Raw genomic sequence first — 57,671 nt, 5'->3', positions numbered from 1 at the left:
TAAAAATGATAATGATGAATTTAAAAAAGATGATGATGTATTAGAGATGCTTAAAGAAGACTTTAAAAATCCGGAAATGTTTAATATGTAAATGAATATTGCGGCTTTTAATAATGAGATATTATATATATAATATAATATCTCATTTTTTATATTTTTGACTTTATTAACAATTATAAGTTTGATAATAATAAAGTTTTAATTATTAAAAATAAGTAGGTTAAGATTATGTCAAATTATACTATTGCTGAAATTGATTTATCCGTTTTTAAGAAGAATATGCAGATTATAAGATCCATTATAAATGAGGTTAAACTTCTTAATATTGTTAAAGCAAATGCTTATGGGCATGGTTTAATAGAGATATCTAAGGCATCGGAACAATTTGGAGCTGATGCTTTAGGTGTTGCCAATGTTGAAGAGGGGATAAAAATAAGAGAAGCTGGGGTTAAAATTCCTATATTAGTTCTGTTTCAGCATTTTAAAGATGAGTCTGATTTGGTATGCAAATATAATTTAAGTCCTATCATAAGTAATGATGAATGTTTAGAGTATTATGATAGATTTTTAAAAAAGAATGGCGGAAGTTTAAATTTATATATAAAAGTTGATACAGGATTAAACAGAATGGGGGCTAAACCTGAAGAAGTTGTGCCTTTAGCAAAAAAAGTATTATCTTATGAAACTCTAAATATAGAAGGTATTAATACTCATTATGCTGCTTCTGACATGAATGATGATTACTCTGTTAATTTTACTAATAAACAGATAAAAATTTTTCATGATGTATTAAATAATCTTAAAGAAAATGGTATAGAAATAAAAAATGCTCATACTTCTAATTCAGCAGCGATAATTTCATATAAGAATACATATTTTGATATGGTTAGAGCTGGAATAATATTGTATGGATATAACGATAATATTTTAGGTATTAATCCTATATTAAATTTAAAATCGTATGTTGTTTTAGTTAGAAATATAAAGAAAGGGGAAAGCATCTCTTATGGAATGACTTGGACTGCTAATAAAGATACAAGAGTGGCTGTAATACCTATAGGATACGCTGATGGAATACCAAGAAAATTATCAAATAATTGGGAAGTAAAAATTAATGGTAAATATTATCCTTTAAGAGGAAGAGTATGCATGGATTCTATTATTGCTGAAATAGGAAATGATGATGTAAATGTAGAAGATGAAGTTTTAATATTCGGTAATGATGAAAAACTCAATGCTTATACTTTAGCTAAGAGAATAGACACTATAACACATGAGGTGTTGGTAAATATAGGAGATAGGGTAAAAAGGGTTTATAAATATTAGAAAATAATTTATATAAAATTAATAATAAGTAATATGAGCTGCATATTAATATTTAATTTATGAATGAGCATCTTATAACTTTAGTTATAAGCTATTAATAAGCAGTTCATCGCTAGCAATAATAATAAAGCGTATGAATGAGCATCTTATAGATTTAGTTATAAGCTATTAATAAGCGAGTTCATCGCTAGTAACAATAAGGATATATTATGGTAGAAATGATAGCTAAAATAAATAATGTTGTTAATAGTTTTGTATGGGGACCAATAATGCTTACATTGTTAGTAGGTACAGGAATATATTTAAGCATAATAACAGGTTTTATACAAATAACAAAAATACCTTTATGGATTAAGCATACATTCGGAGCATTAGCAAAAAAACATGATTTAGATGATAATATTACTCCTTTTCAGGCGGTAAGCACAGCATTAGCAAGCACTGTAGGTACAGGAAATATTGCCGGTGTTACTACTGCAATAGTGTCAGGAGGACCTGGAGCTTTATTTTGGATGTGGTTTGCTGCTTTTTTCGGTATGGTTACTAAATATTCAGAGGTTATTTTAGCTGTTCACTATAGAATAAAAGATGATTTAGGTCATAATCATGGCGGTCCTATGTATTATATATCCAAGGGTGCTAATATGCCTTGGCTTGGGAGTATATTTGCTGCTTTTGCCGCTTTAGCATGTTTTGGGGCTGGAAATATGACTCAGACTAATGCTATGGCGGGGGTTATTTATCAGAATTTTGGAGTTCCGCATATAGTTACAGGAATAGTTGTTGTAATTTTAACTGCTGTTATTATTATAGGCGGAATAAGAAGAATAGCTACTGTTACCGAAAAATTAGTACCTTTTATGTGCGTTATATATATCATTTCAGGTATTATTATATTAATTATGAATGCCGATAAAATACCTCATGCTTTTCAGAGGGTATTTCAAGAAGCTTTTTCATTAAAACAGGTAGGAGCCGGATTTATGGGATATACTATAATGATGGGTATGAAATTCGGATTTGCAAGAGGCGTATTTTCTAATGAGGCTGGTTTAGGTACTGCTCCAATGGCTCATGGGGCTAGCAATTCAAAAAATCCTATAGAGCAGGGTTTATGGGGAATATTTGAAGTGCTTATAGATACTTTCTTTGTATGTACTTTAACAGGGCTTATAGCTATAATATTTTTAGAAGCTAATCATGGTACTAAATTAAATGGTGCTGAACTTATCTCTTTTTCATTCGGAAATAATTTAGGATATGCAGGCTCTGTAATACTTACAATATCTTTAGTATTATTTGCTTTTTCTACATTTGTGGGTTGGTCTCATTATGGTGTTGTTGCTTTAGGGTATCTTACAAAAAGAAATAAAATAGCTTCATATTCATACAGAGTAATATTCTTAATTATAGGTATAATTGGTGCTGTAAGTCAATTAGACTTGATATGGGCTATAGCTGATACTTTAAATGGGCTTATGGCTATACCTAACCTTATTGGGCTTCTTATACTATCACCAAAAATAGCTAAACTTACTCGTGATTATCTTAAAGATCCTAATTCTACTATAATGAAAGATTGATATTTTATTTTAAAAAAAACTTCTATAACAAAAATATAAAATATTTGAAGTTTTTTATTATTTAGTATTGATTTTTTATAAAAACATATTATAATTAATAATTATTATCAATAAGCATGGTGGTATAACTAAACTTTCTTATTGTATTATAATAGTTTTTATATAATAAAATTAATTTTGAAAAAATCTCATAATAATAAATCAAACTAATTTTTACCCCAATTTTACGGCAGTGTATAGAAATATACACTGTCATATATATTTAATTTCATATACAAAAATTACTTTATATAAAGCTATAAATTTAAATAAAGCTTGGGTGGGACGCTGTAAATTCTAATAAAACAATAAAAAAATTAAAAATTATATTTCACAGTAAAACTATAGGCATAGAGGGTGGGGAGTGTAAATAAATTGCAAAACTTAAATTACATACCCCACCCTTTTTACTTTATTGTTTTATTTACAAATAATTAGATTTATTTATATTTAAAGCTTAAAACATAAAAGCATGCCCGCCCTAGTTTTTGATTAGTTTACAGTCTATTCACCGCATGGTTAGCTTACTTTCAAATATTATAAAAATAGTATTATATTTTTTGTTTGATTCAACATGCGTTATTAAAAATTAAAAAATAAAATCATTAGTATTTTTTGATATATTGTTTTTTAATATGTTTCTTTTAATCTTTATTTCTTTTAATATGTCAGAAGCTAATTTAACATCTTTAAGAGATTTTCTTATCTGCCAAAATCCGCTGTCCCATAAAGATATTTTAAATTTTTCTTTATTAACTTTTTCTATGTTAGAATAAAAATATTTATAAAGTTTTTCAGCAGTATTTATCAAATCAAATGCTTCATCAGATATATATTTATTATTATTTTCTAAATATTCAAAACAAAATCTTTTTTCATTATTATATTCAAAGAAACTGCATCCGCTGTAAACTTTTTTATAATCAAATGGATAAAAATGATTTATTATAGTATAATATTTTTCTTTATATAAAATATTATCCATAGCAGATGTTTGATTGGAAGTAGAAAATAAAGTCCATACTACACAGTCTAATATAAATTTTCTATCCAATTCATTTTTAGGTATGCAAAATTGATCGCTTCCATTAAGCCAATCTACTTTAGCAGTTCTTCTAACGGCATGTATTATCATAGCCTTTTCAAAATTTTCTTTTGTAATAGAAAGCGAACCCGCCGAAGCCTGAGGAGCAGAAAATATAGCAGTAAGATTCTGTTTTTGCAAATCACTTCCGCAGCTCATAAGAGAACCTATAAAGCCTTCGCATACTTTATCTCTTATATCATGTCCTGAGGTTTTTACTTTTATTGCTGATGAAAGCGGTACAAATGTTGATGAAGTTTTTATTCTCTTTATCCATTTATTAAGAAGATTATCACTATCTATTACATTATAGCTTTTTTTATCTATTATACTGCAGTTATTATCAAGAACATCTAAAATAATATTTTCTGTTTTTATATTATGCTTATTATTTATTTCCCAAATGATGAAACTTACAGGAAAAGAAGTAGTTTTTGAAGTATTGTCAAAATTAGATGAAGAGAAAATAAATCCATTTAAAAATTTATAATTGCATACCTTATTTCTAAACTTTTCATTATTATTATATTTTATATAGTTGGTTTTAGAAAATATAGCAAGATAAACTTTATTTTTATCATTAAACTCTTTATGTATTCTAAACATAAACTGAGCATATAATTCTCTTGAAGCATCACCTAATTTTTCTTTATGCATCATATCTCTAATCTTACTTACACTAACATTTTTTTTACTTTTTGAGTTTGTACCTGCAACCTGACTTGTAGCATAAGGAGGATTAATTAATATAATCCATTTTAATTCTTTATTATTTAAATCATCTTGAAGTTTTTTAGGAAGCTTATAATATTGAAAATCATCATTATTTATATCATCATTTAAATAATCATATTGAAACTTAAAGGCATTTTTAAATTTTATTTTAGAATATTCTATATCATTTTCATCTATTGTGGACATATAAACATATTTATGATATTTTTCATCGATATAATACTCTAAATTTCCTGTTCCAGATGCCATATCCCATATTCTATATTTTCCATTTTCAAATTCTTTTTTATCTATTATGTTAAATATATAGTATAAAGATTTTTCAGCAAAATTTAAAGGAGTATAGAACTCTCCTAAATATCTCTTCTTAGAATCATGTGCATTCATATAACATTAGAAGAATAATAATATATAAAATCATAAACTAGAATCTAGCACCTAAATAAGGCATAGGATTCTTATGATCTCCTCCTATCCTCACCTCGAAATGACAATGTATTCCTGTGGTTCTTCCAGTGTTTCCTATTAAAGCTATACGATCTCCTCTTTTTACCTTCTGTCCATAATCAACAAGAAGTTTAGAATTATGACCATAAGCAGTCTGATATCCGTTAGCATGCGTAATTAGAACAAACCAGCCGTATCCGTTTCTCCATCCTGCAAATGAAACAGTACCATCAGCAACAGCAAGTATAGGAGTACCATAAGGACCTGCTATATCAACACCATAGTGATAACTTTTTTCCTGATTGAAAGGCGATAACCTTGCTCCGAATCCGCTTGATATTCTTCCCCCTCCTGCAACAGGCCATCCTAAAGGAATTTCTTTATGTATTTTTGGAGATACTTCCATAAATGAAAGAACATTCTTTTGATAGGAGTCTAATTCGCTAAGCATTTTTTCAATATTATTTAAAGATTCATTATTATTTAAATTATTGTTATTATTGAAAGTACCAACATCATTATAATCTATTGTATAGGATATAGATTTCATGATATTATTATAATCTGTTAAAGCTTTGGAAAATCTATTTAAAGATTTTTTATAATCTTCTATTAAAGTATAAGTTTTAGCTTCTCTTGCAGAAAGAGTGTTGTAAAATTCTCTAGCTGTTTTTTGTCTGTTATATGCATCATAACCTGTATAAATCAAAGCAGAGAATACTAAAAAAAGAAATAAAATCATAAAATTATTAATAGGAAGTCTTATTCCATGTTCTTCATCATCATAAAATATGAGTATGCTTCTTTCATGGTTTCCTTTTCTTTCAATGGCTCCTATAACCGAATTAAATGTATGTCTTATTCCGTAAGTAGCATTATATAAATTATTGAGAAGTTTTTTGGTTTTATTGAATTTTATTTTTGTTTTCGGAGCTTTATATCTTGAAGATGGAGTTAATTTAACACTTTTTTTATAGTTTATATCAAAGCGGGAATTAGAATTATCAGCAGATTTATTAGCATCTTTGAAATTGCCGACGAATTTTTTCGCTAAATTTTTAACATCTTTTGAAGTTTCTTCCAAATAATATTTATCCAACTGAGCATTGGATTTTTTCTCTTTTGTTGAAGTATCGTCTGTAATTAAAATAGGTAAACTCCTTAAAAATCAAATAATCCTCTTTCTTCATTATTATAATTATCGTCATACTTTGAAGAAAGATTTAAATAAGCATAAGCCTTATTTGTAGCTACTCTGCCTTTTGGTGTTCTTTTTATAAATCCGCATTGTATAAGATAAGGCTCTATTACATCTTCTATGGTTTCTATCTGTTCGGATAAAGACACCGATAAAGTATCAACTCCTACAGGACCTCCATTATAATGTTTTATGATAGTATTTAAATAAAGTTTGTCAAGTGCTTCAAATCCATTTTTATCTATACCCAACTTTTCAAGAGAATCACAGGCAAACTTATCGTCTATTTTTAAAACATCATGTACTGTAGCAAAGTCAAAAACTCTTCTTAAAAGACGATTAACTATTCTTGGAGTTCCTCTTGATCTTGAAGCTATAGATAGTGCCGCTTCATCTGTAATATTGATATTAAGAAATTCAGAACTTCTCTTTACTATATTGGCCAAATCTTCATTAGTATAAAATTCAAGCCTTTCTACTATTCCAAATCTATCATACAAAGGTGTACTTAGCAAACCGCTTCTTGTTGTAGCTCCTATAAGAGTGAAATGAGGTAATTTAACTCTGAAGCTTTTAGCAGATGTTCCCTCTCCAACCTTTATATCTACAAAAAAATCTTCCATAGCGGAATAAAGAACTTCTTCAACTACAGTTCTAAGTCTATGTATCTCATCTATAAATAGTATATCTTTTTCTCCCAAAGTAGTAAGTATAGAAGCCAAGTCTCCTGGACGCTCTATTATAGGTGCTGATGTAGCTTTTATATTACTTCCCATTTCATTTGCTATTATTTGGGCTAATGTAGTTTTGCCAAGTCCGGGAGGACCGTAAAATAATATATGATCTAAAGAAACCTCTCTTTTTTTAGCACTATTTATAAAGACTTTCAATTTTGATTTGATATTTTTCTGCCCCAAAAAGTCCTCAAAGCCCTGAGGTCTTATATTGTTATTAGGCTTATCATAAGAGTTTTCTTCAGCATTTGTTATGCTTTCTTTATCCATAATTCTCTCCATTATATATTAAAATGCATTAAATAACAAATTTTATTAACACGCGGTGAGATGATATTATATTTAAAAATAGTTATTATTATAGTATTATTCTTATATATACAACATACTAAACGCGTGATGAATTAACTTTAAATCTAATAAAAACTTGGGCGGGTATTATATTTTCTAATTGAACTTTAAACAATAACTAAATTTGAAATTGAAAATTTAGTTATAAAATATAAAGGGCGGGAAGTGAAAAAAGTTTTTAAGAATTTAATTACACTTGCCCACCCTCTAGGCTTTTTAAAATTCACTGCTGCTTTGATATTATTTTTCTTTTTTAATCCTATCTGTTATTTCTGCTGCCCACCCAAGTGATTTTTTAAATTTGTTGTGCCAATAACCGCACGCATAAATAAATTAAAACTATATAATAAACTCTAAAAGCAAATTTTATTATAATTATATATAAAAATTCTTCTAACCGTGCGTTAATCATTAATTTTAACATTAATAAGCTTATTGAGTATAAATGCATATTATTGTATAATTTAATCTAATTTTACAATATAGTTAATGGAGATATTTTCATGATTAATTTTAATAGCCTGCAGTTCAAAGTAAGTGTGTTCATACTAGTCCCTTTTTTCGTTATGCTTATTATATCAAGTATATTTAATATATTATCTGTTAATAATGTTACAAAAAAACTTTCATATAAAGTATTAGAAGAGAGTGCTAAAGGAGAAGCTTCTAAAGTAGAGGCTATTGTTCAAGAAGCATTTGATAGTTTGAGTACATTTGAATATACAATAAATAATTTATATAAATCAGGTGAGAGAAACAGAGAAGTATATAAAAATACAACTAAAGACTTTTTCAGCACTTTGCCAGAAAATACAGGAGCATTGTTTCTTATATTTAAAAATAATGTGATGGGAAATGATGCTGATTATATAGATGATCCTAATTATTCAGAAGCAGGCGGAATGTTTTCTGATTATGTTTATAGAAATAATAATTCTGCTTCTGACAGAGGTATGACTAGCGAAGAGTTAAAAAGCGATTATTATTCAGTACCTATAACAACAGGAAATATCAATATTACATCTATATATGATTTTGAAGTAGGCGGTAAAATGGTAAAAATGAATACTTGGTCTATACCTTTAAAAAATAACGGAGAAATTATAGGTGTTGCAGGAGTAGATATATTTATCGATTCATTAGCTCCTATAATGGATAATATTAAACCTTTTGAAAATACACTTACTTCTTTATTCGATCATAATGGTACTTTGCTTTATAATAAAGAAAATGAAACACATGTAGGCAAAAATGTTTATGATGCTTATCCTTATTATCAGGACTATAATTTATTAGATAAGATAAAATCAGGACAAACTGTTATTTTTGAAGAGTTCAGTTCTACATTAGACACTAAATCAACATATATATTCGTACCTATAAGACTAGAAACAGGTCAGAATTGGGGTATGAAAATACTAGTACCTAATTATATTATACTTGAAGACAGTAATAATATAAGAAATATAATGATTATAATCTCAGCTTTAATATTAGTAATAGTATTAATTATTACACCTTTAATAATTAATAAAAAAGTTGTATTCATTATTAAATTGCTTGCTCTTGATTTAACTAAATTATCCAAAGGCGATATATCTTGGGGTACTCCTCCTGGATTTACAGAGCGTAAAGATGAATGGGGCGAAATAGCAAGAGCAATTAAAAATATATTAGATAATTTGAATAATGTTGTAAATACTGTTAAAGACTCATCAGAACAAGTTCAAAGTGCTGCTAATGAAGTTCTTTCCGGAAATAATGATTTATCAAACAGAACAGAAACTCAGGCTTCCAGCTTAGAAGAAACAGCATCAACTATGAATGAAATGTCTTCTAATGTTAAATATACAGTTTCTGATGTATCTGAAAGTACGAATATGGTTATTGAAGCAAAAGATTATGTAAATAAAGCAGGAAAGATAATCGAAGAAAGTGTTAATAAAATGGATGCAGTTTATGAAGCTAGTTCTAAAATAATGGATATCACTAAATTAATAGAATCTATTGCCTTCCAAACTAATATACTTGCCCTTAATGCCTCTGTTGAAGCTGCACGTGCCGGGGATCAGGGAAGAGGATTTGCTGTTGTAGCGAGCGAAGTTAGAAACTTAGCACAAAATACGCAGGAATCTGTTAAAAATATTACTTCTTTGATAGTTGATAGTAATGATAAAATTAATTTAGCTGCTATAAGTGTTAATGAATCTAAAGATATATTTAATGATATAGCAAGCAAAATGGATAAAGTTTCTAGTTTAATGCAGAAAGTTAATGCTGCATCTCATGAACAGGAAAATGGAATAGAACAGATTAATATTGCTATAAAAGAAATGGATTCTTCCGTTCAGCAAAATGCTGCTTTAGTAGAGGAAGCTAGTTCTTCATCTCAGCTGCTTTTAAATGAAGCTCAAAATTTAAATAAATTAATTGACTTCTTTAAATTAAGATAACTTTTTAATTATTATATGCTAGTATAAATTAAATACAATATATTATTTGAAGTGTTTTATTATTAAACAAGTATAATAAAATACTTCTATTTTTTATAAAAATATATCTTATTTTTAATAATTTATATAGTAATATTATTAGACTTATTTAAAAACTAAATCAATATATAAGCACACTATTTTAATTCTTAGTATTTTTTATTTTATAATGTGGAGTATACTTAGAAGCATAAGTCTTTAAACTATGTCTACTTCCTAAAAGAAACTCATTTTGATGTACGCTGCAAGCACCTACAAAGCTCAGGCAACATTATAACAATCATATAAAACATTATTTTTATAATTTATAATCATGAAAATTTTATATGTTCGCATTCATATTTTACTAATTTCTTATATAAAAATAATAACACAAATTCAAAAGATACTTTATTTTATATTTAATACATAAAAAATAATCAAAATATTTATTATTGGTATATTTATTGCATAGAATACTTAATATGATTTTATTTGACTTATAAGTATATTTTATATTATACTATATAGTATTGGAGTTTTTTATGACTAGAGATAAAGATAAATTAAAAGATATAGATAAAAATAGCGATAATAATAAAAATAAAAAAGAAGATAATAAGGTTTCAATAGTGGAAGATAAATTACCTTCAAGATTAATAATTATACCTGTGATGGGAAAGCCTTTATTCCCAGGTCTTTATGCTCCGTTTCCAATACCAGCCCATCATGCTGATGCGGTAAACAAGGCTATAGCCGAAAATGACGGATTTTTAGGACTTAATTTATATATTTCAGACACTCCCTCTGAAAAGAAAACACCTTCCGTTGATGAAATCTATAAAGTTGGTGTTGTAGTAAAAGTATTTAAAAAACTAAATTTACCCGACGGCGGACTTAATCTTCTTATAAATTCTATACGAAGATATAAGATTATAAAATTTGTAACTACAGACCCTGTTATAAGAGCAGAACCTCTTTATATACCTGATATAGATCCTTTCAGAAATGAGAAAGAGGCTAAAGAAATTAAAGCATATACCAGAGCTTTGCTTTCAGACATAAAAGCTATAAGTGAGAATAATCCTCTTTTCACTGAAGAAATGCGTCTTACTATGGTCAATGTAGATGATCCGGGAAGATTAGCTGATTTTGCTACCTCAATGCTTAATGTAGAGAGAGCAAGCCAGCAGGAAATACTTGAAACTTTTGATATTCAGGAAAGGCTTGAAAAAGTGCATATTCTTCTTCAGAAAGAAAGAGAGATATCTGAAATACAGCAGAAAATACAAGGCAGTATTAATTCAAAAGTACAAAAACAACAAAGAGAATATTTCCTAAAAGAGCAATTAAAAGAAATAAAAAAAGAATTAGGATATGATACTGATCCTAAACAAAGAGATATAGAAAAATACAAAAAAACTCTTGAAGAACTCAATGTGATAGATGAAGTTAAAGAGAGAATGGAGCAGGAAATAGAAAAGATTTCTACAATAGATACTCATTCTCCTGAATACACTGTATCTAAAAATTATTTGGATACTTTATTTGCTTTGCCTTGGAATAAGGAAAATAAAGAAAGAGAAGATATATCAAAAAGTAAAAAGATATTGGATAGAGATCATTACGGACTTGAAGATGTTAAAGAGAGAATATATGAATTTCTAGCCGTTAGAAAATTAAATCCGGAGAAAAAATCTTCTATACTATGTTTTGTAGGTCCTCCGGGGGTAGGTAAAACTTCTATAGGAAAGAGCATTGCTGAGGCATTAAACAGACCTTTCTTTAGATTTTCTTTAGGCGGTATGAGAGATGAAGCTGAAATAAAAGGACATAGAAGAACTTATATAGGTGCTATGCCTGGTAAAATAATAGAGGCTTTAAAAATAGTAAAAGTTAAAAATCCTGTTCTTATGCTTGATGAAATTGATAAATTAGGAACTAGTTTTCAAGGAGATCCTTCAAGTGCTTTACTAGAAGTTTTAGATCCGGAGCAGAATGCTTCTTTTAGAGATCATTATTTGGATTTGCCTTTTGATTTGTCAAATGTTCTATTCATAACCACAGCAAACACTCTTGATACTATTCCTAGACCTTTGCTTGACAGAATGGAGGTTATAAGACTATCAGGATATATATTGGAAGAGAAATTAAAAATAGCTTCCAAATATATTATACCTAGACAGGTAAAAGCTCATGGGCTTGATATAAAATATATTAAATTCACAAATAAAGCTATTAGTAAAATAATAGACGGATATGCAAGAGAAGCCGGAGTGAGAAATTTTGAAAGAAGAATAGAGAGAATATGCAGAAAAATTGCTGCTGATATTGTAGAGCATAATAAAACAAGCTACAATTATACAATAGATGAAAATGATTTAGAGAAATATCTTAAAAAGCCTATATTCACAGAAGATTTTACAGAGAAAGATTTAAAACCAGGAAACTCTATAGGCTTAGCTTGGACATCTTTAGGCGGTGCAACTCTTACAATAGAATCAATAAAGGTATCAGAGAAAAAAGATTCCGGAAACATACAGGTAACAGGACAGCTTGGAGATGTTATGAGTGAGAGTGTAGAGATAGCATACAGTTATGTAAAAAGCGCTGCTAAAGATTATGGTGTTCCTGAAAACTATTTTAATGATGCCATGATTCACTTGCATATTCCTGAAGGGGCTACTCCTAAAGACGGACCTTCTGCGGGTATTACTATGGCTACTGCTTTGCTTTCACTTTCTATGAACAAAGTTATAAGAAATGATACTGCCATGACAGGAGAGCTTTCTTTAAATGGTAAAGTTCTTCCTATAGGAGGCTTAAAAGAAAAAACTATAGCAGCAAAAAGACTTGGATTTATTAAGCATATTATAATACCTTACGAAAATATTAGGGATTTAGATGAGATTCCTGAAAATGTTAAAAAGGGTTTAACTTTCCACCCTGTTAAAGATGTCAGAGAGGTATTTGATTTTATGTTTAAGTTAAATAAACTAAATAAAGAAAATAAAAAAGAAGTAAAAAAATATAATAAAAGCAAATAAAAAAATATTATAATATAAAATTATAAAAGGTGCAGGATTAATTATTCTGCATCTTTTTTATTATTATTGATTTTATTTATTATTAATAATACAATGAATACAATAGACTTGTTTCAAAACTAATTTTTTATAATTTTGTGGGGACTAGCCCCACACCCCCACTTCTTTTGTGACGCTGTCCGCCTCGCTGTGCGTGCCTTCGGCAGGTGTGGCACATACGAAGTACGCCTCGCTGTGCGTGCCTTTGGAGGCGAGAAGCAAAAGACTGCATATTTATATACTATAAACTATATTTTATATAACATGTAAAACATTATTTTTATAATTGATAAATTATAAAAATTTAATATACAATCTTGTCAAGTAGTTTTGAAACAAGTCTAATATATTAAGCAGTCTATTATAATAAAACTATGAATAAAAAATCAATAATCAATCAGATAGAAACAGATAAGAAATTAATATCTATACTTAAAAAATTGCCATATATTAAAAATTGAAGATATACGAAATTTTGTATTTGAGGAATTTAGCGAATCAGTTAGACTTGTATATAATCGCAGAAACGGAGAGTTTAAAATGTTTAGAATGACTCCGATAAAAGTTAAAAGTTTTGAGTCTAATGTATTAAAAGAATTCGCTGATATTTTAGATAAAAATATAGAAAAAATGAATGACTTTGCTAAAATTTGTAATAAAAATGGTATCAGTTCAAAAGTTAATATATTTAATAATAATGCTGCCGACTTGTTTGATATTGCTTATTCATCATACGCACGTTGAGTAAATTTAAAAATGCACAAATATTTTATATTACAAATTAAATGATTAGTATAAAATTATTAACCGTGCGTTATATGAATTCCAAAAATTAAAATATGCTTGGGCGGGCATGCTTTTATGTTTTAAGCTTTAAATATAAACAAATCTATTATATGTAAAAGAAGTCATAAAATATAAAGGGCGGGGTATGTAATTAAAGTTAAAAAATTATTTTCAATCCCCACCCACTAGGCTTTTTAATTTACTCTGCATATAAACTTTTTATTTTTCTTATTATCAAATTAGAATTTTTTAGCTGCCCACCCAGGTGTTATTTAAATTTGAAGCTATATTAACCGCACGATGAGAAAATTTTTAAATATATGATTATCACAAATTTTAATTAAAATAATAAACAAAAAATCTATTCACCGTGCGTTAAATAAATTTTTATGATATAACAGTGCTTATCCATTTAGAAAGCTCATCAGGTGTTATAGCAGCAACTTTAGCACCTATTTTGGAAAACTGTTTAGCAGCCTCCTTATCATAACTTGCATCCGCATTATAATCCAAAGCAGGAAGCACAAAAAGTTTAGACCTTGACTCTATTATATCCCTAGCACTTTTATACATATACTTATAATCATTGCTGTCATACAAATCACTTATAAGAAGAACTATAGTTTTATCAGGTACAGTTATAATCTTTTTGGCATATTCCAAAGCCATGACAATATCAGTACCACCTCCTAACTGCACTTTAAATAATACATCTATTGGATCTTTTACACTGCTGCTTAGATCAACTATTGAAGTGTCGAATATTATTAGTTTTATTGATAAATATGGAAGATTAGAAAATATAGATGCCATTATTGAAGAATATATAACAGAGTCAAGCATAGAACCGCTTTCGTCTATTAATATTATTATATTCCAAGGATTATATTTTTTTATGTTTTGATTGAAATACAATTTATCTACAAAAATAGTTTTATCTTCTATGTTATAGTTTTTTAAATTATTTCTTATTGTTTTTTTTATATCAAGATTTTTGAATATTTTATTTTGTGTCGTAGAGTTAGGAAGTTTTTTTCCATAGAAAACTTTTTTTATATCGCTTTCCATTTTCTTTTTTATATCATCAACAACCTTTCTTACTATATCATAAGCAAGTTTTTTAACACTGCCGTTCATCATATCTTTAAATATGAGAATATTTTTTAAAAGCTCCATATTAGGCTCCATCTCTTTTAAAATATCCTCATCAGTAATCATCTCTGTAAGGTTATATTTCTCTAAAGCATGAGCTTGCATAATTTCAACAGTTTTTTTAGGAAATAGTTTTTTTACCTTTGCAACCCAAGAAGGAACAGTTAAAGCACTTTTTCCTTTACCGCCTCTATTTTCTTTGCTTTCAAAATCGGCATACCCTGCTTCTCTGCTGTATTCTCTGTCATACAAAAAACCTAATGCACTGTCAATTTCAGAATATCCGCTGTCAAGCTCTATATTATCTTCAGCAAAACTTCCAAGTATTAAACGCCATCTTGAAGCATTTTTATAATCTATATTACCATTATCCATATAGTAATAATATAAATAAATAAACAAAAAATCAAATTTTTTATTATTTTTAATTTTTTTCTAATTCCCCGCCCTCTATTTTTTCTGCTATATTTTGTAATTTTAGTATTTAATTTTTTTATAATCTTAATAAGAAATTAAAGCACCCGCCCAAGTTTTTCTAAGATTTAAAATCTTTACTTATTTAATATTATTTTGTTTTTATAGTATGATTAAAAAAATTATAATTTCAAATTACAGATCATTTTATGATGAAACTGTTTTAGATTTAAGTGTAGATGTTAATGCAGCGAAAACAAATGAATGCCGATTTATAAAGAAAATAAATAATGATGAATATATATCAAAATTATGTCTCTTATACGGCTATAATGGCTCAGGTAAAAGTAATTTAATTAATGCTTTAAAATATATTCTTTATTCTAATAATGGATATATAACTTCAAGCGATGACAGTATCAAAAAACTTTTAGATCCGAATATGATTTATGGCAAAAACGATAAAAGCCGATTCTGTTTGGAGTTTTATTCAAATGATGAATGCATATTATATTTATATGAATTAATATTGGATAATCAAAATAAAAAAATATATTCAGAAAAATTACTTAAAAATAATAATATTATAGTATTTGAAAGAGAATTAAATTCTATAAAAGAAGGTATATTTCATTATAATAAATATATTCCAGATACAAATACATTTTTAAGTTTTATGAATGAAGAAAAAATAGATGAGTATAGAGAAGAAGTAAATTATTATCTATCATTATTTAAAAATTTATGTTTTTTATTTCCATTTACTAATGAGGCAGATTTTTCATCTTATGCTATAGTAGAGGCTTTTGAGTATTTTAATAAATATAATATTTGGGATATATATAAAAAACTTCTTTCCTTAATTGATATTGATGATTTGAGTATAGAAAATGCTGTATACAAAAATGAATTTTCTTTTATCATAGATAATAAAAGGCTTGTAACTAAGCATGATAGTTATACAAATGATTTTGATGAAGTAGAATCTGAAGGAAGTAAAGTTTATGCTATTAATTTGATTTATATATTAGTTTCTTTAATCAACGGCACATTATCAATAGTTGATGAATTTAATGGTATTCAATCAGAATTATTGGAGTTTATTATAAATTTATTCGGCAATAATTTTTTTAATGGTATTAAAGATATAGCAGCAGATACCTCGCAGCTTATACTCTCCACACATGATTCATCACTTATGAGTATAGATGGCACTATGCTTTATAATTATTTTTTAGTAAATAAAGAAAATAATATCAGCAGTATTTATAGGATAGATTATTTAAGCAAAAAAAATAATAATTTAAATATTAATAACTTGGAAAAAGAATACAGAAAAAATAGATTTGGGCTTTCAAAGAAAGAGATAAATATATTTAATTAATATTTATATATATATAAAGATCCCCTATTATCATAAAGGGCTTCAGCTGAATTTATTTTAAAAGCAGTATTGCAGTCTTCTATAGACTTATCAAAATATTTTTTATCACCTGAATTTTTATATTTAGTAAAATATAAAGCACTTCTATTATTAAGAGCATATATATTGTTATAATCTATTTGTATAAGTTCATTAAAATCATTAATAGATCTTTTAAATATATTTTCATCACCGCCTATTTTATACTTTACTGAATACAGTGTTGCTCTATTATTAAGAAGTTCTACATCCAAATGATTAGCTGATAAAGCATCATTAAGAATAATTAAAGCAGTTTCATAATCTTCTTCTGATTTTTTACATTCATATCTTATAGAATGTAATATAGCTTTATTATTTGAAATAATTTCGCTTTTAGAATGTAAAGATAAAGCATATTGGAAGTATTCACTAGCTTTTTTAAAATACTCATCTTTATTTTCTTTTCCAAACATCTTAGTATACAAAACACCTGCCCCATTCAAAGCTAAATAATTCCTATCATCTAATTGAAACATTTCCTCTATTATTTCTAAAGCTTTATCATCTCTTGAATTTTTAATTTCTTTTACTAAATTTTTATACATTTCTTCTATTTCAATTCTTAAAGCATCGCTGGAAGATGAATCAATCATATTTGATATAGGATTAGAAGATTGATTTTGATTATCCTTAACATTTTCATTTGTATTATTAACATACGAAACATTATTATTCATACTGTTATTTGTAAAATTAATTACCAAAGTGAATATAAACATAATCACTGATATAAATAATAAAGCATAAGTAGTTGTTTTTACATTATTTTTAATTGTATAATCTATTGAAAATTTAAGCGAATTGAAATGCGGAGTTATTCCCAATCTTACTTGTTCTTTAACTAAATTAGTAAATTCATTTGCTATGGCATAATTATTTAATTCTTCTTTAAAGTATAAAGTCATCATATCCATATATTTACTTTCCATTCTTAGAGAAAGAGAATTAGTAAAATTATCAAGTTCTCTTCTTATTCTGCTTTCGGCTCCTATACTGTATATGTTATATGTAATAGAAAATACTAAAAGCAATATTGGAAATAGTATTAATATAACTAAGTTGAGTTTTCTTATAGTTTTTTCTTTCATTTCTTGTAAAAAACCTTTTTACTATTACATATATTTTAACATATTTATTCAAATAATCAATTTGTATTCGCGTCTGAGAGGAATCGAACCCCCAACCGGCGGAACCGAAATCCGCTGCTCTATCCAATTGAGCCACAGACGCTAATATTAATACTTATGAATATATAAAACTGCTTATAAATAGTTTCGTCAATTTTCTTAAAACAGTTTAAATATAAAATTATAGTTAATGTATCAATTTATATATATTAATAAAAAATTAATATTATTTTAAAAAATTTATTATAGTATTACAGTTTAGGAGCAAACCTTAAACCCAACTCCAAACCTATATCAATACTATCAGTTCTTATGTCAAAATATTTTGATTTCAAACCATAATCATAATTTATATATGCACCAATATTAACCGCTATTTTTTCTGTGAAATATACAGAATAATCCATTGTAATCTTAACATAAGGTATAACGGCATATTGAAATGTGCTATTCATATTATTTATATTATAATTATTAAAAGCTGTATATCTGGAATAAGTTCTATTATCAAAATCTATTGTAAACATCTCATCTGAAGTAGTTATATACATAGGTAATTTCACACCAAAACCTAAACCAACAGAAAAATTACCTTTATTAAATTTAGGCAATAAACCCAAAACTAAACTATGAGACTTGATATAAGAATTAAGTTTATCTTTTATTGATACTCCATCATAAGTTCCGCTAATGCTTATATTATATGAATAAACATTATACTGATATCCTATTTCAGCAAGTGCACTTATTCCTATATCATCATATTTTCCTCCGATATCAAATAAATAACCAATTTGAGCACTTACTCCCGCATCAGCTGTTATATTTCCATTTCTTTTAAGACTTGATCCTAAAAAATCTACTCTATGATTTCCTATAGGTATATTTATAGATAAAGCTACAGGAATATTAAGTATAGCCTCAAAACCGCTTTCTGCAAAAACACTAACATTTGTTAATGTAAGTATAAAAATTATTAATAATATTTTTTTATTTTTTTCATAATTAAATCCTAAAATCCATAACGAATTTTTGAAAGTTCAACTTTTTCAATTCCAGGACCAAATCTAAGTCCTATCTGAGCTGCTATATTAAAACTATCCAATCTCTCTTCGGCATATACTCTGGACGGAAATCCAAAATCATATCCTAAATAAACTCCTACACCTATAGCTAATTTTTCCATAATAGCAAAATAATAATCAAAGCTAAGCTTTAAATACGGTATAACACTTCTGCTGTAGCGATTCTCTATAGCTTTTCTATCTAAATTCAAATTTTGATTTTCTGAATATTCGTTATTATTATTAAACATTACTATATTATATGTAAAAGTAAGATACAGCGGTATTTTTACTCCGAAACCTAAACCTATTGCAAAATTCTCTATATTAATTTTTGGAATAATTCCAATTTGAAAACTATGAGCATTAATTGTTTCACTCAGAGTAATTCTAGTACGAGTTGTATCAAGAGTGTTTTCAAAAAAAGCAGAATAAGCATAAGTATCATAGCTGTAGCCTAATTCCAATAAAGGAGTAATACCAAATTTCTCTAAATCAAATATATATCCTAATTTAGCATTAACTCCAGTATTAATTCCTATTTTATTTAGAGTTTCACCACTATTTACATTAACAGGTATCCCTACAGATAAGCCTACAGGAACATTAAGTATAGCCACGAAACCATTTTCGGCAAATACTCTCATATTAATAGATAATATAAGAGTAATTATAAACAAAATATAATTAAGTTTTTTCATAAAAATCCTTTGAGTCATTTACAATATAATATATAAAATATAAAAAAAAATATCAAGTTAAAATAAATACCAATATATGAAATTTTATTATAATATAAAAGCAAATCTAAGAGCAAGCTGAATTTCTGCATCAAAACTATAAATTCTATTATCCGTATATTTTTGATAAATATCTATATCAAAAAATAATCAGCATATTTGTTACATATGCGGATTTATAATCATATAAATATATAATATTTTAATATCAAGCATAATTTTAATAAAAAACCTGCATATTGATTATATGCAGGTTATTATTATATATATTTTTTTATTTATTAATTTCCAACTCTAGGACCAAATTTAAATCCTAACTCAATTCCTAGATCAAAACTGCTTATAGAAGCATCTTTAAATAATGTGTACTCTTCCTTAATAACAGGCCCTATATCAAACCCAAGATATGCTCCCAATATAAATGCAAAATGGTCATTAAAGAAGAAAGAATGATCAAATGTCATTTTTACATAACCTATAATAGGTAATTCAAAGTAAGCAGATTTATAATCTGATTTTGATATATCATTTCCGTTGATATTATCTTCAACTTTATTTTCAATAGTTCCAGCCATAGGAATTTTTACACCGCCTCCTATACCCAAAGAAAAGTTTCCAAAATTAAATTTAGGAAGAATACCTATTTGAAAATTATGCATATACATACTTTGAATTCTTTCATAATTAACTGAAATTAAATTTCCTGATAAATTTAAATAATCTAAAAATCTATAGCTGTCATAACTATATCCTAAATCCCCCAAAAGACTTAATCCAAAATTTCCGAAATCAAACATATATCCTATTCGAAGCTGAACACCAGCATCAAATCCTACTTGTGTAGTAATCGAACTTTTTGATCCTAAGAAATTATAAGATGGTTCAAAGTTTAAAGGTATGCCGAAAGATGCTCCTAAAGGTACATTTATAGATGCTTCAAAACCGCTTGCTGCAAACGCTTTGATATTAGCTGATAATATCAAAGCAATAACTAATGATAAATGTTTTAATTTTTTCATTTTTTATAATCTCCGATTAAAATTTTTAATATTTAATTTATTATAATCTACATTAATTTTTATTAAAAATCAACAATATAAATAAAGAATTTTATACTTATTAAGTAATATTTTAACATTGAAATTGCATAAATATTAAAATGTTTAATCAGCAATTTTTGGGGCAAATCTTAAGCCCAACTGAATACCAACATCAAAACTATCTATTCTATTATCTGCACTAACTTTTGGAGAAAGACCTATATCATACCCTATATAAGACCCCAAAACAAAAGAAAATTTATCGTTGAAGAAAAAATACTGATCAAATGTAATTTTAACATAGCCTATAATATTTGATTTAAAATATGAAGAGTTGTAATTTACTTTATTCGATGCATTATATGCATACGATCCCTCATATTCTGTTTCAATTGTACCTGAAAAAGGTATTTTTATACCTCCGCCTATTCCTATTGCAAAGCTGCCGAAATTAAATTTAGGAAGAATACCTATCTGAAAATTATGCAGATAAAAATTAAAATCTACATTATTATTTAAAGCATTAATTGAATATCTATAACTGTCAAAACCATATCCTAAATCTCCCAAAATGCTTAAGCCAAATCTGCCGAAATCAAACATATATCCTATTTGAGCCTTAACTCCTGCATCAAATCCAATTTTTGTATTAATTGAAGAAGTTGTTTTCCCATAAATAATACCAAATGATGCTCCTAAAGGAACATTTAGAGATGCTTCAAAACCGCTTGCTGCAAATACTTTGATATTAACTGATAATACCAAAACAATAACTAATGATATCTGTTTTACTTTTTTCATTTTTTATAATCTCCGATAAAAATTTTTAATATTAATTGATGATAATTTATATTACAATACATTAAAAATCAACAATATAAATAAAGAATTTTCTGCTTATTAATATTAGCAGCTTTATTAAAATACAATTAGACTTGTTTCAAAACCACCATATATACATTTATACAAAACCTGAATTATACTTAAAAAAGAATGAATACTAGAATGCAAATTTATATGCGGTATAACTGATTAAAACCTATATAAAAGCATGCATTTTCTCTTACATATTAAGAAATAAATTGTCTTTGCTGTAGCAAAAGATATTCATATAGGCAAATATATTAATTATAAAAGAAGAAATGGGCGAAAGACGGGACTTGAACCCGCGACATCCAGATCCACAATCTGGCGCTCTAACCAACTGAGCTACATTCGCCATTTAAACATTAAAAAGAGTTATTATTTTTTATCATTATAAACGCTGAAGTTTTAACAATTTCGTTTATATGCGCGCCAGACAGGAATCGAACCTGTAACCTACTGCTTAGAAGGCAGTTGCTCTATCCAATTGAGCTACTAGCGCATTCGGGATGGTGAGACTCGAACTCACAACCCCCTGCTCCCAAAGCAGGTACGCTAACCAATTGCGCTACATCCCGTTACATTATGTTTAAGTATTATATAATAATTATTTTTTTTGTCAACTATATATTTTTATTTTACAATATCATTTTTATATACTCTATAGATTTAATCTTATTTTTGTATATAATATTTAATATATGATAATCGGAGTTTTTATATGAGAGATAAAGATTATTTAGAGTTATTATCTAGAAAATATCCTACAATAGATGATGCTTCTGTAGAAATTATAAATTTAAAAGCTATATCTCAATTACCTAAGGGTACTGAATATTTTTTAAGTGATATACATGGAGAATCTGACGGATTTGAATATCTAATAGGTACTTCCTCTGGTGTAATAAAAGAAAAAATTGAACTGCTTTTTAAAAATACTTTGCCTGAACATGACAGGGTAGAATTACAGATATTAATAGTAGATACTAAAAATTTAATAAATAAAAAATCTAATGAGCCGGATTTTGCTGATTGGTCTAGAATAACTATATACAGACTTATAAGAGTATGCAAACTAGTAACTAGCAAATATACAAGATCCAAAATAAGAAAGAAAATGCCGGCTAACTTTGCATATATATTAGATGAACTTCTGCAAACTGATTCGGAAGAAAATAAAGAAAATTATTATTTTTCTATTATAGATTCTATTATAGAAATATCTGCCGCTGATAAATTTATACTAGCATTATGTCAGCTTATTCGTCAATGCAGTGTAGACAGACTTCATATAGTAGGCGATATTTATGATAGAGGACCTCACCCAGATAAGGTAATGGAAAGCATAATGACTTTTAATGAAGTTGATATCACTTGGGGAAATCATGATATACATTGGATGGGGGCGGCAAAGGGAAGTTTAATATGCGTTGCTAATGCTGTTCGTTTGGCTATAAGATATAATAATTTTGATTTACTTGAATATAGTTATGGTATTAATTTAAGATCTTTATCTTCTTTTGCAAATGATATTTATAAAGATGATCCATGCGAGGTTTTTAAACCTAATACTTTAGACAAAAACATTTATGATGAAGTAGATAAAGAACTTGCAGCTAAAATGCATAAAGCTATATCAATAATACAATTCAAATTAGAATGCCAGCTTATAAAAAGACATCCGAATTACGGTATGAATGACAGAATACTGCTTGATAAAATAGATTATGATAATGGTACTATAACAATAAATAATAAAACTTATGAGCTTAAAGATAAAAATTTCCCTACAATAGATAAAAATAATCCTTTTGAGCTTACAGAATCTGAGAATACTCTTATACAGACTTTGGCATTCTCATTTATGAATAGCCCTGCTTTGCAAAGACATGCCAATTACATATATTCAAAAGGAGGAATATATAAAATATTCAATGGAAATCTTCTTTATCATGGCTGCATACCTACAAAAGAAGACGGTTCTTTTGATGATGTTTATATAGATAATCAATATCTATCTGGAAGAAAATATTTAAATCAGGTAGAAGATAAAGTTAGAAAGGCTTTTTATTCAGAAACAGGAAGCGAAGAACAGTTAAATGCTCTTGATTATTGCTGGTATTTATGGTGCGGTCCTAAATCTCCGCTTTTCGGAAAAAATAAAATGACTACTTTTGAAAGATATTTTATAGATGATAAAGAAATTCATCAGGAACATTATAATGCCTATTATTTTTATGTAGACAGCAAAGAATACTGTCAAACTATTTTAAAAGAATTTGAATTAGATCCTAAAAGATCCCATATAATAAACGGACATGTACCTGTAAAAACTCATAAAGGTGAAAGTCCTATAAAAGGAGACGGAATACTTCTTGTTATAGACGGAGGTTTATCTAAAGCATACCATAAAAATACAGGAATAGGCGGATATACTTTAATTTCTAACTCCAACATGATGGTAATAGCAGAGCATAGACCTTTTGCCGAAGTAGTTGAATCTGGATTTAAATTAAGTCCTAAATCTATAATAGTAGAAAGATTTGTAAAAAGAATTACCGTTGGAGAAACCGATATTGGTAAAGATTTAGAAAAAAGAATTGATGACTTACTAGAGCTATTGAATGCATATAGAAATGGTATAGTAAAAGAAAAAGTAAATTAAGATTATTATTCTGGTGAATTATTAATAATTTTATTTTGTTATGTATAATAATAAAAATTGTTAGTTATAATTTAATAATAGAATAATTTGTTATTAGCTAGCAATTTTTATTATTAATATACATTCTCTTCTTTTTCAAATTCTTTGATTATAAAATCATTAAAATCATCTTTAGTGCAGGCAAAAGATTCTTTAAACAAAAATCTTTCAAGCCCTCCCATATTCTGAAAACTTTTATTTTTATAATCTGATTTAGATAATTTTTTCATATCATTAAATATATTATTTTGATTCTCATGTTCTTCTTTTTTATTTTCATTATATACAAGTATATACACGACATTGTTTTTGCAATAATCTAAATTATTTATTATTCCTAAGTCCATTAATGTAATAAAAGTGTCGTATCCTTTTTTATATATTTCATGTTTTTTTATATTAAAATTATCATTATCATTATTTGCTAAATAATTTTTATCTTCTTTTTGTTTAAAACTACCGCTTTTAAACTCTATTAAATAAATTTCATTCTTAATTTTAATAAATTTATAAATAGAATCTACAGAACTAGGATTGCTTATAAATTTATATTGCTTATTATATTGCCTCACTAATTCATCAATATTTATAATTTTAGATTGACACTCTGTCATATATAATTTTGAAGTTTTACTATATGATGATTCTTTTAAAGAAATTTCTAATTTGGAATAATTTAAATTATGTAATTTTTCTGTTAATTTTAATTTTATTTCTTCAAGTGCCTTAAAAGTCATAATTAAAGTTCTTCATCTCTCATATTCTTTAAAATTTCTAAAGGTTCATACATCTTTTTATAAATTATATCCAAATTATCATTAACATTTTTAAATATTACATTACATTGATTTTCAGCTAATTCGGTAATATAAAAATTTACTCTTTCATCTATATTATGCCTTTTAGAAAATCTATTAATAGCTTCTAAAAAATAATGACTATGTGTAGTTATAGTAATAGTCAAATTAAAATATTTTTGTAATAAAACAATTAACTCGGCATAAATAAGCTGCCATTTAGGGTGAAGATGTATTTCAGGCTCATCTAATATAAGAACATCTTTTTCATTTAAAGAACCATTCTCTAAAAGCCTTTTAATTATAACAAAAGATTTTAAACCAGCTGAAAGATTTGGCAATTTTATTTCAACATCATTTTTATTATAGTGTAAATAAAAATTATCATTTTTATTTATTATTTTTGCATTCATGACACTATTAAGTACATCATAAACTTTCTCCAAAATTTCTTTATTTTTTACTGAATCAAATACATTTTTATTATCATCAGATATAAAATCATGTATAGTTTTTTCTAAAATAAAATTATCAGTATCGATATCACTATTAACATCATTGACTATAAAAGGATTATCAATATAAAAAGCATTATGTATAATATTAAAATCAGATTCAAATTTTACACATTCATCATTTTTGAATTCTATATTCATTTTTTGTTTTTTTATTTCTAATTCTAATACAGAATTTACATTTTTATTAAATAAATTGTTAATTTGGTATTCAAAAATATCTCCGAAATAATCACTCATTATTTCAAATGTTAATTTATCTTCTGAAACAGATATAAGTCTTAATATATCATTGGCAACATTATAAATTGTTTCGTCACTCATATTACTTATAATATTATAAGGTATATTTTTTTTAAATATTAAAACTAATTTATCTGCATTAATTTCATTATATGGGTAATCTATGCTATCATATATATTATCCATTATTTCAAAATAATAATGTTCTATTTTATCTTTAAAAATAAACCTAATTAAAGTTTGGTATAATTTTCTTCTAAAATCATTTTTTACACGCCTACTTCTAAAATTATCATAATTAAATATAGAAAATAAAATTTTTCCTACAGTGCTTTTGCCTGTATCATTGTCTCCGCATATCACTGTTATACCATCTATTTTTATCTCGGCTTCTTCTATCTTGGCAAAATTAGATATTTTTAATTTCATAAAAAACTGTCCTAAATACTAAAATTATCGTCATAAAAGATATAAATATTATCAATACAAAATTATACCCAAAACCGCAGATATCAATATTATAGCAAGAATAGGAACTTTTTTTATCTTTAGAAAAATTGATAATGCAAATATAAATATCCCTATAGGACTTATATATTTAAAAATGTTCTGAATAAAATCTATATTTCTTAAAATAGAAGTTTCTGTAAGTTTTACAAAAAAAGCATCTTTAGTGAAAGTTATAACAGCAGAAGCTATTAAAGCAACAGCACATACTCTCAAAGCATTCATTATACTATTAAACTGTTCATTATCCTTAACAGCATAGAAAAATTTTGACACTATCATAGTGATAATAAAAGCTGGTATAAATATACCGAAAGTCGCAACTGCAGACCCCAAAACTCCGGCTACTTTATACCCTACAAATGTGGCAGCGTTAATGGCTATAGGTCCGGGTGTTATTTGGGATATTGCAAGAAGATTAGAAAATTCAGACGATGTAATCCAATGATATTCTTTTAATATACCAAGCAGTAATGCTATTATAGCATATCCTCCGCCATAAGTAAAAAATCCTAATTTTGCAAATACATAAAAAAGTCTAGCATATATCATAATATAAAGTCCAAATCAAGATTGTTTTTTTATAATGTATTTATTAATAATATAATAAATCCATCCAATAAGTGCCGAAAGAAGCAAAGTATATATAACATTGAAATTCAAAAATACAACTAATACAAAACTTAATATAAATAGAAAAGCAGTAAATTTATCCTTTATAACCTGTTTACCCATACCAAAAGCTGATAAAAGTATAAGTCCTGCAATAGCCCCTCTTATACCTAAAAAAGCCTTATGTACATATTCAGTATTTTGAAATCTCTCAAATATAGGTGCTATCATAAGTATTATAATAAAAGAAGGAGCCATAACTCCGATTCCTGCCATAATACCGCCGAATATTCCAGCTACTTTGAATCCTGTAAGAAGAGAAGAGTTTACAGCAATAACACCTGGTATGCTTTGAGCGAGAGCAAATATATCTATAATCTCATCTTTAGTTATGAATTTTCTTTTATTAACGAATTCATCTTCCATTATAGGAAGCATGGCAAGACCGCCTCCTATTGTAACAAGACCTATATAGAAAAAAGAAAAAAACATAGTGTACCATGAAACTTTTTTCTGATTATTCTCTTTTAAATTATTATCCATTATTTATCCATATACAAAATTAAAAATTTATAAGCTATAAGGTTATACTATATTTATTTATTGTCAATAAAAAAATAATAGTTTACATAATTGATTTTTTACAAAAACATTATATATTGTTTATTATAGTTTTACATATTATAATTTGATTATTTATAATATGTATATATAAAAATAAAATTGGAGGCATACAGATGGGATATGATGTAGAATATTTAAAAAATCAAACTTCAATTAATTATGATAAAACACTATGCTACTGCAAAAATGTTTCATATAGAGATGCATATAAGGTTATAGCTGATAATAGATTAACAAAATTAGAAGAAGTTGTTGAAAAAACTCAAGCCTCTACAGGCTGCGGCGGATGTAAGGATAGAATAACTAGCTTAATAGAATATGCAAAAAATAATAACTATGAACCTCTTAATGTTTGATTGGATATATTATGAATGAAAAAGTGCTTAATGCTTTAAAAGAGCTTAATATAGAATATAAAGAATTTGAAGAGGCTGGACTTACAAAAACCGTTGATGATGCCGCTAAAACGCTCAATATAGAAAGAGGACAGGTTGCAAAGTCAATACTTGTAAAACCTTCCAAAAGAGATAACTTTGCTATGATTATAGCTTCAGGTGATAAGAAAATTTCTTCAAAGAAGATGCGGGCATATTTCGATTGTAAGACTAGCTTTGCAAATGCAGAAGATACTTTCAAATTGACAGGCTTCACATTCGGAGGAGTATGTCCTTTCGGTATAGATAAAAATATTGATGTTTTAGTTGATAAAAGCATGAAGAGATTTGATGCTCTTTATATAGCCTGCGGAAGCGACAGTTCTTTAGCAGAAATGACTTATGAAGAAATACTAGAAAAAATATCTAATGTAGAAGTTGATCTCACAGAAGACTAATTTTTGGATATATAATAATGAGCAAAACAAAAATATCAAGTAAAAAAGTATCATCAAAAAATAATATAGAAAATATTAAAATATCTAATTTTACCGTTTTTAAAAATGCTGAAATAAATTTTTCAAAAGGATTAAATGTTTTTATAGGAAAAAATGGAACAGGAAAAACTCATTTATTAAAGCTTATAAATTGTTTAGATAAAAAATTATATAAGTCAAATGAAAAATTAGAACTTAAAAAATTTAATAATTTCAAAAATAAAAGTAAAGAAAAAATCGATGATATAAAAAAATCTGATAGAAAATTTTTTAATGATATAGATAAAAACTCTTATCCATTTGATATTGATATAAATAAAGTATTCAGCCGATTTGGTGATTTTGATAAAATAAAAAAAGCATTTTCAGATTTTATTTCCTATCTAGAAAAAAAAGATAAGAATAAAAAAGATAAAAAAACATCTATAGAAACATATAAAAATATACTTTCCAGACCTCAAGAATGTAACATTGCTTTTAATAAAAATATTTCTTTAGAATTGATACATAGAGGTTTTAATATTACAAATGATTTGATTCCAATATTTGATTTTATTTTATCATATCAAAAAAGTTATTCATTTAAAAATAAAAATTTTACTTTTATTCCTTGTAAAGATATACTTACTTCTTCAAATGGGTTTGCAGCACTTTATGATAAAAGAGATATCAATTTCGAGGCAGTATACTATAATATTATTAAAAAAACAGAACTTCCAAAGTTAAGAGAATTAGATGATGATTTACTTGAAATAGCTAAAAAAATAGAAAATGCTATAGGCGGAAAAACTATTTATAAAAATAATAATTTTTTTATAGACTATGAAAATATAGGCGAAGTATCTTTTGATATGGCAGCTGAGGGTCATAAAAAATTAGCTCTTATATATATTTTAATTATGAATGGTGAAATTGATAAAAATACAATACTTCTTTTAGATGAGCCTGAATCAAATTTAAATCCAAGTCTTACTGATTTGCTTGTTAATATACTTTTGAGTTTATCAAAATTGGGACTTCAAATATTCATAGCTACACATAATAGTTTTATACTTGATGATATAGAATTGCAAAGAACTGATAAAGATTCTGTTATGTATCATTCTTTTTATTTTGATGAAAATGATTTTAATAGCGGAGTAAAAATAGAAAGTAAAGAGATTTTGCTGGATTTAGAAAACAATCCAATAAATGAAAAAATAATAAAACAGCATAATGAATATATTGAAGATATGATTAAATAATCGGATACATATATATGAGTATTATTGAAAAAGATAATTTTAAAATACATTATAGTGATGATTTTGAAATTATAGATATTGAAGAAAGAGATATTAACGGTAAAGAAAAAAGAAATCAATATTCTCACTGTATGAGTAATGTTGATTTAATGATAAAAGCTAATGATAAAATAATATTTATAGAATTAAAAAATTTCCAAATAGAAGATAAAAATGGAATAAGAGGATTAAAAATAGAAGAGCCTTTAAATAAAGATTCTATTATTTATGAATTAATACAAAAAGGAAGAGGCTCATTTATTAAAGAATATAGTTCAGAATATATTAATAATAATATAGATGTTTATTATTTTATAATATTTCATTTTCCATTTAAAATAAGAAATATGCGATTCAAATCAAATATAAATCAGGCTTTAGAAAAACATTTACCAATAATAAAAACAGACTCTATATATAAAAAATCATTTATAAAAAGTATCTTGTTTATAACAATAGATGAATGGAAAGAAATATCTAAAAACATAAATGCAGAAAAAATAATATTTGAACCAATAAGCAAAAGCCAATGCATACCTAAGCCATAGATATGCATTAGCTTTTTCCCATATACTCATTTTTAGGAGTTATAGAATAGCTAAAGTACTGAAAAATGCTTTATTAATAAAATGAAGAATTAACTATTAAATATCTGTCTTTTCCTTTAGTATTTACATCAGGATTATAAACAATATAAATATCATCGCCAAGCTCTACATATCTTAAAAGAGTATCATCAGACATAAAATCGCCCTTAACATAAATAGCAGACCCCGGAGCCATAGGACAATTATATTGAGTAGTAATGATTTTAGGCTTTGTTTCTATATAGCCTTTATAACCATAAAGTCCGCTTTTATCATTTTTATAATTAGCTTCAAGCCAAGTGGCATAAAGCTCGCTCCAATCCTGAAACTCTCTAATATTTTTATTAGCAGCATATAGTATAGCCTTATAAGTACCTCTATATTCTTCTGGGGCATTTGCTATATCTTTATAAATTTCAAAACCATTTTTAGAATGAAGTCCCAGCCAATACATAAAAAGTGAAACAGTTGCATATTTATGAACAGTATATCCCTGATTCCAATTAATAAAATAATCGCCTTTAGTTATTAAATACATCGAATCTGTATTATAGTAATGAAGTCTGTTTTCAGGAACTTTGCCTCTATATGAGATAACTGCTGCTTCTGATAATGCTTCATCAACCCATACATCAAATGCATTGCTGCTTTTATTTTTTAATTGGCTGTAATGTATAACATGATGAAGTTCATGAGCTATAGTATTTACAACCGATTCAGGATTCTCCCAGCCGTTTATATAGTCTAAAAATATTATATTCTGACTATCATTTTTTATCTCATTAAGTCCGTCTAATATGGAATACCCCTGCATGTAAGGTTTATAGCCTGTATGTCCGCCGTTAATATCCATTATTAAAAGAGTTAATTTGCCTTTTAATTTTCCGTATAAATATTCTTCCATTTCATATATTTTAGATGTTTCTAATATAATACTTTCTAATTCTCTTTCATTAATTTCTAAACCGTTTTCTAAATATACATCTATTTTTGATGTTGAGTATATATTTTTTGCTTTGAATGTTTCTTTTGAATAATTATTATTTATGTATCTTACGGCATTGAAGTTTTTTTCTGTATTATTGCCTTTGTATATATTATAACTTACAGGAGTTTTTAATACTTCATTTAAAGAGCTGTATTCTCTGGCATTTAAAATAAAGATATTTAATACAAAGATAATCAGTATAAAATATTTTCTCATTATTACAACTCCTTATAAAATTATAATAGACTTGTTTCAAAAGTAATTTTATTTATAATTTGTGGGGACTAGCCCCCACACCCCCACTTCTTTTGCCGAATAGGCACCTACTCGGTGGTGACCCATACGAAGTACGCCTCGCTGTGCGTGCCGACGAAGTCCACCTTTGGTGTCGGCAGGCGAGAAGCAAAATGACTGCATTTTTCTAGCTTAAACATACAGTTTATACAAAATATAAAACATTTAATTAAATTATAATTAATATTATTTAATTTAACATAAAATAATAAACTTATAAAATTATTTGTCAAGTAGTTTTGAAACAAGTCTAATACTTATAATTAGTATCGGAAAAAATAATGAAAAATTATTTAAAAAAATAAAGACCTGCTATAAAAAGCAAGCCTTTAATAATATATAAAATTAATTTTTTTCATTAATTACTTTCTATATCATTGTATGTAGTAGTATTTTCAGTATCATCTATGCTATTCCATATAGTATTTAATTTATCCTGAAGTATAGCAGCTGCTACAACATAAACTAAAAAGCCTAATATTACTAATAATGAACTGCTGTCTTCACTATTATCCATGCCTGCTTTTGCAGTCATTTCTAAATAAACTATTTTACCATATTTATAATACCAGTATAAACTATATATATTGCAAGTTACTAAAACAAGTATAAGCTCCAAAGCAGGATTTATATCTTCCCTCTCCATAAAATTTTTTATCTCATCGGTAGTTTTATAAATCCAATAAAGATAATAAATACCGCATGTCACCAAACTTAAAATTACAACCATAGGGACACTTCTAACTATACCTTTTTTCATTTTTAACCTCCATCATATATTTTTATTAGGGAATTTATTATATATTATTCATTAAAAATAAACAATACTTTATAAAATTGTATTTTATAAAGTATTGTTAAATTTCAAATTACTTTAAATGAACTAAAAGTTATATGGCAATAATTATAAATTTTGATCTTCAAAGAAAGTTTTATATATGCTTTTTATAGCTTTATTTAAATCATCATCTTTTACGCCTATCATAATACTTACTTCGCTTATACCTTGGTTAAGCATTTCTATATTGATATTGCATTTTTCCATAGAATGCATAGCCCTAGCAGAAACACCTACACATTGCTGCATGCCTTCTCCTACAAGCATTATCAAAGCAAGTCCATGTTCAAAATAGATATTATCAACATTAAGTTCATCTCTTACCCTTTCATATATACGCTTTTCTTTTTCCGGAGTAATAGCAGAATTTCTAACTATTACAGAAATATTATCTATTCCTGAAGGAGCATGCTGATAAGGTATATTTTCATCTTCTATTATCTCTAAAAGTTTTCTACCGAAACCTACTTCTCTGTTCATCAAATATTTACTTACATAAAGACAAGAGAAATCATCTTCACCTGAAACACCAACTACAGGATTAATACTTTTATTTCTGCTTGCAACTATTCTAGTACCTTTAGCAGAAGGGTTATTAGTATTAAGTATATGTACAGGTATATTGGCTTCATAAACAGGCTGAAGTGCCTCTGCATGAAGAACATTAAATCCGCCGTAGCTTAATTCTCTCATTTCTCTATATGTGAACTCATCTATAAGTTTTGGATTATCCACTATATTAGGAGCTGCCGCAAAAACACCGTCTACATCAGTAAAGTTTTCATAAACTTCTGCATTAACTGCTTTAGCCAAAATAGCCCCTGTAATATCACTGCCGCCTCTAGGAAAAGTTACTACATCGCCTTTTTCTGTATATCCAAAAAATCCCGGAAATATTACCAAAGCAGATTCATCTTTTAATTTAGACAAATTGGCATAAGATTTTTCTAGTACCGCAGCATTACCAAATTCTTCAGAAAGTAAAAGTCCTGCATCCTTAGGATTAACATATTTAGCTTTAACTCCTATAGAATTAATATAAGCTGCTATTACCTTAGCACTTAAATCTTCACCTAATGCCTTAACTCCGTCTGTAAACTTTGTAGGAAGTGATTTATCTTCTGCTATTCTATTTAATATATCATTTTGCATCTCTTCTAAAAGTTCATGTGAAAGAGAAAGTTCATCTATGATATTTTTAAATCTTTCTATAATAATTTTTAATTCTAATTTTCCATCTTTTCCAGCAATGATAGTCTCAGCAAGCGTAATAAGCAAATCGGTTACCTTTGTATCTTCTTTGAGTCTTTTTCCTGGGGCAGATACTACTACTATTCTTCTATCTTTATCTGATAATACTATATCTACTACTTTTTTTATCTGGCTGGCATTTGCTACTGAAGAGCCTCCGAATTTTGCTACTTTCATCTTGCTAAAATCCTCCGTATTTAGTAAAATTTATTGAATAAATTACTATATATAATAACATAAAATGATTTTTATTTCAATTATTTTATATATGTTTTTTATTTTTTAATAAAGTATTAATTATAGATAAATAATTAAATACATTAAGGAAAAGATTATTTGTATTGATTTCTAAAAATAAAACATCATATCATGTAAAAATTTTTATTCTAATAATAGCTTGGGTGGGTGCCTACAAATTCTAATTAGGCTATAAATATAAACAAATTTAAAATTCAAAATGATTCTATAAATTTTAAAGGGTGGGGATGTAAATTAAGTTTTTATAAAAGAATATTGTAAGGTGAATTTAATATATTTATCCATGATAAGCTTACTTCTCAAGCATAATAAAGTTGTATTATTAAATTTATTCATAATTTTTTGTTTTACTTATTGCACAGAGAATAGTTTTTTTATTTAAAAATATGTAGTGGGTATTAATAAAAAAATAAATGGAGCTAAGTTATAAAAAACAAAAATTTTATAAGTACATAATATATAGCTTAAAAAATAATATTTAAACTATTCTATATAAATAAAAAATCAATTAAAAGGAGTTTATTTAAATTATGAACAAAAAAATATCATATACTTTATTTGTTTTATTTTTATCTAGTGTTTTATTTATAAGCTGCAATAACAATGATAAAACAGGCTCAGAAACAGCAACTGGTATAGCAAAATATGCAGGTACTTGGATAGTCAATATAACTGATCCGGCAGATTCTGGAATGGATGGTGCAAAGTTAATAATAAATAACGATGGTTCCATTACTGATAATGATGGTTATAAAATACCTTCTTCACAAATAACTGCAGATTCTGAATCATCATATACTGTATATCAAGAAATAAATGATACTGATGGAACAACAGCAAAAGCAACTATGAATATAAAATTCACTTCTACAACTTCAGCGAATATCGATATTACAGAGGTAACTACTTCGCCTAATGCTTCAGAAGAAAGTGCAATTTACAAAGGTACTTTAACTAAACAGCAGTCTTAAAGTTTTTATTATTTAAATGCCTAACTAATTAATTTATAATTAGTTAGGCATTTTTTATCTGTACATATACATAAAAAACATTTTTTAGTCATTGTTTTTAATATGAAGTTCAGATTAATATAAATTAAGTTTCTAAATTCAATTACATTCGCCCGACATCTATATTTATAATTTAAATTTGCAATTTTTATTTTTTATTTCTTTACTGATTAATTAGAATCTAAAGTACCCGCCCAAGTTTTTTATAAATTAAAAATTCATTCACCGCATGCAGAATTATATTCACAAATACATACAATAAAAAATATAATTATAATTTTCTATAAAATCTGATTACCATGCGAAAGTTAAATAATGCTTGATTAAATTTCATAATACCTTATTATTAATAATAAATATTTATTGATAATAAGGAATAACTATGAATATATTTGCTTTTACTAAAAAAGGTACTAATACAAAAATAAATACAGATACAATACTCTTTAATAATGAATCAATATCAGGAAATCCATTAATCATAGATAATCAAAATAACTATTCTCATTATATAAATAATATTGAAGGCACAGCAATTTCTCTTGTTTCTGACGGACTTGGTGATACTTTTGCTTCAAAATTGGCTGCATATATTTATAATGAAAATTTTTTAGATTTGCTTGAACTTGTAGGAGAACAGGAAGTATCAAATTGGATAATGCATAATTTTATTAAACTTGAGGTTATAGCAGCTAGGGATTCTGCTGATGATAGAGAAAAATCGATGGCTGGAGCTTCTATTGCTGGGGTTTTATATCATAAGTTTGCTGGTATTTTTGTATTTAATGCAGGAGACTGTAAAGTCTTTGCCGTTGGGAAAAATAGAGTAATGCAGATAAGCAGGGATCATATTAGCGGTAATGCTTTAGAAAATTGTGCTTGTGCAGGAGGAGGACATTATATAACTATAGAAGGTGCAAGAAGAAATCCGAATTATAATTATTTTATAGCTTCTAATTCTATGATTGAATTATTATTAAATGAATACGAAAATATTGAAAAAGCTATTAATGATATAATGAGTTCTTCAAATACAGAAGAATCATTAAATAAAATTAATAAAATTACTGAAAACAGCAGTGATAATGTAAGTGCATTAGCATTATTTAATATTTTTGAATAATAAAAATTTAGGATTATTTATGAAAAAAGGTACTATAAGACCTATACCAATAGTTTTTCTTTTAAATATCGTAACCTGCGGTTGGTATTATCTTTATTGGATATACAAAACTTCATCTGAAATAAAAGATTTCACTGAAAGAGAAGATTTGAATCCGGCATTAGAGCTGATTCTTGGAATAATTACATGCGGACTTTATTTTAAGTATTGGTATTATAAGTACGGAAAAATCGTTTATAAAGAAATGCCTTTAAAAGTTGGTATGAATAATACTGAAGACAAAACAATTATTCTTGTAATTATAGATATTTTAGTTGCTGTTATTTATTATTTTAATATTATGATTAATGTTTTATTTTTAACATTGGTATTATATGAAAATGCATTAACAGAAGAGAATTTAATGAATCTCTTTAGCCTTATACCTACAGGATTAATTTTTATAGTAAATATTTCTTCTCTTATAATGCAGGATAAACTTAATAATATTTGGAAGTATATTCAGTAATTGTTCTATATATTTTATTATAAAAAAGAAATTAGAAGACGGCGGAATGTATGAAATTTAATTACATACCCCGCCCTCTATTTTTTATAACTTCAATTTTCAATTTTGTTTTCTATTTCTTTACTGATTAATTAGAATTTTTAGCACCCACCCAAGTTTTTTTAAAATTTGGAATTCATATAACGCACGGTTAATGAAATTTAAAATATATATTAATTAATAATACTATTTTTATTATATTAAAAAATCTGCTCACCGTGCGGTAATTAAAATATCAATAACTTATGCACTTACATCTATGAAATTAAACTCTTTAACATCAAAAAGTCCGTTCGTTGTAAGTTTAATTTCTGGTATAACAGGCAAAGCCATAAATGATAAAGTCATAAAAGGATCTATTTCTCTGTTAACATTAAGTTCATTATAGGCAAGTTCATGCATAGAATAGATTTTTTGTACTATATTATGAGGAGAATCATCAGACATAATACCTGCTATTTTTAATTGTAATGTATCAAGAACTTTTCCATTTTTTACTGCCGTAATTGCACCTGAACATTTTTCTATTTCTTTTATCGCTAATATTATATCCTCATCATTATCACCTACCGCTATTATATTATGAGAGTCATGCGAAACACTTGTTGCTATTGCTCCGTTTTTTAATTTGTAATTTTCTATTAATCCTAAACCTATTTTACCTGTAGCCTTATGCCTTTCAACAACAACCAATTTTAATATATCAACACTCTTTCTGTATTTAAAATATCCGTTTTCAACTCCTACAATTCTTACACTTTTCTCTGTAAGCAAATCTTTATTAACTATTCTTATAACATTAGCCTCATCTGATTTTAATTTTATCTGTATATCATCAACAGTAATAGGAGCAATATTTACTGTATTAAAAATATTATCATTATAATTATCCTTATCTGTTTTAACTAAATACTTTCCATTTTCTGAAACCAATTTGCCATCTATAAAAACTTTATTAACTTTGAAATCTTTTAAATCATCAAATAAAACAATATCAGCCTTGTACCCAGAAGCAATCAAACCAATATTTTTAAGCCTATAGCATTCGGCAGCATTAATAGTAGCCATAGCAATTGCACTAAATACATCAAGACCATGCTCTACTGCTATTTTTAAATTATGAGATATATGTCCATATTTCATTATATCGTCTAAATGCTTATCATCAGTACACATAGCACATCTTCTTGAATTGCTTTGATTAACTCCCTGTAATAGTGAAGCTAAATTCTGTGCAGCAGATCCCTGTCTTAAAAGTACATACATTCCATTAGCTATTCTTGCCTTTAAATCTTTAGCAGATACACATTCATGATCTGTATAAACTCCAGCTGCTCTATAAGCATTCAAAGTTTTTCCGCTAAGCATAACACCATGCCCGTCTATAATCTTATCCGCATTGATTGCCGCAAGTAATTTTTTTAGTACATCTCTATCAAGTGATAATACTCCAGGAACATTCATCATCTCAGCAAGTCCGAATATATCTTCATCATTTATAAACTCTTCTATTATATTAGAATCAAGTATTGCACCTGCATCCTCAAAGCTTACAGCAGGAACGCATGAAGAAAGCATAAACTTAAATTTTAAAGGACTCTTTTTGGCAGACTCTATCATAAATTTAATACCGCCAATACCGCATACATTAGCAATTTCATGCGGATCAGTTACAATTAAAGTAGTGCCGAAAGGAATAACCGCTTCGGCAAAATTAACAGGTGTACACAAAGACGACTCTATATGCACATGCGAATCTATTAGTCCGCTTGTGGCATAAGAGCCTTTAGCATCTATAACTTCTTTTCCATTATAAGAACCAACACCTACGATATAGTCATCAGCAATAGCAATATCAGCATCCGTAATTACTGAAGATATTGGGTCTACTACCTTACAGTTTCTTATAACCAAATCAGATAAAACCTTACCGCTTGATACTTCAATCATCTTTGATAATTTCTCTATATTCATAAATAGTCCTTACAATAAAAAAATATATATTTAAATATAATAAATAATAATTAGATTTTCAAATTACTTATATAAATATTTCTTTCATTATTGATAAAAATAATATTATATGATCTATAATAGAGCTAAGGAATATAATAATCTAAATTATTATTTATATTCTTTGGCAGGTAATGCACAAAATACATGTAAAATTTTACAAATATATAAATTAACAGTATAAATTATAATATTAAAGGCATCTATATAGTTATTTTCAGTTCATACTTGATTATTTTTTATATTAATATATAATTCCTCTAACATATGCGATTTTATGAAACAACAAATAATAAACGACAATTTCTCAAGTTTTATTCTCTTAAACAAATTTACAACTATTGCAAAAAATATATTGATCAAAAAAATACAACATTTGTATTTTATGGAGTAATTTATGAAAAATAATAAGTTATTTTTTTTAATATATTTTTCATTACTAATCATTTGTATTATAACTTTTATAATTCTATATATATTAGGAGCTAAAGAAAGAGTTGGTTATTTATATAATTTCACTTTTGATATAAATAGAACTTTAGAATTAAATGGATTAAATGTAGAAGAAACTAAAAAAATCTTTACTACAGATGACAAATTAGATAATGATGCTATTATTAATTATATATTTACAAATGAAGCCATTACAAATTATAGATATGGCTTTAAAATAGGATATTATAGCAAAATTTTTAAACATAGTGATATATATGTGGTTTATCCTAATACAGTTCAAATTCTAAAAGATAATAACTTTATTAAAGAAGTAACAATGGATGATAAAGGAGGACCATTTGGAAATTTAATTTCTGAAAAAACATTGGAATATAATGAAAAAATAGATAATATTGTTTACACTTTATCATTAAAAGCAAAATTTGTAAAATATTTTATTTTATTTGTTTGTCTTATTTGTATACTAATATGTACTGTATACTTTTGGAAGAAATTAAAATTATTTCTTTTTGAAAAAAAATATTATATATTAATAGCATATTCCATTTTTATTGCAATTTTTATATTATTCTTAATAGTAAATTTAAATATAATACGTAAATCTAATCTAACAGATTTGCATATAATATCAGAAAGTAAAGCCGGATATGTTTATAAAGCAAAAATAGAAAATTATAAGAATAGTAAATTATTTTCTATAAATAATAATTCTATACAGGTTAATAATACTAACTATATAAAATATTATGGTTATTCTTTAGAAATTACTAATAAGCCTGAAGGTTCTTGGTATAATGATGATAATATTTATTATACAAATAATAATGCCTATATAATAGACAATAAACATGAAACAAATGGATATAAATATAATATACAACTGACTACATATATAGGAAATAAATATAAAATAACTATATTTGCTAATCAATTAGGCAGTAACGGAAATGTTTCATGGTATTTAAATGAAGAAAATAATTACAAGGAAATAAATAATAAAGATATATCTAATGGTAATATAATTTTATCAGATATAAGAAACATATTATCATATACTAATGAATTTGGAAGTCTATATTTAATATTTCCCAAAGGCATAACTGAAGTAGAATCTATTCTAATAGAGAGCTTAAATACTAATTTAAATTTCAAAGATGGATATACTGTATTCACAACAAAAAATAAGATTGATAATAATCAAATCTTAGAAATTAATTATAAAATGAAAAACAAATTTATAACAAATATATTAATATTGTTTATTTTAATGCTTGCAATATTACTTTATATGTATTTTATGTCATTTAACTTAAATAAACTGTTCTATATTTTTATTTTTGTAGTTGGTATTGTTTTATTTATATTTCACTTTTGGTTAGGTTTCCCAGGATATTATAATTATATAGATGCGTTCACAATTATGACAGAAGCTATAAATAATGTTTATAATAATTGGCATCCTTTTATTATAGGGTTAACTTTGCATATTCTATATAAAATATTTGGTTATCATACTTTTTATATATTTTTCATTAACTTATTTTTATGGTATGTTGGATTATCGCTTATCATAGTATCATTATATTATAAGTATAAAAACAAATTAGTAATACTTCTTTTCGCTTTATCATTTTTGGCTAATATATTTTTTGCTAATATAACTCATTTGAAAGATATAACAGCAACTTTATTTTTCTTTTTTAGCATTTCAATACTCATATTCCAAATTATTGTTGATGTAAAAAATAAAATTTTTAATATAATATTAAATGTTATTATGTATATAAGTTTGATATTTGCTCTTTTATGGAGACATAATTTTATAGTTACTATTTATCCTATATTTATAGTTATAGTTTATAGACATTTAAAAAATATTGATAATAAAAAATATTTTCTATTAAAATTTTGTTCTATTATGCTTATAATAGCATTTTTATTAATAGCCATTGTTAAAATATCTCCTGTTTTATTTGCTGAAAATAATAATAAAAGTTATGCTCCTGCTCCTCTTATACTTTACCAAATAGTATGGTGTGCTGTTCTTTCAAATGATGGAAGTTTAATACCTGATGAATGGTATGCCGAAGATAAATCATTTTCAGATGTTGCACCTCAACTATATAAAAGCCCTAGATTAATAGATCATTTAGTTATTGGAGATAATATAATATTTTCTAATTATAGTGATAAAAAAAAATTAAAGGAAGTATTAATAAAATATATTATTAAGCATCCTAAGTCCTATATACAATTCATTGTTAAATTTTCTATTTGGGCTATAGTATATACAGAAATGTTCATTCATGTAGATCAAAATTCTATTCAGAGTTATGGTTATGGTATAACAGATACTTATAAGAAAATTTTTACTGACGATGTAGGAATTAAGTTAAGTCCTATTAAATATAATATTTATTCGTTTTTATATAATAATAAAATATATATTAGGCCATTTTATTCTGTTATTTTATCCATAGCATTATTTTTTATTACAGGTTTTATTTGGTTATTTAGATCAGGATTAAGAGATGACTTTTTATTGTTAAGCTTTTCTCTTGCTTTTTCAGCATTCGCTACTGCAGTTATAGTTTGTTTATTTTCTACATCAGGAATATATAGATATATATCGCCTGTGGTTATTATATCAATATTATCTTTAGTATCATTTTTTATATATAGATTTAAATATAAAAAATAGATATAATATTTAAATTAATTATGGAGTATCAATGAAAAAAATTAAAATGTTTTTAGATAAATATTTTCTAACTAAATTAGAAAAAATAAGCCCTTATTTATATAGACGCATTACTTATGATGGATATAAGAAATTTTCAGAATATGTTGATTTAATAAAACGTAAAGACAGATATTTCTTTCATAATGTAGCTATTGAAATTTCTACTTATTGTAATAGGAAATGTGATTATTGTCCAAATAAAGATTATGAAACACCTAAAGAGTTTATGTCTTGGGAAATATTTAAAAAAATAATTTCTGATTTAAAAGATGTTAAATATTCTGGAGTATTGTATTTAAGTTTATATAATGAACCATTATTTGATGATAGATTGGTTGAATTTACAAAATATGTACATAAAGAATTACCAGAAGTTACTCAATTATTAATAAGCAATGGTGATTTGCTTAATGTTGAAAAAGCTAAGGAATTAGTAGAAGCTGGTGTAGATAAATTTTTAATAACAGTTCATGATAAAAATCCAGAGAGAAATCTAGAGAGATTAAAACCTGTAAAAGAATTTTTAAAAGAAAAAATGAGACTTCAAACTTCAAATGATCTATTTTTGGAAAATAGAGGCGGTAGTGTAGAAATAGATCCCAAAAAAAAGAAAATTGTATATAAAAAATGTCAAGCAATAAGGAGTTTAGTGATTTCAAAAGATGGTAATATAATCCTTTGCTGTCAGGATTATTTCAAGAAATATATAATGGGAAATGTAATGGAGAAAAGTATATTAGAGATATGGAATTCATATAATGATTTAAGAGTAAAACTTTTAAGAGATAATATAGTTGAACTTCCTATTTGTAAGAAATGTTTGGAAAGGGAATAATTATGTATAATATATGTAAATTATGCGGTTATGAAGGAGAAATGAAAGTAAAATCTATTGTGAATGGAAATAATATACTTTTATGTCCTAATTGTACATTAGAATTTATGTATCCTCAAACAAGCGATGAAGAATTAAATAAAATTTATTCTGGTAAAAATTATCCTACTTGCAGTTTTGACAATGGGGCAGAGGAAAATCCTATAACATTGATGAAGAGAAAAACTTTTAATAATGTTTTAAAAAAAATATTACCATATTGTAATTATGGAAATTTACTTGATATAGGATGTTCCAGTGGATTATTATTAGAAGAAGCAAAACTTCTTGGATTTGAACCTTATGGAATAGAAATATCTGAATATGCAAGCAGTATAGCTAAAAAAAGAATAGGAAGTGATAGGATATATAATGGAACATTGGAAACTTCAAATTTTAATAAAAATTTTTTTAATGTGATAACTATGATTGATGTAATAGAACATGTTAGAAACCCAATAGAAACATTAAAATATGCAAAAAATATTTTAAATAGTACGGGGGGGGGGTACATTTTGATAACTACTCCTAACACAGATTCTTTTAGTAGAAAAATAATGGGTAGTAAATGGCATCATTATAACTCTGAACATTTATTTTATTTTAATTTACAAAGCATAAAAAAAATATGCAGTATAGTAGGTTTTGAAATAATTCACTATTCATCACTAATAAAGATTATGAGATTAGATTATATATGTAATCAGTTAAATAGAAGTAGTAATAATATTTCAAAATTAATTAGTTTATTTAGATATGTTCCAATTATTGGAAAAATGAGATTTCCTATTTTAACAGGAGATTTTATTGTAATTTTAAAAATACTTTAAGAGGTTTATATGTATAAATGTTATTTATGTGATTATGAAGGAGAAATGGAAATAAAATCAACTGTAAATAATAGAGATATAGTTTGTTGTCCAAATTGTGGATTAGAATTTATATATGATCAACCTACATTTGAAGAGATAAAACAAATATATTCTAATGAATATTATAAAGCATGGGGCATGGAAGATGGTGAAAATAATGAAGTTGCTTTAATGAAAAAATCAACATTTAGAAATATGTTGAAAAAAATATTGCCTTATAAAAAAAATGGAAATATATTAGATATAGGTACCGCCTCCGGATTTTTACTTGAAGAAGCTAAAAAATTAGGTTTTGAACCTTATGGAGTAGAACTTTCTGAATATTCAAGTTCAATAGCAAAGAAAAAATTTGGTGATGATAGAATATACAATGGAATTTTACAAAATGCCCCATTTAAAAACAATTTTTTTGACATAATTACTATGACAGATTTATTAGAACATATCTCAAATCCATTAGATATACTAAAAAAATGTTATGATATATTAAAAAACGTTGATAATGGCGGCGGATATATTATGATAACTGTTCCGGATACTTATTCTTTTACTCATAATGTTATGAAAAGTAAATGGACACAATACAAATTAGAACACTTATTCTACTTTAATAAAAAGAACATGCAAATAATATCAAAAGATACAGGATTTGAAATTATATATATGAAGCCAGCTGTAAAAACTATGACAATAAAATATATGAGAAATCAATTTAATGTTTATAAATTATTTCCTATAACTCAATTATTTAATATAGTAAATTATATACCTATAATTAATAATTTAAGATTTAATATTAAATTGGGAGAGTCATTAGTTATACTTAAAAAGGTTTAATATGTTTTCTTTAGATTTTAAACTAAAAGTTGACAGAATATTATTTGGAAGCAGTGCTTATATACTGGATCATATAAGTTTATTAATAGGTAAATTCCTTAATAGAAATCATACTATAACAAAAGAAAATATTAAAAATGTTGTCATAGCAAAATATCTTGGTCTTGGAAGTATAGTAAGATCACAAGTAATAATTCAAGATATAAAAAATTCTTTTCCCGATTGTAATGTATATTATTTAACATCTGTAAAAAATAAGAAAATATTTGATATAATAAAAAATGTTGATAATGTATTAACTATTGATGACAGTGGAATAATAAGTATGGCTATATCCACTTTTAAATTAGTATTAAAATTATTAAAAATAAGAGTGGATGCTTTTATAGATTTAGAAGTTTATTCCAGATACTCTAGCTGTATGGCTTTAATGTCTTGTGCTAGAAACAGATATGGTTTTTTTAGACATGATATTCATTGGCATATTGGTATATATACTCATATGCTTTACTTTAATAATCAAAAAAATATAACAGATATTTATTTACAGATTTCTAATTATCTAACTAATAGTAATAATTACAATAAAAAATTACCTGAATTTAATTTCAAAGAAGATAATAAATTAGAAATAGAAAAATATTTTTTAGAAAACTTAAAAGAAAAAAAAGAAAATGATATATACATAGGAATTAATGCCAATGCGAGCGAGTTGGCATTAGAAAGAAGGTATCCTCCGAATTATTTTGTTGAGCTTATAGAAAATTTGATTCTAATTAAAGAAAAGAATATATTTATTTTTTTAATAGGTGCTCCTAATGAGAAGAAGTACTTAGAAGAAGAAATATATAATAAACTTTCTGATGTTGCTAAATATAAAGTATTTTTAACAGCTGGTATATTTTCATTAAATGCTTCTATTTATTTACTTTATAAATTTGATTTATTTATAACTACTGATTCAGGACCTTTACATTTTGCTTATGCTCAGAATATTAATATAATATCTATTTGGGGAACTGGATCATATTTTCATTATGGCATGATTAATTATGATAAAGAAATTTATATGAGTGCAAACGTTTATTGTTCACCATGTTTATATTTAACTGCCAAACCACCTTGTAATGGTAATAATATATGTTTGCAAAAGATATATCCATATGAAATATATAAGAAATCAATAGAAATACTAAAAATATCAGAAAAAGAAAAATATATAGAAAATAAAAAAAATGTGGATCATTCTTATTATTTGGGAAGTGTAATAAGATAATATTGACAATTATCAATTTATAATTTATAATACATAGGTGTTTTTTCTTATGACAAACAAACATAGTAGATAAATATGATTTAGATGTTAAAAATACAGGCGGAACTTACTTATACCATAATGGTTCTATGGCGGAAAAAATTAACAAACAAAAAAATATGAATGCTATGTTATCAATGTATGATTTTAATGGTAAAAATATTTTAGAAATAGGATGTGGTGATGGTACTTTTTCAATAGAATTTGCACAAAAATATCCAAATACTAATATATTATCTACTGACCCTTCTAAAGAAGCAATATATTCTGCCAAAAAATTACAGGAAAAATTAGGTATAACAAATATAGATTTTAAAATAGATAATATATATGAAATGGAAGAAAATAAAAAATTTGACTGTGTAATTTTTATTGTTGTTTTACATCATTTACCTGATCCTGAAAAGGCTATTGAAATAGCTTCTAATTATTCAGATAATCTCCTCATAATAGAAAATAATGGATATGCACCTGCATTAAAAATTTTGGAAAAAGTTTCGAAATATCATAGAGAGCATAATGAAAGATCATTTACACTTGGCAGGTTAAAAAATGGATTAATAATGCAGGTAAAAAAGTTATTAGTTATAAATACATAGATATTATTCCTATGTTTTGTCCAAATTGGTTCGCTGCTTTTTTAAACTTTATATCTCCAATATTTGAAAATAGATCTATATTAAAAAGATTGAGCTGTGCTAGAGTCGTTATTTTTTCTTCTAGTGACAATATTGATAAAAATAAATAGTCTTCTTAAGAATAAAATGATTTACCAACAAATCTATACATAATACAGATATATATTTTAAATTAATGAATTCTATAATAAATCTCATATCATAAATATAATCTAAAAGAAAATTGTTGTAAAATTACACATTATTTTATAATTAATATATTTATTAAATTTTACATTTTTATAGAAAATTAATTCTGTAATTTGCAAATTTATTATATTATGATATAATATCTCAAATATAGGAAATTTTTATGAAAACAAACAAACAAACAAACAAACAAACAAACAAACAAACAAACAAACAAACAAACAAACAAACGGAGTAACTTATGAAAAATAAAAATTTAATAATAAAAATATATATTTTTTTATTATTAATTATCATTTTATTTTTAGTAACTTTTTATTTATTGGGAACAATTAAAAGAACAGGATATTTATCAGATTTTAACTTGAATATAGATAATATTTTAGAAATTAATGGGTTGAATCTGGAAGAAACTAAAAATCTGTTTACTGTAGATAATATATTAGACAATGATGCTCTTACTAATTATATATTTACAAATAAATCTATTACAAGTTATAGTTATGGCTTCAAGATTGGATATTATAGTAAAGTTTTTAAACATAGCGATTTATATAGAGTTTATCCTAATACAGATAAAATTCTAACAGATAATAATTTTATTAAAGAAATAAAAATTGATGAAAAAGGAAGCCCTTTTGGTACATTAATATCAGATAAAAAATTAGATTATAATGAAAGAATAGATAATATTAGTTATACTTTACTATTAAATACAAGATTAATAATATATATAGTCATAGCTTATATAATATTATTTTTGTTTATAGTTTTTTGTTTAAAAAAAATACTATCTGCTATAAATGCTTGTTTAGAAAAAATCGTAATAAAATTGTTATTCAAGAATGCAGTACATAGTATTTTTAATATGTTTAATACTGTTAGTGATAGTATAAGCATACATAGAGAATATATAATAAGTTTTGCTGTTTTTTTTCCTTTTATTATAATAATATATCAGTTTATAGGTTATTCTTTCCCATATTATTATTCTTGGGATTCTACAAAATTGTTTACTAATGATATATTATTAGCATTAAGTAATATTATGCCTGAACACTTTTTAGGTTCAAATTTTATTTTTTTCTTATTGTATAAATATTTATTTATACCATTTGCAAAATTATTCAATTTAGTAAGTATTGTTAATATATCAGGATTAAAAAATAGTTTAAATCCATATCTATCTTTTGTAGAATTATCTGAATATATATTATTAGTTCAGCAAATATTATTTTTAATATTTATAGTATTTTTATTTATCAATATAGTAAAAATAATGAAAATACATAATTATACAAATAAAAAAATAATTTTATATATAATGAGTTTTTTATTTTTAATATCATTATCAATCATAATACATACTACATTTATATATAATACAATAAGATTTGAAACTAATGGTTTATTTTATCCTTTAATATCATTATATTTTATTTTATTAGCTTCAGAAATTAATATTGATTCTAAAAAACATAGAATATATATAATACTATCTGGTATATTTATTGGTTTTGCTTTATTTACTAAAATAATGTTTATATTTTATATAGTATTTTTATATTTTATATATATTGTATTTAATTTTGATAAATATTATATATATAATAATGACAATAATGTAAATTTTTCTATTCCATTAAAAATATTATTTAGTTTGATTATATTTTCTATATTAATGAGTATATCTATAATAATTTATTCACAAAATAAATTATTAAATACTGCTTTTAACCACATTATTTATGAACAGCCAGTCAAACTTATATTAAGTTTAAGTATTTTTCCATTGATTTTGCTAGTATTGTTTATATTCATATATTTAATAAATAAAAATAAAATTTATATATCATACAAGATAAAAGTATTTATATATAATTCACTTATATATTTATTTTCATTTTCTTCTATAGTATTTTTATCACTTTTACTTCCTGAAAAACTTAATTCTATTATTTACGCTTATTTGTTTTCATATGGCGGCGGTTCAACAATAATGTTTATGGGTATAAATAATTATTATTTAATAATAGCATTAATATCTATTGTAGTTTTATCATTTATATTTATAAGATATTTTAATATTTTTTATAAATATATAATAAAATTAATATTTTTAGTTAAAAATGTAAACATTTTAAAAATCATCTTATCAATATTGTTGATATTTCTTTCATTATTCTTAGATCAATTTATGAGAAATGATGAAAAAGATATTATATTATCAAATACAATGTATATTATATCATTTTTCATTTTTTATAAAACTATTTTAGATTCATTAAAATGTAAAAAATTATTATTAATATTACTTATATTTATATTATCTATATATTCTGTAGTAAATATAAATAGATTTAATGAATATAATTCTAAATTAGTTCAAAATCAATTTGTGGATAAAAGTGCATATGTATACACTCAAGGTGAATGGGAATGGAAACTTGCGTTTTATGGATTTAATGCTTATATGATAGCAGATATAATGGATATGGCTTATACTACAGATGAGAGTTGGGATAGTGTATCTTATTGGTCTAGGAATGTGCAGATGCTAAAAAGATTAATTAAGCAGGTAGAAATAAAAAACAATTCATTATCATATACTTCTATAGCTAATACAAATTCGATTATAAGTCACAATTCTGATGTTATTTCAAGTATAGATAATAATATAAAGGGAGGAATTCTTATACCTCTTACTGATATTTCTAATAATATATATTTAAGAGATGATTATGACTTTTATTATATATCAGATAAAGAATATAATAAAGAAGATACAAGAATGAGATATTTAGACTATGATTTTTCTGTCAATGGAAATAAATATTTTGTGTATAAGCTTAGTATGTCAACTTGGCAGGAATTAAATTTTGGATATAATGGAAATTTTACATTTATAAAAGATGAAGATTTTACTAATGCTTTTATATTAATAAATGATAAATTGGCAAAAAAATTATAATAAATATTTATGAATGAGGTTAATAAAATTTTATGTATTATCATATTAAATGTTATGTATTTATATGTGATGGAAGTTATAAAAATTATTCTTTATATATAGATTTAATTAATGAAGAATTTTTAAAAGGATTATAATCAATGGAAAGACAAGTACCTGAATATGAATATAAAGAATATTTTAGTAAGAGAAATGATTATTGCCTTTTAATACCAACTTGGAATGAAGGTGAAAGAATAAAGATAGAACTTAATCGGTTAAAAACAGCAGATATACCAAAGCAAATAGATATATTTTTACTTGATGCTGGAAGTACTGACGGATCTATAAATGATGATTTTCTTAAAGAAATAGGAGTTAGAGCAGTACTTACCATAAGAATGAAAGGGCAGGCTAATGCATATAAGGCAGGATTTTCTAAAGTATCCGATGAAAAATATAAAGGAATAGTTACTGTAGATGGAAATAATAAAAATAATGTAGAGCAAACTATGGAATTTGTAGAGCTATTAGAAAAAGGCTATGACTTTGTACAAGGATCAAGATTCATAAAAGGCGGACATCATGAAAATACCCCGCTATTAAGATTGCTAGGAATGAAATTGTTCTCAAACCCATTAATTTCTATGTCTTCCGGATTTAAATATACAGAAATTATGTCTTCATTTAGAGGCTATAAAATGGATATAATAGATGATGAAAAAATAAATGTATTTAGAGATATATTTCAAACTTGGGATCTTCTACTTTATTTGTCTAATAGAATACCGCAATTGGGATATAAAGTAATAGAAATACCTCAAATTAGAGTTTATCCAAAAAAAGGAAAAACACCAACTAAAATCAATGTAATTGGAAATATAAGAATTATAATTCAATTAATAAAAATAGCATTAGGGATTTATAACTATAAATAAAAAAGGAGAAAATCATTGTGAATAAAGATGATAAAATATATATAGCTGGTCATAGAGGATTAGCTGGTTCTTCTATTGTTAGAAAATTAAAAGAAAATGGATTTAATAATTTAGTATTGAGAACATCATCTGAAATAAATTTGTGTAATTATAATGATACATTAGAATTATTTGAATCAGAAAAACCAGATTATGTGTTTATGTGTGCAGGTACAGTAGGCGGCATAATGGCAAATAAAAAATACCCTGTTGAATTCACCCAAAATAACATATTAATGGCTATAAATGTTTTAGCTTTATCTCATAAATATAATGTTAAAAAACTATTATATTTAGGAAGTTCATGTATATATCCAAAAGAATGTAAACAACCTATAGAAGAAGAGTATTTAATGTCAGGAAGATTGGAAGACACTAACGAAGGATATGCTTTAGCAAAAGTTACAGGTGTTTATTTAACCTCATATTACCGCAGAGAATATGGAGTTAATTTTATATCTTGTATACCATCAAACTTATATGGTATAAATGATAATTATGATGATAATAATTCCCATGTAGTTTCTTCTCTAATAAAAAGATTTCATGAAGCTAAAATAAAAAATATTAATGAAGTTACTGTATGGGGTGATGGAACACCTTTAAGAGAATTTACATATACTGATGACTTTGCTGATGCATGTATATTTTTGATGAATAATTATGATGGTGAAAGAAATGTACATGTTGGAGCCAATTATGAATATAGCATATATGAATTAGCAAAAATTATCGCAAAAGTTATAGATTATAAAGGAAATATAAAATTTGATACTTCATATCCAAATGGTATGAAAAGAAAAGTACTAAATAGTGATTTTATTTTAAGTATGGGTTGGAAACCAAAAACATCATTTGAAGATGGATTAAAATTAACATATAAAAATTATATAGATAATTTAAATAAAAATAATTTAAGAAAAAATATAATTAGGAATGATTTGTTATGAAATATGAATTAGCAACTTTAAGTTGGGATGAAAAAGAAAAAGAAGCAATAAAAAAAATTATAGATTCAGATATGTATACAATGGGAGAAAATGTATATAAGTTTGAAGAAATGTTTTCCCAATATGTAGGAAGCAAATATGCTGTTATGGTAAATTCAGGATCTTCAGCAAATTTATTAATGATAGCTTCTTTGTTTTATTCTAAAACATTTAACATAAAAAGAGGAGATGAGGTTATTGTTCCTGCCGTATCTTGGTCAACTACTTATATGCCATTAAAACAATATGGATTAAAATTAAAATTTATAGATATAGATATTAATACATTAAATTTCAATATAACTCAATTGGAAAAAGCTGTTACAGATAAAACTAAAATAATATTAGCAGTAAATTTACTTGGGAATCCAAATGATTTTAATTCTATAAATAAAATTATAGCAAATAAAAATATAATATTATTAGAAGATAATTGTGAATCTTTAGGTGCTGTATATTATGGAAAACAATTAGGGACTTTTGGTATTATGGGGACATATTCAACTTTCTTTTCACATCATATGACCACAATGGAAGGCGGAGTAATAGTTACGGATAATGAGGAACTTTATCATATACTTCTTTGTTTAAGAGCACATGGCTGGACTAGACAGCTTCCTAAAAATAATAAATTATGTATCAAATCAGATAATCCATTTGAAGAAAGCTTTAGGTTTATTTTGCCAGGATATAATGTAAGACCCATTGAAATGAGCGGTGCTATAGGAATAGAACAATTAAAAAAATTACCGAATTTTATAACTGAACGAAGAAAAAACGCCGCTTATTTTACTAATAAATTTAGTAATGATAAAAGGTTTATCATACAAAAAGAAATAGAAAAGTCTAGTTGGTTTGGATTTTCTTTTATTATAAAAGATAATTCAGGTATTTCAAGAAAAGATATTATAAATAAACTTATATCAAATAATATAGAAGTTCGTCCAATAGTTAGCGGTAATTTCTTAAAAAATGAAGTCATTAAATACTTTGATTATGAAATATTTGAAAATGTTCACAATGCTGAATTACTAGATAAAAATGGATTTTTTGTAGGAAATCATCACTTTGATATAAGAGATAAAATAGATTATTTAGAAAAAATATTAATGGAGTTTAAATAAAATAGTAAAAATAAGTTTTCTATATAATTTTCAAATAATATTTCAATTAATAAAAGTTGCTATAGGTTATTATAATGTAAAAAAGTAATTGTTATTTTTCTGCCTTAAAGTATAATACTTATAAAATAAAAAAATTATAATAATTACAATGTATACTAATATTCTAAAAAATAATATGTGATTTTCGTTATATCATATATAAAAAATTATTATTTGGATTTTTATATGGAAGATAAAGCATATAATGATATAGATGACTTAGAAGATAATCCATGGTGGTTTAGAGTTAGGCGAGAAATAGTTACTGATATAATAAAACGATAGTAATAATTGCTGTTTACTAGATATTGGATGTGGAAACGGACATTTATTAAAAGATGCTTGTAAATATGTTAATAAAGCTATTGGTATAGAAAAATTTGATTATTCAAAGCCAAAGTTTAATAATATTTTAAATATATATATTTTTGATAATAATTTTTCAGATAATAGTTTTGATATAATTACTTTTTTAGATGTCATGGAACATATTGAAGATGAAAAGAAATTTTTACAAGAGGTAAAAAGGTTAATAAAGTCTGAAGGAACAATTATAATTACAGTGCCTGCATATCAATGGTTATTTAGTAATTCCGATATATTTTATGGTCATTATAGAAGATATAATTCAAAAACATTAAGAAAAGTTTTAGAAGATAATGGATTAGAAATACAAAAATTATCATATATGAACTTTTTTCTATTTCCATTATTTGCTTTGGTAAGAATCATAGATAAAGTATTTAATAGAAAAAAATTTGAATATGGTGAATCAAAATTAACTAATACTATTTTATACGGTATTTTTCATATAGAGAAATCTTACTTAAAAATTTAATTTACCATTTGGTTCTAGTTTGTTAGCTATTTGCAAAATTAAATAAAATTTTGTATAAAAATATTCAAATTTGTCACATATGTTATTTGTAATATTATATAACAATAATTCAAACAAATATAGATATTTATTATAAAAATTAAAAACTTTTGATGTTATAATATTGACTTTGATTATGTGTTAATATTTTATAGTATTATATTATATAGATTTAAAATATATAAAGTTTAAAAATACTAAAATAAAAGCCTAGATATTGAATAATAGCTAGGCTTTATTTATTAATTTTAATTTAATTATTCGCTTAAAATTTTTCTTAAAACTTCATTAACAAGTTTAGGGTTGCCCTGACCTTTAGTAGCTTTCATAGTCTGACCTACTAAGAATCCGAATGATTTTTCTTTACCTGCTTTGAAGTCAGCAACTGATTTAGGATTTTCTTCTAAAACTTTTCTGATTATTGTTTCAAGCTCTCCTGTATCACTAACTTGTTTAATGCCTTTTTTCTCTACTATAGCAGAAGGAGCCTCACCTGTTTCGCACATATCTTCAAAAATCTCTTTGGCTATTTTACCGCTTATAATACCTTCATCTATAAGTTTGAAGATTTCAGCAATATGTTCTGGTTTTGGTTTGAAATCTTTAATAGTAAGAAGCTTTTTATTTAGGTATGCATTAACTTCAACCATTATCCAGTTGCTTATTTTTTTTGGCTGTTTAGGATATGCTTTAACAGCTGCCTCATAATAGTCGGCTAAAGCAGCATCTTCTGTAAGAACTACTATATCCTGATCTGGTAAATCATAATCTTTTTTAAGTCTTTCGCGTTTTTGCTGCGGAAGTTCTGGAAGCTCTTTTTTAGCATTTTCAATCTCTTCATCTTGAAGCACTAAAAGAGGTATATCAGGGTCTGGGAAATATCTGTAATCTGCAGCACCTTCTTTTGAACGCATACCTTTAGTAGTGTTCTCTTTAGCATCATAAAGTCTTGTCTCTTGTAAGATTTTCTCTCCATTGTTTAGAGCTTTTATTTGTCTTTTAATCTCATAGTCAATAGCAAGTCTTACATTTCTAAAACTGTTCATGTTTTTTACTTCAGTTTTAACTCCTAGTTCTTTGCTTCCTTTAGGACGAATTGAAACATTGGCATCGCATCTCAAAGAACCTTCTTCCATATTACAGTCAGAAACATCAATGTATTTGAATATTTTTTTAAGCTCTGTTAAATATTGATAAGCCTCTTCTCCTGTAGAAATATCCGGTTCGCTTACGCATTCTATCAAACAACAGCCTGCGCGGTTTAAATCTACATAGCTTAAAGGTCTTCCTGTATCATCATGTACAAGTTTACCTGCATCTTCTTCCATGTGTATTCTGTTTATTCTTACGCTTTTATTATAGGAAGAGCCGTCATCATTAAGTACAGTAATATCAAGATGACCTTCTGTACAAATAGGTTCGTCCATTTGAGTAATCTGATAGTAGGAAGGCAAATCTGGGTAAAAATAATGTTTTCTTGCAAATCTGCTTTTCTTTTGAATAGTGCAGTTAGTAGCAAGCCCTGCTTTAATAGTCTTATGCACCATTTCTTTATTAACTATAGGCAAAGTACCTGGGTGAGCCTGACATCTTGGACAAGTAAGAGTGTTTGCAGGAGCACCGAAAGTATTTGGGCATGAACAGAATGCTTTAGTTTTAGTATTAAGCTGAACATGCACTTCTAATCCTATGACTGCTTCATATTCCATATTAATTAATCCTAATTATAAAGTAATTTTAAAAAATATTATGTTTATTTTATATGAATTTGTATTTTTTTTCAAGTACAGCAAAAATTAAAAAATCATTTACCCAAAAACTCATCGCTTCTAAAATGTTCTAATGATAAAATATTATGATTTATAATTATATCAAATAAACATTTTACTATACTTTGAAAATGTAAATCTATAAAGTTAAGGGCATCTTTTTTATGCTTTATAAAATTTTCTATTCCTTTATTTTCATTTATTCTATGAGTTAAAGTGTTTCTAATCTGACTAACAGCTATATAATTATCAGGCATTTTTTTATTTATCTGATATGATCTGTAATGATAGCATAAAGTATATTCTTTTTCAAAATAATTTACTTTTTCTAATTTAGTATTTTTCCATTTATTTACTTCATTTAAACAGTCCTCTGCTGATTCCACAAAATCAAATAATTCTCTTATAATAATATCTTTTCTTAAGATACTCATAATCCTGTATAATTCTATTAATACTTCTTTATTTAATATTTCAATATCATAATTTAATAATTCAGTTTCTGCTCTTTTATTTATTAAGTCTATTAAAATATTTTTATATACAGAAAAATCTTCCTCTTCAAATATTTTATTTAACTCATTTATATTATCAGTATTCAAATTATGAATTGAGTTAATCATATATTTAGTAAAATTAAGCTCAAATTTATCTTCCTTTCTTAATAATATTTTCTTATAAATATCAGAATTTTTAAAATCCGATATTATATTAATACAAGTATTATAATCCCCTATTTCATAAGATAATTTATATCCAAAGTATTGAAAACAGATATCATACCAATGGCTATAATATAAATTTTTTAATAATAATTTAGAATATCCTAAAGGAGCATGTCCTTTTTTCTCCATTTCATTTACTTCCCATATAGTATTTATCATAGTTTTAATAGCATATTTTTTATCTCTGCAATAATTTATTCTTTCTATAGCTGAATTATACCAGTGACAGGCATCTCTTCCTGAAATATCATTTTCTCCTTTAGATTTATAAATAGATTTTCCAAATAATATTCTATATGAAAAATTATACGAAATATTTATTTCTTTATTATCATAATATTTAATTAATAACATATATGCATCATCATATCTATTTTTTCTTAGATATAAACTTGATAAACTTAATATTGCATTTGTAAATTCCTCTTCATCTAATGTGCTGCCTTTAATTATTTTTTCATATTTCTTAATTTGTTCTTCTTCATCATTACAAAATAGCGAAGAATATAATCTTTCATATTCTTCTAAGTTGGCAGTTGTTAACAAATAATTTTCGTATTTCCAATGATATATATGCCATCTTATTTCTTCTTCATTGCAATATTTACTCAAATAAAAATGATAATATTTATAAGGCTTTATTGTTTCAATCAAAAAATTGCAATATTCTTTTATTTTAGAGTTATATTTATCTTTATCTTTTCTATAATAATAAAATATTATATGATACACCAACCCTATTTTATCAATATCATCGTAATTAGAACTTTCTATTATATTAACAGCTTTTTCCTCATTAATAAAAGAATCAAGCGACATAGATAATATATATTTATTATCAGGATAATTTTCTAGAGACTCGCACAATAATTTTACAGTAATTATTGGATCATCATATCTGCTGCGGCATATATATACTAATAATTCATATATATTAACATCTATTTTTTCTTTTTTATTTTCCTTATATTTTTTTATATCTATTAGTGCAGGCAGTAGATATGAGTAATTATCATAAAAATTAGGATCATAAAAATGATAAAAAAGCAGTTTATATACTAAATTAATTATCTGCAAAAAATCACACAATGCTAATTCTTCATTTAGGTATTTATCTTTTATAATTTCAAATCCTTTTTTCCACTCTTCAACATTTTTTTTATTAAAATCACCATTATTACCAAAAGTATAAAATAACTTTATATATTCAGATACTACTTCTTTATTAAAATCATAATATAATTCTTTTTTATTCATATAGTTAGTCTCCTATTATTGTTATACTCGCCTTCGCTATTATAAGCCAGCAACTAAAGTTACTGGCTGCTTCGGCTCGCTTGTTATTGTTATACTCGCCTTCGCTATTATAAGCCGGCAACTAAAGTTACTGGCTGCTTCGGCTCGCTTGTTATTGTTATACTCGCCTTCGCTATTATAAGCCGGCAACTAAAGTTACTGGCTGCTTCAGCTCGCTTGTTATTGTTATACTCTATCATTATTGCTAATAAAAATTGTTCGCCTTTATG

The 57,671-nt window shown here is 25.4% G+C and carries 44 protein-coding genes, 4 tRNA genes and 1 pseudogene (1 of these 49 only partly in view); 26 read left to right on the top strand and 23 right to left on the bottom strand.

The annotated features are described in order from the left end of the window. The 3 genes from A966_RS01680 to A966_RS01670 form a co-directional block, all read left to right on the top strand. On the top strand, positions 1 to 91 hold the 3' end of the coding sequence (locus A966_RS01680; protein ID WP_008721846.1) for a methyl-accepting chemotaxis protein. 2,786 nt of this gene lie to the left of the window's left edge; only the last 91 of its 2,877 coding nucleotides appear in the window; the start codon falls outside the window, past its left edge; it ends in the stop codon at positions 89 to 91. A gap of 137 nt (positions 92 to 228) precedes the next feature. Continuing rightward, complete coding sequence (alr, locus tag A966_RS01675; protein ID WP_008721844.1) at positions 229 to 1,326, top strand: alanine racemase; 1,098 nt, start codon at positions 229 to 231, stop codon at positions 1,324 to 1,326. A 209-nt stretch (positions 1,327 to 1,535) separates the two neighbouring features. Beyond that, positions 1,536 to 2,909 carry an alanine/glycine:cation symporter family protein gene (locus A966_RS01670; RefSeq protein ID WP_008721842.1) on the top strand — a complete coding sequence of 458 codons (1,374 nt, stop codon included), beginning with the start codon at positions 1,536 to 1,538 and terminating at the stop codon, positions 2,907 to 2,909. Between the two features lie 628 nt (positions 2,910 to 3,537). Here the strand turns inward: A966_RS01670 and A966_RS01665 are convergent. The 3 genes from A966_RS01665 to ruvB form a co-directional block, all read right to left on the bottom strand. Then, positions 3,538 to 5,154, bottom strand: coding sequence for a hypothetical protein (locus A966_RS01665; protein ID WP_008721840.1), 1,617 nt, complete (start codon positions 5,152 to 5,154; stop codon positions 3,538 to 3,540). A 37-nt stretch (positions 5,155 to 5,191) separates the two neighbouring features. Beyond that, the gene (locus tag A966_RS01660) at positions 5,192 to 6,298 is read right to left on the bottom strand and encodes a M23 family metallopeptidase (protein WP_008721838.1); all 1,107 of its coding nucleotides are present in this window, start codon (positions 6,296 to 6,298) and stop codon (positions 5,192 to 5,194) included. A gap of 77 nt (positions 6,299 to 6,375) precedes the next feature. Next, positions 6,376 to 7,416 carry a Holliday junction branch migration DNA helicase RuvB gene (gene ruvB / locus A966_RS01655; protein ID WP_008721836.1) on the bottom strand — a complete coding sequence of 347 codons (1,041 nt, stop codon included), beginning with the start codon at positions 7,414 to 7,416 and terminating at the stop codon, positions 6,376 to 6,378. 584 nt (positions 7,417 to 8,000) lie between these two features. On the opposite strand from ruvB, the gene A966_RS01650 reads away from it, so the two are divergent. The 3 genes from A966_RS01650 to A966_RS13205 all read left to right on the top strand — a co-directional run bounded on the left by A966_RS01650 (position 8,001) and on the right by A966_RS13205 (position 13,798). Next, positions 8,001 to 9,950: a methyl-accepting chemotaxis protein gene (locus A966_RS01650; protein WP_008721834.1), complete on the top strand. Its 1,950-nt coding sequence runs from the start codon at positions 8,001 to 8,003 to the stop codon at positions 9,948 to 9,950. 563 nt (positions 9,951 to 10,513) lie between these two features. Continuing rightward, on the top strand, positions 10,514 to 13,015 hold the full coding sequence (lon, locus tag A966_RS01645) for an endopeptidase La (protein ID WP_008721831.1): 2,502 nt from the start codon (positions 10,514 to 10,516) through the stop codon (positions 13,013 to 13,015). A 579-nt stretch (positions 13,016 to 13,594) separates the two neighbouring features. Further along, a complete protein-coding gene (locus A966_RS13205; protein WP_008721829.1) occupies positions 13,595 to 13,798 on the top strand; it encodes a hypothetical protein in 204 nt (67 codons plus the stop codon). A 429-nt stretch (positions 13,799 to 14,227) separates the two neighbouring features. Here the strand turns inward: A966_RS13205 and A966_RS01635 are convergent, their stop codons facing one another. Beyond that, positions 14,228 to 15,367, bottom strand: a complete 1,140-nt coding sequence (locus A966_RS01635; RefSeq protein WP_008721826.1) for a VWA domain-containing protein — start codon at positions 15,365 to 15,367, stop codon at positions 14,228 to 14,230. Between the two features lie 208 nt (positions 15,368 to 15,575). Between A966_RS01635 and A966_RS01630 the strand changes: the two genes are divergently transcribed. Next, positions 15,576 to 16,790 (top strand): AAA family ATPase, encoded by a 1,215-nt coding sequence (locus A966_RS01630; protein WP_008721824.1) that lies wholly within the window; start codon positions 15,576 to 15,578, stop codon positions 16,788 to 16,790. Here the strand turns inward: A966_RS01630 and A966_RS01625 are convergent. The 9 genes from A966_RS01625 to A966_RS01585 form a co-directional block, all read right to left on the bottom strand. Further along, the gene (locus tag A966_RS01625; RefSeq protein ID WP_008721821.1) at positions 16,787 to 17,959 is read right to left on the bottom strand and encodes a tetratricopeptide repeat protein; all 1,173 of its coding nucleotides are present in this window, start codon (positions 17,957 to 17,959) and stop codon (positions 16,787 to 16,789) included. The two genes, A966_RS01630 and A966_RS01625, sit on opposite strands and share 4 nt — an antisense overlap. Positions 17,960 to 18,027: 68 nt before the next feature. Beyond that, positions 18,028 to 18,101 (bottom strand) — tRNA-Arg (locus A966_RS01620). A gap of 148 nt (positions 18,102 to 18,249) precedes the next feature. Further along, entirely contained in the window at positions 18,250 to 18,609 is a 360-nt protein-coding gene (locus A966_RS13140; RefSeq protein ID WP_008721819.1) for a hypothetical protein, read from the bottom strand. Positions 18,610 to 19,010: 401 nt separating this feature from the next. After that, positions 19,011 to 19,763, bottom strand: a complete 753-nt coding sequence (locus A966_RS01610) for a hypothetical protein (RefSeq protein ID WP_008721817.1) — start codon at positions 19,761 to 19,763, stop codon at positions 19,011 to 19,013. A gap of 320 nt (positions 19,764 to 20,083) precedes the next feature. Beyond that, on the bottom strand, positions 20,084 to 20,821 hold the full coding sequence (locus tag A966_RS01605) for a hypothetical protein (RefSeq protein ID WP_008721815.1): 738 nt from the start codon (positions 20,819 to 20,821) through the stop codon (positions 20,084 to 20,086). A gap of 144 nt (positions 20,822 to 20,965) precedes the next feature. Further along, positions 20,966 to 21,643, bottom strand: coding sequence for a hypothetical protein (locus tag A966_RS01600; RefSeq protein ID WP_008721811.1), 678 nt, complete (start codon positions 21,641 to 21,643; stop codon positions 20,966 to 20,968). 343 nt (positions 21,644 to 21,986) lie between these two features. Beyond that, a tRNA-His gene (locus A966_RS01595) sits at positions 21,987 to 22,062 on the bottom strand. 72 nt (positions 22,063 to 22,134) lie between these two features. Beyond that, a tRNA-Arg gene (locus A966_RS01590) sits at positions 22,135 to 22,208 on the bottom strand. Between the two features lie 2 nt (positions 22,209 to 22,210). After that, positions 22,211 to 22,284 (bottom strand) — tRNA-Pro (locus A966_RS01585). A 143-nt stretch (positions 22,285 to 22,427) separates the two neighbouring features. On the opposite strand from A966_RS01585, the gene A966_RS01580 reads away from it, so the two are divergent. After that, positions 22,428 to 24,371, top strand: a complete 1,944-nt coding sequence (locus A966_RS01580) for a fructose-1,6-bisphosphatase (RefSeq protein ID WP_008721810.1) — start codon at positions 22,428 to 22,430, stop codon at positions 24,369 to 24,371. A 113-nt stretch (positions 24,372 to 24,484) separates the two neighbouring features. Here A966_RS01580 and A966_RS01575 read toward each other — a convergent pair whose 3' ends face one another. From A966_RS01575 to A966_RS01560, 4 genes are read right to left on the bottom strand one after another with little or no spacing between them, the layout of a single operon-like run. Further along, positions 24,485 to 25,147: a hypothetical protein gene (locus A966_RS01575; protein WP_008721808.1), complete on the bottom strand. Its 663-nt coding sequence runs from the start codon at positions 25,145 to 25,147 to the stop codon at positions 24,485 to 24,487. A gap of 2 nt (positions 25,148 to 25,149) precedes the next feature. Beyond that, positions 25,150 to 26,394: an AAA family ATPase gene (locus A966_RS01570; RefSeq protein ID WP_008721806.1), complete on the bottom strand. Its 1,245-nt coding sequence runs from the start codon at positions 26,392 to 26,394 to the stop codon at positions 25,150 to 25,152. A 51-nt stretch (positions 26,395 to 26,445) separates the two neighbouring features. Next, positions 26,446 to 27,024: a chromate transporter gene (locus A966_RS01565; RefSeq protein ID WP_008721804.1), complete on the bottom strand. Its 579-nt coding sequence runs from the start codon at positions 27,022 to 27,024 to the stop codon at positions 26,446 to 26,448. A 15-nt stretch (positions 27,025 to 27,039) separates the two neighbouring features. Then, positions 27,040 to 27,627, bottom strand: coding sequence for a chromate transporter (locus A966_RS01560; RefSeq protein ID WP_008721801.1), 588 nt, complete (start codon positions 27,625 to 27,627; stop codon positions 27,040 to 27,042). A 194-nt stretch (positions 27,628 to 27,821) separates the two neighbouring features. On the opposite strand from A966_RS01560, the gene A966_RS01555 reads away from it, so the two are divergent. Genes A966_RS01555 through A966_RS01540 form a run of 4 tightly spaced genes read left to right on the top strand, consistent with a single transcriptional unit; the run spans position 27,822 to position 30,410 of the window. Further along, positions 27,822 to 28,064, top strand: coding sequence for a (2Fe-2S)-binding protein (locus tag A966_RS01555; protein ID WP_008721799.1), 243 nt, complete (start codon positions 27,822 to 27,824; stop codon positions 28,062 to 28,064). An 11-nt stretch (positions 28,065 to 28,075) separates the two neighbouring features. Then, entirely contained in the window at positions 28,076 to 28,540 is a 465-nt protein-coding gene (locus A966_RS01550) for a YbaK/EbsC family protein (RefSeq protein ID WP_008721797.1), read from the top strand. Between the two features lie 17 nt (positions 28,541 to 28,557). Continuing rightward, complete coding sequence (locus A966_RS01545; RefSeq protein ID WP_008721795.1) at positions 28,558 to 29,823, top strand: ATP-binding protein; 1,266 nt, start codon at positions 28,558 to 28,560, stop codon at positions 29,821 to 29,823. A gap of 14 nt (positions 29,824 to 29,837) precedes the next feature. After that, positions 29,838 to 30,410 (top strand): hypothetical protein, encoded by a 573-nt coding sequence (locus A966_RS01540; protein ID WP_008721793.1) that lies wholly within the window; start codon positions 29,838 to 29,840, stop codon positions 30,408 to 30,410. Between the two features lie 73 nt (positions 30,411 to 30,483). Here A966_RS01540 and A966_RS01535 read toward each other — a convergent pair whose 3' ends face one another. The 3 genes from A966_RS01535 to A966_RS01525 all read right to left on the bottom strand — a co-directional run bounded on the left by A966_RS01535 (position 30,484) and on the right by A966_RS01525 (position 33,997). Next, positions 30,484 to 31,653 (bottom strand): hypothetical protein, encoded by a 1,170-nt coding sequence (locus tag A966_RS01535; protein WP_008721791.1) that lies wholly within the window; start codon positions 31,651 to 31,653, stop codon positions 30,484 to 30,486. A gap of 436 nt (positions 31,654 to 32,089) precedes the next feature. After that, positions 32,090 to 32,491: a DUF4234 domain-containing protein gene (locus A966_RS01530; RefSeq protein WP_008721789.1), complete on the bottom strand. Its 402-nt coding sequence runs from the start codon at positions 32,489 to 32,491 to the stop codon at positions 32,090 to 32,092. A gap of 144 nt (positions 32,492 to 32,635) precedes the next feature. Continuing rightward, positions 32,636 to 33,997 carry an aspartate kinase gene (locus tag A966_RS01525; RefSeq protein ID WP_008721787.1) on the bottom strand — a complete coding sequence of 454 codons (1,362 nt, stop codon included), beginning with the start codon at positions 33,995 to 33,997 and terminating at the stop codon, positions 32,636 to 32,638. Between the two features lie 611 nt (positions 33,998 to 34,608). Between A966_RS01525 and A966_RS13135 the strand changes: the two genes are divergently transcribed. From A966_RS13135 to A966_RS01510, 3 genes are all read left to right on the top strand, one after another. Further along, positions 34,609 to 35,049 (top strand): hypothetical protein, encoded by a 441-nt coding sequence (locus tag A966_RS13135; RefSeq protein WP_008721784.1) that lies wholly within the window; start codon positions 34,609 to 34,611, stop codon positions 35,047 to 35,049. A 421-nt stretch (positions 35,050 to 35,470) separates the two neighbouring features. Beyond that, entirely contained in the window at positions 35,471 to 36,211 is a 741-nt protein-coding gene (locus A966_RS01515; RefSeq protein WP_008721782.1) for a PP2C family serine/threonine-protein phosphatase, read from the top strand. 19 nt (positions 36,212 to 36,230) lie between these two features. Beyond that, positions 36,231 to 36,719, top strand: a complete 489-nt coding sequence (locus A966_RS01510) for a DUF4234 domain-containing protein (protein WP_008721780.1) — start codon at positions 36,231 to 36,233, stop codon at positions 36,717 to 36,719. A 282-nt stretch (positions 36,720 to 37,001) separates the two neighbouring features. Here A966_RS01510 and ade read toward each other — a convergent pair whose 3' ends face one another. Beyond that, positions 37,002 to 38,732: an adenine deaminase gene (gene ade / locus A966_RS01505; RefSeq protein ID WP_008721778.1), complete on the bottom strand. Its 1,731-nt coding sequence runs from the start codon at positions 38,730 to 38,732 to the stop codon at positions 37,002 to 37,004. A gap of 436 nt (positions 38,733 to 39,168) precedes the next feature. Here ade and A966_RS01500 point away from each other — a divergent pair, with 436 nt between their 5' ends. The 11 genes and pseudogenes from A966_RS01500 to A966_RS01450 form a co-directional block, all read left to right on the top strand. Continuing rightward, complete coding sequence (locus A966_RS01500) at positions 39,169 to 41,928, top strand: hypothetical protein (RefSeq protein WP_008721776.1); 2,760 nt, start codon at positions 39,169 to 39,171, stop codon at positions 41,926 to 41,928. 31 nt (positions 41,929 to 41,959) lie between these two features. After that, positions 41,960 to 42,805, top strand: a complete 846-nt coding sequence (locus A966_RS01495) for a radical SAM/SPASM domain-containing protein (protein WP_008721774.1) — start codon at positions 41,960 to 41,962, stop codon at positions 42,803 to 42,805. A 2-nt stretch (positions 42,806 to 42,807) separates the two neighbouring features. After that, positions 42,808 to 43,674, top strand: a complete 867-nt coding sequence (locus A966_RS01490; protein WP_008721772.1) for a class I SAM-dependent methyltransferase — start codon at positions 42,808 to 42,810, stop codon at positions 43,672 to 43,674. Between the two features lie 9 nt (positions 43,675 to 43,683). Then, a complete protein-coding gene (locus A966_RS01485) occupies positions 43,684 to 44,553 on the top strand; it encodes a class I SAM-dependent methyltransferase (protein WP_008721770.1) in 870 nt (289 codons plus the stop codon). A gap of 1 nt (position 44,554) precedes the next feature. Continuing rightward, entirely contained in the window at positions 44,555 to 45,829 is a 1,275-nt protein-coding gene (locus tag A966_RS01480) for a glycosyltransferase family 9 protein (RefSeq protein ID WP_008721768.1), read from the top strand. 128 nt (positions 45,830 to 45,957) lie between these two features. Then, a complete protein-coding gene (locus A966_RS01475; protein WP_081588926.1) occupies positions 45,958 to 46,467 on the top strand; it encodes a class I SAM-dependent methyltransferase in 510 nt (169 codons plus the stop codon). Positions 46,468 to 46,936: 469 nt separating this feature from the next. Beyond that, the gene (locus A966_RS13130; protein WP_008721765.1) at positions 46,937 to 49,666 is read left to right on the top strand and encodes a hypothetical protein; all 2,730 of its coding nucleotides are present in this window, start codon (positions 46,937 to 46,939) and stop codon (positions 49,664 to 49,666) included. A 140-nt stretch (positions 49,667 to 49,806) separates the two neighbouring features. Next, the gene (locus A966_RS01465) at positions 49,807 to 50,583 is read left to right on the top strand and encodes a glycosyltransferase family 2 protein (protein ID WP_008721763.1); all 777 of its coding nucleotides are present in this window, start codon (positions 49,807 to 49,809) and stop codon (positions 50,581 to 50,583) included. 17 nt (positions 50,584 to 50,600) lie between these two features. Continuing rightward, the gene (locus A966_RS01460) at positions 50,601 to 51,572 is read left to right on the top strand and encodes a GDP-L-fucose synthase family protein (protein ID WP_008721762.1); all 972 of its coding nucleotides are present in this window, start codon (positions 50,601 to 50,603) and stop codon (positions 51,570 to 51,572) included. After that, on the top strand, positions 51,569 to 52,735 hold the full coding sequence (locus A966_RS01455; RefSeq protein ID WP_008721759.1) for a DegT/DnrJ/EryC1/StrS family aminotransferase: 1,167 nt from the start codon (positions 51,569 to 51,571) through the stop codon (positions 52,733 to 52,735). Before A966_RS01460 ends, A966_RS01455 begins: the two co-directional genes overlap by 4 nt. Before the next feature lie 334 nt (positions 52,736 to 53,069). Beyond that, positions 53,070 to 53,612, top strand: a pseudogene (locus A966_RS01450) (class I SAM-dependent methyltransferase); the annotation flags it as partial. 296 nt (positions 53,613 to 53,908) lie between these two features. On the opposite strand, the gene gatB reads toward A966_RS01450, so the two are convergent. Continuing rightward, the gene (gatB, locus tag A966_RS01445) at positions 53,909 to 55,360 is read right to left on the bottom strand and encodes an Asp-tRNA(Asn)/Glu-tRNA(Gln) amidotransferase subunit GatB (RefSeq protein ID WP_008721755.1); all 1,452 of its coding nucleotides are present in this window, start codon (positions 55,358 to 55,360) and stop codon (positions 53,909 to 53,911) included. Between the two features lie 95 nt (positions 55,361 to 55,455). Beyond that, entirely contained in the window at positions 55,456 to 57,402 is a 1,947-nt protein-coding gene (locus A966_RS01440) for a hypothetical protein (RefSeq protein ID WP_008721752.1), read from the bottom strand. Between the last annotated feature and the right edge of the window lie 269 nt (positions 57,403 to 57,671).

Source organism: Brachyspira hampsonii 30446 (assembly GCF_000316195.1).
Lineage (GTDB): Bacteria > Spirochaetota > Brachyspiria > Brachyspirales > Brachyspiraceae > Brachyspira > Brachyspira hampsonii_C.
This window is presented reverse-complemented; position numbering and strand designations above follow the sequence as displayed.

Excerpts from the sequence above, each read along its gene's own strand:
- alr (WP_008721844.1), top strand. The coding sequence starts at position 229 with ATGTCAAATTATACTATTGCTGAAATTGATTTATCCGTTTTTAAGAAG.
- A966_RS01670 (WP_008721842.1), top strand. The coding sequence starts at position 1,536 with ATGGTAGAAATGATAGCTAAAATAAATAATGTTGTTAATAGTTTTGTA.
- A966_RS01665 (WP_008721840.1), bottom strand. The coding sequence starts at position 5,154 with ATGAATGCACATGATTCTAAGAAGAGATATTTAGGAGAGTTCTATACT.
- ruvB (WP_008721836.1), bottom strand. The coding sequence starts at position 7,416 with ATGGATAAAGAAAGCATAACAAATGCTGAAGAAAACTCTTATGATAAG.
- A966_RS01650 (WP_008721834.1), top strand. The coding sequence starts at position 8,001 with ATGATTAATTTTAATAGCCTGCAGTTCAAAGTAAGTGTGTTCATACTA.
- lon (WP_008721831.1), top strand. The coding sequence starts at position 10,514 with ATGACTAGAGATAAAGATAAATTAAAAGATATAGATAAAAATAGCGAT.
- A966_RS13205 (WP_008721829.1), top strand. The coding sequence starts at position 13,595 with ATGTTTAGAATGACTCCGATAAAAGTTAAAAGTTTTGAGTCTAATGTA.
- A966_RS01635 (WP_008721826.1), bottom strand. The coding sequence starts at position 15,367 with ATGGATAATGGTAATATAGATTATAAAAATGCTTCAAGATGGCGTTTA.
- A966_RS01630 (WP_008721824.1), top strand. The coding sequence starts at position 15,576 with ATGATTAAAAAAATTATAATTTCAAATTACAGATCATTTTATGATGAA.
- A966_RS01625 (WP_008721821.1), bottom strand. The coding sequence starts at position 17,959 with ATGAAAGAAAAAACTATAAGAAAACTCAACTTAGTTATATTAATACTA.
- A966_RS01610 (WP_008721817.1), bottom strand. The coding sequence starts at position 19,763 with ATGAAAAAACTTAATTATATTTTGTTTATAATTACTCTTATATTATCT.
- A966_RS01605 (WP_008721815.1), bottom strand. The coding sequence starts at position 20,821 with ATGAAAAAATTAAAACATTTATCATTAGTTATTGCTTTGATATTATCA.
- A966_RS01600 (WP_008721811.1), bottom strand. The coding sequence starts at position 21,643 with ATGAAAAAAGTAAAACAGATATCATTAGTTATTGTTTTGGTATTATCA.
- A966_RS01580 (WP_008721810.1), top strand. The coding sequence starts at position 22,428 with ATGAGAGATAAAGATTATTTAGAGTTATTATCTAGAAAATATCCTACA.
- A966_RS01575 (WP_008721808.1), bottom strand. The coding sequence starts at position 25,147 with ATGACTTTTAAGGCACTTGAAGAAATAAAATTAAAATTAACAGAAAAA.
- A966_RS01570 (WP_008721806.1), bottom strand. The coding sequence starts at position 26,394 with ATGAAATTAAAAATATCTAATTTTGCCAAGATAGAAGAAGCCGAGATA.
- A966_RS01565 (WP_008721804.1), bottom strand. The coding sequence starts at position 27,024 with ATGATATATGCTAGACTTTTTTATGTATTTGCAAAATTAGGATTTTTT.
- A966_RS01560 (WP_008721801.1), bottom strand. The coding sequence starts at position 27,627 with ATGGATAATAATTTAAAAGAGAATAATCAGAAAAAAGTTTCATGGTAC.
- A966_RS01555 (WP_008721799.1), top strand. The coding sequence starts at position 27,822 with ATGGGATATGATGTAGAATATTTAAAAAATCAAACTTCAATTAATTAT.
- A966_RS01550 (WP_008721797.1), top strand. The coding sequence starts at position 28,076 with ATGAATGAAAAAGTGCTTAATGCTTTAAAAGAGCTTAATATAGAATAT.
- A966_RS01545 (WP_008721795.1), top strand. The coding sequence starts at position 28,558 with ATGAGCAAAACAAAAATATCAAGTAAAAAAGTATCATCAAAAAATAAT.
- A966_RS01540 (WP_008721793.1), top strand. The coding sequence starts at position 29,838 with ATGAGTATTATTGAAAAAGATAATTTTAAAATACATTATAGTGATGAT.
- A966_RS01535 (WP_008721791.1), bottom strand. The coding sequence starts at position 31,653 with ATGAGAAAATATTTTATACTGATTATCTTTGTATTAAATATCTTTATT.
- A966_RS01530 (WP_008721789.1), bottom strand. The coding sequence starts at position 32,491 with ATGAAAAAAGGTATAGTTAGAAGTGTCCCTATGGTTGTAATTTTAAGT.
- A966_RS01525 (WP_008721787.1), bottom strand. The coding sequence starts at position 33,997 with ATGAAAGTAGCAAAATTCGGAGGCTCTTCAGTAGCAAATGCCAGCCAG.
- A966_RS13135 (WP_008721784.1), top strand. The coding sequence starts at position 34,609 with ATGAACAAAAAAATATCATATACTTTATTTGTTTTATTTTTATCTAGT.
- A966_RS01515 (WP_008721782.1), top strand. The coding sequence starts at position 35,471 with ATGAATATATTTGCTTTTACTAAAAAAGGTACTAATACAAAAATAAAT.
- A966_RS01510 (WP_008721780.1), top strand. The coding sequence starts at position 36,231 with ATGAAAAAAGGTACTATAAGACCTATACCAATAGTTTTTCTTTTAAAT.
- ade (WP_008721778.1), bottom strand. The coding sequence starts at position 38,732 with ATGAATATAGAGAAATTATCAAAGATGATTGAAGTATCAAGCGGTAAG.
- A966_RS01500 (WP_008721776.1), top strand. The coding sequence starts at position 39,169 with ATGAAAAATAATAAGTTATTTTTTTTAATATATTTTTCATTACTAATC.
- A966_RS01495 (WP_008721774.1), top strand. The coding sequence starts at position 41,960 with ATGAAAAAAATTAAAATGTTTTTAGATAAATATTTTCTAACTAAATTA.
- A966_RS01490 (WP_008721772.1), top strand. The coding sequence starts at position 42,808 with ATGTATAATATATGTAAATTATGCGGTTATGAAGGAGAAATGAAAGTA.
- A966_RS01485 (WP_008721770.1), top strand. The coding sequence starts at position 43,684 with ATGTATAAATGTTATTTATGTGATTATGAAGGAGAAATGGAAATAAAA.
- A966_RS01480 (WP_008721768.1), top strand. The coding sequence starts at position 44,555 with ATGTTTTCTTTAGATTTTAAACTAAAAGTTGACAGAATATTATTTGGA.
- A966_RS01475 (WP_081588926.1), top strand. The coding sequence starts at position 45,958 with ATGGCGGAAAAAATTAACAAACAAAAAAATATGAATGCTATGTTATCA.
- A966_RS13130 (WP_008721765.1), top strand. The coding sequence starts at position 46,937 with ATGAAAAATAAAAATTTAATAATAAAAATATATATTTTTTTATTATTA.
- A966_RS01465 (WP_008721763.1), top strand. The coding sequence starts at position 49,807 with ATGGAAAGACAAGTACCTGAATATGAATATAAAGAATATTTTAGTAAG.
- A966_RS01455 (WP_008721759.1), top strand. The coding sequence starts at position 51,569 with ATGAAATATGAATTAGCAACTTTAAGTTGGGATGAAAAAGAAAAAGAA.
- gatB (WP_008721755.1), bottom strand. The coding sequence starts at position 55,360 with ATGGAATATGAAGCAGTCATAGGATTAGAAGTGCATGTTCAGCTTAAT.
- A966_RS01440 (WP_008721752.1), bottom strand. The coding sequence starts at position 57,402 with ATGAATAAAAAAGAATTATATTATGATTTTAATAAAGAAGTAGTATCT.